Consider the following 55,011-nt stretch of genomic DNA (forward strand, 5'->3'; position numbering starts at 1 on the left):
CGGTGCGGCGCTGCTGGGGCACCTGGCGGACATTCATGGCATCGAGTATGTGTACTACCTGTGCTCGTTCCTGCCGCTGTTCGGGGTGCTGGCGATCTTCCTGCCGCGTACCCGCAAAGCCTGATGGCTTGAGGCGTGCTGGCGATAGAACGCCCGGGGTTCTGGCCCCGGGCTTTTTTTTGCCTGGGCTTCAGCCGCCCTGGCGGGTGTGCCCGGTGCCTTGGCGAAAGGCGTTGGGTGTCTGGCCGCCGAGGCGCTTGAAGAAGCGGGAAAAGTAGGTGGGGTCGCTGAAGCCCAGGTTGTCCGAGAGCTGGCTGATGCTGATGTTGGTGTAGATCAGGTTGCGCTTGGCCTCCAGCATCAGGCGCTGGTGGATGATCTGCAGCGCGGTCTGCCCGGCCAGTTCCCGGCACAGGGTATTGAGGTGCACGCTGGACAGGCCGATGCGATGGGCCAGGGCTTCCACCGTCGGGTGCTCCTGGTAATGCTGCTCCACCAGCTTGATGAAGTGCCCCAACAGTTGCTGGTTGCGCTCGCTGCGGTTGCTGGGCGTCACGTTCTGCTGGCGTCGGCGGCTGATCCACACCAGCAGTACGTTGACCAGCGAATGCAGCAGCAGGTCCCGCGCCGAGGCGCTGCCTTCGTATTCCTCCAGCAAGGTCTTGAACAGGCTGTTGAGGCGCTGCCGGTCACGGCCCACCGGGTAGCGCCCGGCCGCGGCCAGGACCGCCAGCGGCGCCCCCAGCTGGCTTTCCAGCTGGGCCACCAGCGGCGCACCCAGGGTCAGCACGTAGCCCTCGATATTCTCGGAAAACTGAAAGCCGTGGACCATCAGCGGCGGCACCACCTGGATGGTTGCTTCGCGCACGTCCTCGCGGCGCCCTTCGACTTCCACCAGGGCCTGTCCGCTTTGCACATAGAGCAGTTGATACAGGTCGGCGTGGCGGTGCGGCTTGATCTCCCAGTGGTGCAGGCTGCTGCGCTTGGGGATGGATTCACAGTGCAGCAGGTCCGGAGTCGGCCAGGCCTGGTTTTCGCCGTAGAGCTTGAATACGGGGATGCTGGAGCGACTGGCTTTCATCGGGCGCGGCCCTGGGGGTGAGGGATTGGAATGCTCGATAATCGAACGCTGTTTTCAAAAGTGCATTTTTACGGCGGTTAATCACCATTTTTTGCGATTTTTGTCGGCAAAAATGCAGGGGTACAACAATAACCATAAATTCCGGATTTCGCCTGCACGGTGACTGGAATGCCCTTATGAGACGACAACAATGAAAACTCAGGTTGCGATTATCGGCGCCGGACCTTCCGGCCTTCTGCTGGGCCAACTGCTGCACAAGGCCGGCATCGACACCGTGATTGTCGAGCGCCAGACCCCGGACTACGTGCTGGGCCGCATCCGTGCCGGTGTGCTGGAGCAGGGCACCGTGGACATGCTGCGCGAGGCCGGTGTGGCCCGCCGCATGGACGCTGAAGGCCTGGTCCATGAAGGGGTGGAGCTGCTGATGGGCGGCAAGCGCGTGCGTATCGACCTCAAGGCCCTGACCGGCGGCAAGACGGTGATGGTCTATGGCCAGACCGAAGTCACCCGCGACCTGATGGAGGCCCGCGCTGCCTGCGCAGCGCCGATCATCTATTCGGCGGACAAGGTGCAGCCCCATGACATGAAGGGCGCGCAGCCCTATATCACCTATGAAAAAGACGGCCAGCTGCAGCGCATCGACTGCGATTACATCGCCGGCTGCGACGGTTTTCATGGCGTGGCGCGCAAGAGCATCCCCGAAGACGTGCTGACCCACTACGAGCGCGAATACCCCTTCGGCTGGCTGGGGCTGCTGTCCGATACCCCACCGGTCAATCACGAACTGATCTATGGGCAGCATGAACGTGGTTTCGTGCTGTGCAGCCAGCGCTCCCTGACCCGCAGCCGCTACTACCTGCAAGTGCCGCTGAGCGACAAGGTCGAGGACTGGTCCGACGAGCGCTTCTGGAACGAGCTCAAGGCCCGTCTGCCAGAAGAGGTGGCGGCTGACCTGGTGACCGGGCCAGCGCTGGAGAAAAGCATCGCGCCGCTGCGCAGCTATGTGGTGGAGCCCATGCAGTACGGCAAGCTGTTCCTGGTGGGGGACGCGGCCCATATCGTTCCGCCTACCGGTGCCAAGGGCCTGAACCTGGCGGCCTCCGATGTGTGCTACCTGTACCGGATCCTGGTCAAGGTCTACCGCGAAGGGCGTACCGAGCTGCTGGAAAAGTATTCCGAACTGGCCTTGCGCCGGGTGTGGAAGGGCGAACGCTTCAGCTGGTTCATGACCAATCTGCTGCACGATTTCGGCGACCGGCAGGATGCCTGGGACCACAAGATGCAGCAGGCCGATCGCGAATATTTCCTCAACTCCCACGCTGGCCTGGTGAACATTGCCGAGAACTATGTGGGCCTGCCTTACGAAGAAATCTGCTGAGCCCACGACCCTGAAGCGACCCGCATGCAGTGGGCCGTTTCAGGGCGCTGCCTGCAACGGGCGGCAAGCCGTAATGTAACAGTGCGGAAACATTCCTATTTATAAATGATATTCATTAGCATTACACTCCGATCCCTCTCTCCCTTGATGCACCATCCGGGTGCATTGAATCGACAAGGATCGTTTGTAATGAAAGTCAGCTCATGCCTGTTCAATTCGCTTCTGCTAAGCGCCGGTGTCGGCCTGCTGGCCCCGCTGGCGCAGGCCGGCGATGCGGTTGAAGAGGCCAAGCCTGCATCGTTGGAACTGGATACCGCCTTTGTCACGGCTACTGGCGGTGCCACGGATCTCAAGGATGCCCCGGCCAGTGTCAGCGTCATCACCCGCGAGGAAATCGAGCGCCAGCCGGTCTATGACCTCAATACCCTGCTGCGCCGGGTGCCGGGGGTGACCGGTGGTTTCGGCCCGGTGGGCGAGCAGTCGAAGATCAAGCTGCGGGGGCTGGACGACAAATACACGCTGATCCTGGTGGATGGCAAGCGGGTCGGCAGTTCCGCGGACCTGAGTTATCGCCGCGACCTGGCGCGCCAGGACCTGAACTGGATCTCGCCGAACATGATCGAGCGCATCGAGATCGTCCGCGGGCCTATGTCGTCGCTGTATGGTTCGGACGCTATGGGCGGGGTGATCAATATCATCACCCGCAAGGTCTCGCGGACCTGGACCGGCTCGGCCAGCACCAATATCACCGTGCCCAAGGATTCCGACCGCGGCCAGACCACTCAGTACAGCGTGAATGCGGCAGGTTCGCTGACGGAGTCCCTGGGGCTGCGCCTGGGGGCCAACGTCACGCGTCGGGCTGCGGATGAGGTAGAGGCGCGGCGCGATGCCCAGGGCGATTTCATGTACGACGATGGCGCGGGCGGCTCCAAGGATCAGAGCGTGAATGCACTGCTGGACTGGCAGATCAACCAGGAGCAGAGCCTGTCCTTCGAGGCGGTGCATGGCGTTGAGCATTCCTGGGCATCAAAGAAGACCTTTGGTGACTGGAACGAGACCGTTGGTGGCGCCTTCGGCCCCAGCCGCCTGACCCGCGACAGCTACATTCTGTCCCATACCGGCGACTGGAGCTTTGGTACCTCGAAGCTCGATGCCTACCTGAACAAGTACCGCAACGACCTTGACCTGGGCAAAGCCAACTCGGAAGAGAAGATCGTCGAGGGCAGCCTGAATATTCCCTTCCAATTGCTGTTGGACCAGCGCCTGACGGTGGGCGGGCAATGGAAGCGTGAAGAGCTGACCAACACCGATACCCTGGGCACGGTACCCGTGGATTATCAGGGCGCGCCGGTCAGTGGCTCGACCTTGAAGGGCGATTACTCGGCGGCCTTTATCGAGGATGAACTGTTCCTGCTGGACAACCTGTCCCTGACCCTGGGCAACCGCTTCGACCACAGCGACAAGTACGGTAACCACAACAGCCCGCGGGCGTATGTGGTCTATCACCCGCACCCGGACTGGACCGTGCGTGGCGGTGTTTCCAAGGGTTTTCGTGCGCCAAGCCTGAAGGAGGGCAGTGCGGGGGCGGCTACCGAATCCGCAGGCCGGGGCTGTGGTTCGTTACGGCCGTTGGGCTATGTCACTGGTAGTTGCTGGATGGCGGGCAATCCGAACCTGACACCGGAAACCAGCACCAACAAGGAAATCGGCCTATCGTTCGACCACGATGGCTGGGAAGCGGGCCTGACCTACTTCCACACCGACTTCACCGACAAGATCGAATACGGCCCGTTGGGCCAGTACCAGGGCCGCTGGTGGACCATGCTGGAAAACGTCGACAAGGCCCGTACCCGTGGCTGGGAAGGCACCGCCCGGGTGCCGCTGGGCGACTCCGTGAACTGGCGCACCAACGCCACCTACATGCTGGAAAGCAAGAACCTGTCCACCGGTGAAGACCTGATCAGTTCACCCAAACTGTCGGCATTCAGTGCGCTGGACTGGCAGGTCACCGACCGTCTGAGCACCGAGCTTTCGGCTCAGCACGTCGGCAAGCAGCGGGGCATGGGCAATGATTTCGTGCAGTCCTACACCACCTACGACCTGACGGCGAACCTGGCGCTGACCAAGTGGCTGACCCTGAATGGCGGCGTGCAGAACCTGCTGGATAAAGACCTGCGGGACGGATCGACCAACTTCTATGTGCCCGGGCGGGCGTTCTTCGCGGGGGCGACCACTTACTTCTGAGGCCGCTGGATGTAGCGGGGGGAATCAGCCCCATTGCCAGGCAATGGGGCTGAAGGGGCATTACACGTTGAAGCGGAAGTGCATCACGTCGCCGTCCTTGACGATGTATTCCTTGCCTTCCAGGCGCCATTTACCGGCTTCCTTGGCTCCGGCTTCACCCTTGAACTGGATGAAGTCGTTGTAGGCGATGACTTCGGCGCGGATGAAGCCTTTTTCGAAGTCGGTGTGGATCACGGCGGCGGCTTGTGGCGCGGTGGCGCCGACACGCACGGTCCAGGCGCGAACTTCCTTCACACCTGCGGTGAAGTAGGTCTGCAGGTTGAGCATTTCGTAGCCGGCACGGATCACCCGATTCAGGCCAGGCTCTTCCAGGCCCAGGGCTTCGAGGAACATGTCCTTTTCTTCGCCGTCATCAAGCTCGGCGATTTCCGCCTCGATCTTGTTGCACACCGGCACCACGATCGCGCCTTCTTCCTCGGCAATGGCCTTGACCACGTCCAGCAGCGGGTTGTTCTCGAAGCCGTCTTCGGCAACGTTGGCGATGTACATCACCGGCTTGGTGGTCAGCAGGTGGAAGCCACGGATGATCAGCTTCTCGTCGGCGCTCATGTCCTTCATCAGGCTGCGGGCCGGCTTGCCTTCGGTGAAGTGGGCGATCAACTGCTCCAGCAGGGCTTTCTGGGCCACGGCATCCTTGTCACCGCCCTTGGCGTTGCGGGCGACTTTCTGCAACTGTTTTTCGCAGCTGTCGAGGTCGGCGAAGATCAGTTCCAGGTCGATGATCTCGATATCGCGCTTGGGGTCGACGCTGTTGGACACGTGGATCACGTTGTCGTCTTCGAAGCAGCGGACCACATGGGCGATGGCGTCGGTTTCGCGGATGTTGGCCAGGAACTTGTTGCCCAGGCCTTCACCTTTCGAAGCACCGGCCACCAGGCCGGCGATGTCGACGAACTCCATGGTGGTGGGCAGCACGCGCTCGGGCACGACGATGGCGGCCAGGGCGTCCAGGCGCGGGTCGGGCATCGGCACGATACCGCTGTTGGGCTCGATGGTGCAGAAGGGGAAGTTCTCGGCCGCGATCCCGGATTTGGTCAGGGCGTTGAACAGGGTGGACTTGCCGACGTTAGGCAGGCCGACGATGCCGCAATTGAATCCCATGGTGTATTCCCCGAGGAGTAGAGTCAGGCCTTCTGGCTGTGCAGGTTTTTCATCGCGCGGTTCCATTCACCGGCGAAGATATCCGGCAGCACGCCGAGGGCAAAATCGATGCTGGCATCGAGTTTTTCCTGTTCGGCGCGTGGCGCACGACCCAGGACAAAGTTTGAAACCATACTGGCAACGCCCGGATGGCCGATGCCGAGCCGCAGGCGGTGAAAGGTATTCTGATTACCGAGCTGCGCGATGATGTCCCGCAGTCCGTTGTGCCCGCCATGGCCGCCGCCGGTCTTGAGCTTGGCGATGCCTGGCGGCAAGTCGAGTTCGTCGTGGGCCACCAGGATCTCTTCCGGCTTGATGCGGAAGAAGCCGGCAAGCGCCGCCACGGCCTGGCCGCTGCGGTTCATGTAGGTGGTGGGAATCAACAGACGAATGTCCTGACCCTGGTGACTGAAGCGCCCGGTCAGGCCGAAATATTTGCGATCGGCGACAAGGTTGATCCCTTGTTTTTCGGCGATGCGCTCAACAAAAAGGGCCCCTGCGTTATGCCGGGTCTGTTCGTATTCGGTGCCTGGATTACCCAGGCCAACGATCAGTTTGATGGCAGTCACGATAGGGGCCCTTCTTTGGAGTGGTGGATGACATCGCCGCAACCGGTGCTACGGCGAAAGTGGACGACAAGAGCTGGGTTGCCTTGCGGCAAACTTCGCGTTCTCGCCCGCTTTCTCGCTACGTTCCAGTCCGCGATGTACTCCGCTTAACTCCCGCGTCAGAGTGAATTACTCTGCAGCGCCTTCTGCAGCTTCTGGAGCAACACGTGGAGCGTGAACGTTGGCTACTGCCAGGTCGTTGCCGTGTGCCAGGGCCACGAATTCAACGCCTTTAGGGGCCTTGATGTCGGACAGGTGAACAATGGTGCCGATTTCAGCGTCAGCCAGGTCGACTTCGATGAATTCAGGCAGGTCTTTGGGCAGGCAGGAAACTTCGATTTCCGCGATTACGTGCGAGATCTCGCCGCCTTTCTTGACCGGAGCAGCTTCGTTGATGAAGTGCACTGGAACGATGGCGGTCAGTTTCTGACCAGCAACCACGCGAACGAAGTCAGCGTGCATCACGTGGCCTTTGGCCGGGTGACGTTGCAGGGCCTTGATCACGACGTTCTGCTTGGTGCCACCAACGTTCAGTTCGATGATGTGGCTGTAGGCAGCTTCGTTTTCCAGCAGCTTGGCAACTTCTTTGGCCAGCATGCTGATGGATTCAGGGGCTTTGTCGCCACCGTAAACTACAGCTGGAACCAGGCTTGCGAGACGACGCAGGCGGCGGCTCGCACCTTTCCCCAGGTCGGAACGCACTTCAGCATTCAGAGTAAAATCGTTCATGTTGTATCTCCAAAATAACCACACTCGCCCCAGCGTTTGCGACCAGCGCTAAAGGCGATATGGGCAAAAAAGCCCCGTCCCAACACAGGTTGGGACGGGGCGCTTTTCGTCATCGGGATGTTCTGCCAGGGACGGGCCCTAGCGGAACATCGCGCTGATCGATTCTTCGTTGCTGATACGGCGAACCGCCTCGGCAACTACCGGTGCGATATCCAGTTGACGGATACGCGCACAGGCTTGTGCTGCAGCGGACAGCGGGATGGTGTTGGTCACCACCAGCTCGTCCAGCACGGAATTTTCAATGTTCTCGATGGCCCGACCCGACAGCACAGGGTGTGTGCAGTAGGCAAAGACCTTGGCTGCGCCATGCTCTTTCAGGGCCTTGGCCGCGTGGCACAGGGTGCCGGCGGTATCGACCATGTCATCGACCAGAATGCAGGTGCGTCCTTCGACGTCGCCGATGATATGCATCACTTCGGAGTGATTGGCTTTCTCACGACGCTTGTCGATGATCCCGAGATCAACGCCCAGGGACTTGGCCACGGCACGTGCACGCACGACGCCGCCAATGTCCGGGGACACGATCATCAGGTTTTCGAAACGCTGATCTTCGATGTCATCCACCAGAACCGGGGAGCCGTAGATGTTATCTACCGGAATATCGAAGAAGCCCTGAATCTGGTCAGCATGCAGATCAACCGTGAGAACACGGTCGATGCCGACTACGGTGAGCATGTCAGCGACGACTTTCGCGCTGATAGCCACACGTGCGGAACGCGGACGGCGATCCTGACGGGCATAACCAAAATAAGGAATAACAGCAGTGATACGAGTAGCTGAGGAACGGCGGAAGGCGTCGGCCATCACCACGAGTTCCATCAGGTTATCGTTGGTCGGAGCGCAAGTCGGCTGAATAATGAAGACGTCTTTACCGCGGACATTTTCATTGATCTCGGCAGTAATTTCGCCGTCGGAAAATTTTCCAACAGAGATGTCACCGAGAGGGATATGCAGCTGACGTACGACACGCCGAGCCAGATCGGGGTTAGCGTTCCCCGTAAAGACCATCATCTTGGACACGCGCAGTACCTGAAGGCTGAGGGTATACCTGGATGAGTATAGGAAAATGGCAGGGGCGGCTGGATTCGAACCAACGCATGGCAGGATCAAAACCTGCTGCCTTACCGCTTGGCGACGCCCCTGTATCTGTTGCTTCGAATGCCTGGCACTCGGTTCCTTTAGAGCAGACTTTGCAGCTTGCGATGCAACATCGAAACGTTGCTTCCTTTGGCTACAAACCCTGTAAGGGTCTCTGTAAGAAGGGCCGAGACTTTATCAGCTTCAGCTTTGCTTGGGAAGCCCCCAAACACACAACTTCCAGTTCCAGTCAGTTTTGCTTCGGTAAATTTACCTAGCAAATTCAATGCGTTACGTACTTCTGGATAACGCCTTGCGACTACCGGAAGGCAGTCGTTTCTGCTGTTTCCCTTGGGAACGGGGCGCACTTTAATGGGCGCGGTGTTCCGTGTCAACAAAGGATCTGAAAAAATTTCTGCTGTACTAACAGACACTTGCGGGACCAGTACCAGATACCAGGGTTCTTCGGGATATTCAGGGGTCAGTTTTTCCCCCACACCTTCGGCGAAGGCAGCATGCCCGCGGACGAAAACCGGAACATCGGCGCCCAGGGTCAGCCCCAGTGCAGCCAGTCGGTCTTCGTCCCAGCCCAGTTGCCACAAGTGATTGAGGCCCAGCAGGGTGGTGGCGGCATTCGAACTGCCGCCGCCGATGCCGCCGCCCATGGGCAGGACCTTGTCGATCCAGATGTCGATGCCCTGGGTGCAGCCCGATTGTTCCTGGAGTTTCTTCGCCGCCTTGACGATCAGGTTGCTGTCGTGGGGCACGCCTTCGAATACGGTGCGCAGGCGAATCACGCCGTCATCGCGCAGGGCGAAAGTGATTTCATCGCCGTAGTCGAGAAACTGGAACAGGGTCTGCAGCTCGTGATAGCCATCTTCACGGCGACCGAGGATGTGCAGCATCAGATTGAGTTTGGCCGGGGAGGGCAGGGTCAGTTTTTCCACGGACATTTCATTGCCCCAGCTTGCGCGGCAGCCATTCCTTGATCACCAGGGTGACGTCAAGGTCGCTGCCGTGCAGTTTGATCCGCTCGGGCAGCCAATAGCCGTTCTGCTGCGAGTAGCTGCTGTATTCCACCTGCCAGCCATCTTGCTCCAGGCTCGCCAGATGGCTGTCGCCGTCCAGGGTCAGGCGGCTTTTGCTGTCGGGCGCGGGCAGGCCGCGAACCCACCAGGCCAGGTGCGAGACCGGCAGCTTCCAGCCCAGCTGTTCTTCCAGCAGGGTTTCCGGGCTTGCGGATTCATAGCGACCCTGGTTGGCCACTTCCAGGCTGACCTGGCCGGGACGACCGGTGAGTCGTGCGGCGCCACGGCCCAGCGGGCCTGACAGGCGGATGTCGTAGTAGTCCTGGCGTTGCAGCCAGAACAGCGTGCCGCTGCCGGAATCCTTGGGGGCACGAATGCCGATCTTGCCGTTGATCTGCCAGCCGTCGAGGCCGGTCAGTTGATCCTTGTGCAAGCGCCATTGCGCAGGGTTGCCCTGGCCCTGGACGGACTCGCGGGCACCGAAGCCGGCGCAGCCGGCCAGCAGGGCGATAAAGCTGAAAACGATAAAGTGGCGCAAAAACATGGTCTTAAAGAGTCTCTGATCCGGTCAGGCGTTTGATGGTGCCGCGTAGCACGGGGCTGTCGGGCTGATCCTTTAGGAACTTGCTCCAGATCTGCTTGGCCTCGCGCTGCTTGCCGTTGTTCCACAGCACTTCACCCAGGTGCGCCGCCACTTCCTGATCGGGGAAGCGTTCCAGGGCCTGGCGCAGCAGGCGTTCGGCTTCGTCCAGGTTGCCCAGGCGGAAATTCACCCAGCCCAGGCTGTCGAGGACGGCCGGGTCTTCCGGAGTCAGCTGGTGGGCTTGCTCGATCAGGGTCTTGGCTTCGGCATAGCGTGTAGTGCGGTCAGACAAGGTGTAGCCCAGGGCGTTCAATGCCATGGCGTTGTCCGGTTCGCGCTGGATGATCAGGCGCAGATCCTTTTCCATCTGCGCCAGGTCATTGCGTTTTTCCGCCTGCATGGCGCGGGTGTACAGCAGGTTCATGTCGTCGGGGTATTGCTGCAGGGCCTGCTGGATGACTTTCCAGGCGCGCTCGCCCTGGTTGTTCGCCGACAGGGTCTCGACTTCGATCAGGTACAGCTGGATGGCGTAGTCGGGTTGGGCGTCGCGGGCCGCCACCAGGCGTTTTTGCGCCTCGTCGGTGCGGCCGTTGTTCATCAGGATATCGGCCTGGCGCAACTGTGCGGGCAGGTAGTCATTGCCCGGGCCGACCTGGCCGTATTCGATCAAGGCCCCTTGCGGGTCGTTGAGCTCTTCGGCAATCCGGCCCAGGTTCAGGTGCGCGGAGTCTTCGTGGCTTTCACGGGCAATCAGGTCTTCCAGGTAGCCCTTGGCTTCTTCCCAGGCCTTGGCCTCCAGGCAGACGAGTGCCAGGGAATAGCGCAGTTCGTCATCTTCCGGATATTGCTGGACCAGACTGGAGAACTGGGTCTTGGCATCCTCCATGCGGTCCTGCTCCACCAGCATGCGGGCGTAGGTCAGGCGCAGGCGCTTGTCGTCCGGGTACTTGCGGATGCTTTTTTCCAGCAGCGGCAGGGCTTCTTTACCCCGGTTCAGGCTTTGCAGCAGGCGGGCGCGCAGCAGCAATGGCGCAACTTCGCCGTCTTCCGGTGGGTTCTGTTCCAGCAGGGCCAGGGCTTCCTTGGCGTCGCCGTCCTGTTGCATGAGCAAGGCCTTGCCGAAAATCAACTGGCTGTTGTGCGGGTGTTTCTGCAGCAGGCGGTCGAAGCTTTTCATCAGGCCGTTGCGCGTGTCCTGGTCGGTATCGGCTGCGGACAGGGCAAGAAAGTCGAAGTGGGTATCGCCCTTGCCTTGCAGGACCTTCTCCATATAGACCATCGAGTCGTCATAGCGCCCGGCCCGGGCCAGCTGGATCGCGGCGGCTCGCTGCGCTTCCAGGTCGTCGGGGGCGTTTTTCGCCCAGATCAGCGATGTGTCCAGGGCAGCCTGGTCGGCGCCCAGGTATTCGGCGATGCGAAAGGCCCGCTCGGAGATGCCCGGATCCTGGGTGTTGATGGCCTGGGTCACGTAGTTGTCCAGGGCAATGTCGAAACGATTGCGCTGGCCCGCGAGTTCAGCGCTCAGCAGGCTGAAGACGGTGTCTTCGCTGAACGAGGAATAGACCTTGGGCTTTTCAGGGGCGGAGGTGCTGTCTTCCACCGGCGACGTAGCGTCCGATGAAACGGGTGCCAGAGATTGGCAACCGCTGAGGAAGACAAAGGCGAGGAGCAACGCGGAAGATCTATTCATATAGGAAGAGGGCGACTAACCTGCGGTCGGATCATCATGACACAAGCCTTCGGCCAAACATAACCGAGACTCAACGGGATGCCAGAACAGAGGCAGTCTATTAGTTTCTGCGCGAAAACTGCCTGCGCTTCGACCATGCTGCGCGCTGGGCGGCCCTGGCGCTACGCAGAAACAGGCTCGGAATGCTCATTTAGGCCCCTAAACTCCGCTTCCTCGCCTGTTTTCGCCTTGCCTGATCTTCGCTCGGCGAGTTTTGGCACAAAACTAGGACAATAGTCGGCGGTAGTTGTTCTGAGTCGGGCGAAGTAGGACAATTGCCGGCTTCTCGACATCATCAGCGACCTTGAATGGCCTTCCTTGCACTCGGTATTAACCACAAGACTGCTTCTGTAGACGTCCGCGAGCGCGTGGCCTTTACCCCTGAGCAGTTGGTTGAGGCCTTGCAGCAGCTCTGCCGACTCACCGACAGCCGCGAAGCTGCGATCCTCTCCACCTGCAATCGCAGTGAGCTCTATATAGAACAGGATCATCTTTCTGCGGATGTGGTGCTGCGCTGGCTGGCGGAATATCACCATTTGAGCCTAGACGAGCTGCGCGCCAGTGCCTACGTGCATGAGGACGATGCGGCAGTTCGTCACATGATGCGGGTGGCGTCGGGGCTGGATTCGCTGGTACTGGGCGAGCCGCAGATTCTCGGGCAGATGAAGTCCGCCTACGCCGTGGCCCGCGAGGCCGGCACCGTCGGGCCGCTGCTGGGCCGGCTGTTCCAGGCCACATTCAGCGCCGCCAAGCAGGTGCGCACCGACACCGCCATCGGTGAGAACCCGGTGTCCGTGGCTTTCGCCGCGGTGAGCCTGGCGAAACAGATTTTCAGCGACCTGCAACGCAGTCAGGCCCTGCTGATCGGCGCCGGGGAGACCATCACCCTGGTGGCCCGGCACCTGCACGACCTGGGAGTCAAGCGTATCGTGGTGGCCAACCGTACCCTGGAGCGCGCGAGCCTCCTGGCGGAGCAATTCGGTGCCCACGCCGTGCTGCTCTCGGATATTCCCCAGGAACTGGTGCACAGCGACATCGTCATCAGTTCCACCGCCAGCCAGTTGCCGATACTCGGCAAGGGCGCAGTGGAAAGTGCCTTGAAGCTGCGCAAGCACAAGCCGATTTTCATGGTGGATATCGCCGTTCCCCGGGATATCGAGCCAGAAGTCGGCGAGTTGGACGACGTTTACCTCTATACCGTCGACGACTTGCACGAAGTGGTGGCAGAAAACCTCAAGAGCCGCCAGGGCGCGGCCCAGGCCGCCGAGGAATTGGTGAACATCGGCGCCGAGGATTTCATGGTGCGCCTGCGGGAACTGGCGGCGGTGGATGTGCTCAAGGCCTATCGTCAGCAGAGCGAACGCCTGCGCGATGAAGAACTGCAGAAAGCCCTGCGCATGCTGGCCAACGGCAGCGGCGCCGAGGACGTGCTGGCCCAGTTGGCCCGCGGCCTGACCAATAAACTGTTGCACGCGCCGAGCGTGCAGTTGAAAAAGCTCTCCGCCGAAGGCCGCCTCGATGCGCTGGCCATGGCCCAAGAACTCTTTGCCCTCGGTGAGGGCTCATCGGATAAAACCCCGTAATGAAAGCGTCACTGCTCAGTAAGCTGGACATTCTCCAGGATCGTTTCGAGGAACTGACCGCCTTGCTCGGCGATGCTGAGGTCATTTCCGATCAGGCCAAGTTCCGCGCCTACTCCAAGGAATACGCGGAAGTCGAGCCGATCGTGGCTACTTATAAACAGGTGCTCAAGGTCCAGGCGGACCTTGAAGGCGCCCAGGCGCTGCTCAAGGACAACGACCCGGACCTGCGGGAAATGGCCGCCGAGGAAGTGCGCGAGGCCAAGGAACAACTGGCCGAACTGGAAAGCAGCCTGCAGCGCATGCTGCTGCCCAAGGACCCCAACGACGGGCGCAACGTATTCCTGGAAATCCGTGCCGGCACCGGCGGCGACGAGGCGGCGATCTTCTCCGGCGACCTGTTTCGCATGTATTCCCGTTACGTCGAGCGGCGCGGCTGGCGGCTGGAGATCCTCTCGGAAAACGAGGGTGAGCACGGCGGCTACAAGGAAGTCATTGCCCGGGTCGAAGGCGAGAGCGTCTACGGCAAGCTCAAGTTCGAATCCGGCGCGCACCGCGTGCAGCGAGTGCCGGCCACCGAATCCCAGGGCCGCATCCACACTTCGGCCTGCACCGTGGCAGTACTGCCCGAGCCGGATGAACAGGAAGCCATCGAGATCAACCCGGCGGACCTGCGCATCGACACCTATCGCTCCTCGGGTGCCGGTGGCCAGCACGTGAACAAGACCGACTCGGCGATCCGCATCACCCACATCCCTTCGGGGATCGTGGTGGAGTGCCAGGAAGAGCGTTCCCAGCACAAGAACCGGGCGCGGGCCATGTCCTGGCTGTCGGCCAAGCTCAACGACCAGCAGACCAGCGCCGCGGCCAATGCCATTGCCAGCGAGCGCAAGTTGCTGGTGGGCTCGGGGGACCGTTCCGAGCGCATCCGCACTTACAACTTCCCCCAGGGCCGGGTCACCGATCACCGCATCAACCTGACCCTGTATTCCCTGGACGAAATCCTCGCCGGGGGCGTGGAAGCCGTCATCGAGCCGTTGCTGGCTGAATATCAGGCCGATCAACTTGCGGCATTGGGTGAGTAAATGACCATCATCGCCAGCCTGCTGCGCGCAGCCCAACTGCCCGACTCGCCGACCCCGCGCCTGGATGCCGAGCTGCTCCTGGCCGCGGCCCTGGGCAAGCCCCGCAGCTTTCTCCACACCTGGCCGGAGCGCATCGTGCCCAGCGAGGCGGCCCTGGTGTTCACCGACTACCTGCAGCGACGCCGCTCCGGCGAGCCGGTGGCCTATATCCTTGGCCAGCAGGGCTTCTGGAAGCTCGACCTGGAGGTGGCGCCCCACACTCTGATCCCGCGCCCCGACACCGAACTACTGGTGGAAGCGGCGCTGGAACTGTTGCCCGCGACCCCAGCCACGGTCCTTGACCTGGGCACCGGCAGTGGTGCCATCGCCCTGGCCCTGGCCAGCGAGCGCCCGGCCTGGCAGGTCACGGCGGTGGACCGGGTACTGGAAGCCGTGGCCCTGGCCGAACGCAACCGCCAGCGCCTGCAACTGGACAACGTCAGCGTGCTCAGCAGCCACTGGTTCAGCTCCATTGAGTCCCGGCGCTTTGATCTGATCATCAGCAACCCGCCCTACATTGCCGAAGCTGACCCCCATCTGGTGGCCGGCGACGTGCGTTTCGAGCCGGAAAGCGCCCTGGTGGCGGGCAAGGATGGTCTGGACGACCTGCGCCTGATCGTCGCCCAGGCTCCGCAGCACCTGGAGGCCGGTGGCTGGCTGATGCTGGAGCACGGTTACGATCAGGCCGCGGCGGTCCGCGAGTTGCTGGCTGCCCAGGGTTTCATCGAAGTCCACAGCCGGGTCGACCTCGGTGGGCATGAGCGCATTAGCCTCGGGTGCCGGCCGTGCTGACCGACCAGGAGCTGTTGCGCTATAGCCGACAGATTCTGTTGCAGCATGTCGATATCGACGGCCAGCTGCGCCTCAAGGAAAGCCGCGTGCTGATCGTCGGCCTCGGCGGTCTCGGTGCTCCCGCAGCCTTGTACCTGGCGGCGGCGGGGGTTGGTGAGCTGCACCTGGCCGACTTCGACAGCGTGGACCTGACCAACCTGCAACGGCAGATCATCCACGACAGCCACAGCGTCGGGGTCAGCAAGGTGGACTCGGCCATCAGTCGCCTGTCTGCCCTCAACCCGGAGGTCCGCCTGGTGCCCCATCGTCAGGCGCTGGATGTCGATACCCTGGCCGCTGCCGTGGCGGCGGTGGACCTGGTGCTCGATTGCTCCGACAACTTCAGTACCCGCGAGGCGGTGAACGCCGCTTGCGTGGCGGCCGGCAAGCCCCTGGTCAGCGGTGCGGCGATCCGCCTGGAAGGGCAATTGTCGGTCTTCGACCCGCGGCGCCCGGAAAGCCCCTGCTACCACTGTCTATACGGGCATGGCAGCGAAGCCGAACTGACCTGCAGCGAAGCCGGGGTGCTCGGCCCGCTGGTGGGCACCGTGGGCAGCCTGCAGGCCCTGGAAGCCCTGAAACTGCTGGCCGGGTTTGGCGAGCCGCTGGTTGGCCGGCTGTTATTGATTGATGCTCTGGGTACGCGTTTTCGCGAGTTGCGGGTCAAGCGCGATCCGGGGTGCAGCGTCTGTGGTACCCATCGTGAGTGAAGCGCCGATCGGGGTGTTCGACTCCGGCGTCGGCGGCCTCTCGGTGCTGGCGGAAATACAACAGTTGCTGCCCCACGAGTCGCTGCTGTATTTCGGCGACTGCGGGCATATTCCCTATGGCGAAAAGACCCCGGAGTTCATTCGCCAGCGTTGCAGCCTGATGGCCCGGTTCTTTCGTGAACAGGGCGCCAAGGCCCTGGTGCTGGCCTGCAACACTGCTACCGTGGCCGGGGTGGCCGACCTGCGCCGCGATTATCCGGACTGGCCCATCGTTGGCATGGAGCCTGCGGTCAAGCCGGCGGCGGCCGCGACCCGCAGCGGCGTGGTCGGGGTGCTGGCCACCACCGGCACCTTGCAGAGTGCCAAGTTCGCCGCCTTGCTCGACCGTTTCGCCACTGATGTGAAGGTCGTCACGCAGCCCTGCCCGGGGCTGGTGGAGATGATCGAGAATGGCGACTTGCACAGTGCCGCTCTGCGCCAACTGTTGCACGGCTACCTCGAGCCTCTGCTGGCTGCCGGCTGCGACACCATTATCCTGGGCTGCACCCATTATCCGTTTCTCAAGCCGCTGCTGGCGCAGATGCTGCCCGGGCCCATCAGCCTGATCGATACCGGCGCCGCGGTTGCCCGGCAATTGCAGCGGCTGCTCGACGAAGGCGATCTGCGCGCCCAGGGGCCAGCCCGGGAAACCTGTTTCTGGACCAGTGGCGATGTCCCGCACTTTGCCCGGGTGCTGCCTCTGTTGTGGAAAGAATCTGCTGAAGTCCTGCCTTTGCAGTTGTGAAAAAATCGTGAAAAATCCCTTCGCTGGCGCTGAACTTCTGAATGCGCGCTGGCTTCTATAGCCTATCCACAGGGTTGTACAACACCATATAAAACCGTTCGAAAAGGATGTTCCTGATGAAGCGACTGTTGTGTTTGGCTGCACTTGCGGCCGGGTTGTTGGGGCACAGTTTTTCCGCGCAGGCGGCCGGAGTCGAGTTCTCCGTGGGGCAAACCGGCGATTCGACCCAGGCCTATCGGCTGGGTATGCAATGGGATTGGGACAAGAGCTGGCTGCAAAGTGACGTCGGCCGTCTCACGGGTTACTGGAGCGGCGCCTACACCTATTGGGATGGCGACAAGACCTCCAGCAACCACAGCCTGTCGTTCTCCCCGGTGCTGGTCTACGAATTCGCCGGGGCCAGCGTCAAGCCCTACATCGAGGCCGGCATCGGGGTAGCGGCCTTTGCCCATACCCAGGTCGAGGACAACAAGCTGGGGTCATCCTTCCAGTTCGAAGACCGCATCGGTTTCGGCCTGCGCTTCGCCGGTGGCCATGAAGTCGGTATCCGCGCCACGCACTACTCCAACGCCGGCATCAAGACCCCCAACGACGGTATCGAAAGCTACGCGCTGCATTACACGATGCCGCTCTAAGGCCGCTATCAGCGATACGCCGTGGCAATTCCCCGGCGTTCGCTCAAGCAATCGGCCTCGCCCAGCTCGAACTCGCGACAGATCAGCGGCCGCAGCTCATAGATGCTGCAACGCATGCTGTCGCGGTCCAGCGCCGCGCACCAGCCGTCATCCAGGCGGCGCATGACTTCCCCTCCCCAATCGTCGGTATCGATAAAGCGCTCGGGCACCCCGGTGTCGGTGATCAGCATGACCTCCAGCTGGCAGCAACAGGCGGCGCAGGTGGAGCAACTGACGGCGGGTTCGGCGGCGATGGAGATAACGGGGATGGTGGTCATAGGCGCGCAGTGTAAGGCAGTGAGCCCCTGCTGTGGGAAAGCCCGGACGGACGCTCAGTCCGGGATGGCTGCCTGCGGTTCTTCCGCAGTGGGGCGTGCGAGCACGTGCAGCAGCGGCAGCAGCATGCTCCACAGCAGTCCCAGCCCCAGCAGGGTTGGCCACAGGCCATAGGCAAAGCTCACTCCGGCCAGGCGGCCCCCGGCGTAATAGGACAGCGGTCCGCACAGTGCGCCAACCAGGCAGGTCAGCCACCAGGGCCGGGCGGTCCACGCCAGGCAGTGGCGCAAAGTGGTTCCCAGCAAGGCCCAGAGCACGATCAGCCACAGGGGAATCAGCAGGCTCACTTGCTGGAACTGGAACACCTCCAGCCAGTGCAGGAAGCTGTCCAGGGTAATGCCGGTCAGGGCGACCCCGAAAATCATCCGGCCTTCCGCGGCCCAGCTGCCGATCCAGCGAAAATGCGCCAGCAGGATCGCCACCCCCAGCAGCAGCCAGGCGCTGTCGCCGGACAGCACACAGATGAACCAGCCCAGCTGGAACAGCAGGGCGTTGGCCAGTTGTTTACGCATCGAAACGTCCCAGCAGGGGTTGCGGCACCGCCGAGGGTTTGGCCAGGAGCATTTGCGCGGTGCCGATGCTGCGCTCCAGGAAACCGCCTTCGCAGTAGCACAGGTAGAACTCCCACAGGCGCAGGAAGTACGTGTCATAGCCCAGCTCGCTCAGGCGGCCGTGGGCGCGGCGGAAGTTCTCGTGCCACAGGCGCAGGGTGCGGGCGTAGTGCAGGCCGAAATCCTCCATGTGCAGCAGGTTCATGTCGGTGTCGCGGCTGACCACTTCGAGCATCTTCTGCACGCTGGGCAGGGCGCCGCCGGGGAAGATGTAGCGCTGGATGAAGTCCACGCCGTTCTTCGCCTGTTCATAGCGCTGGTCACGGATGGTGATGGCTTGCAGCAGCATCAGGCCGTTGCTTTTGAGCAACTTCGCGCACTGCTGGAAGTAGGTGGGCAGGAAGCGGTGGCCCACGGCTTCGATCATTTCGATGGACACCAGCTTGTCGTAATGCCCGTCCAGGTCGCGATAGTCCTCCAGCAACAGGGTCACCCGGTCCTGCAGGCCGGCAGCGTCGATGCGCTGGCGGGTATAAGCGAACTGTTCCTTGGACAAGGTGGTGGTGGTCACGCGGCACCCGTAGTTCTGCGCCGCATACAGCGCCATGCTGCCCCAGCCGGTGCCGATTTCCAGCAGGTGATCCTCGGGCTTGAGGGCGAGTTTCTGGCAGATGCGTTCCAGTTTGTTCAACTGGGCCTGCTCCAGGCTGTCGTCCTCGCTGCGAAATTGCGCGGCCGAATACATCATCGTGGGGTCGAGAAACTGCTCGAACAGTTCATTGCCGAGGTCGTAGTGGGCGGCGATGTTTTTCTGCGAGCCCTTGCGCGTGTTGCGATTGAGCCAGTGCAGGCCGCGTACCAACGGCCGGCCGAGTCGCGCCAGGCCGCCTTCCATGGCATCCAGCACGTCCAGGTTGCTGACGAAGATGCGGATCACCGCCGTCAGGTCCGGGGTGCTCCAGTAGCCGTGGATGAACGCTTCGCCGGCACCGATCGAGCCGCTGCTGGCCACCAGCCCCCAGGCGCTGCTGTCGTGGATATGGATCTCACCCACCAAGGCCGCCGTGCGGTCGCCGAAGACCAGGCGCTCGGCGTTTTCGATGACCAGCAGTTGGCCGTGCTTGAGGTGCGCCAGTTGCCGCAGCACACCGCGACGCAACAGGTTGGCGGTAAGGCTGTGGGTGCTGAACAGGGTATTTCTGGCCGATACGCTAGAGGATTTCATGGCGGCGATCCTTGGGTTGTACAGCGGCTGTGCGATAGGCGCCGTCGGCGGCCTCATGGGGAAAGAAGGTGATGCCCTTGGCGGTCAGGCGCAGGGCCTGCCAGTAGATGGCCAGGCAGGTCTTGGCGGTCATCCATGGAAAACTGCGCAGGTACTGGTGCAGGCTGCGGCGATCCAGGGTCTGGCGCTGCAGGCTGAGGGTGGCGTCGAATACCTTCAGATCACCCTGCCAGTCGGCCATGTGCACGCCCAGGCGATCGGCCGGCGGGCTGAAGCTCATGCGGTATTCCAGGTCACGGGGTAAAAACGGCGAGACGTGGAAGGCCTTGGCCACGGCAAAGTGCTGGTGCTCGGCAGCGCCGGCACTGTCCGGGCGGGCCGGCAGCACGTAGTGATAGCGCTCGCGCCACGGGGTATTGGTGACTTCACAGAGAATCGCCGCCAGTTGCCCGTCGGCCTCGAAGCAGTAGAAGAAACTCACCGGATTGAACGCTAGGCCCCAGCTGCGCACCTGGGTCAACAGGCGCACCGCGCCGCCCGGCACACGGCCGATGGCTGCGGCCACTTGCTGGCGTACCGCGTCGATCAGGCGCATGCCCTGGCCGGTGAAGTCCTTCAGGTAATCGCTTTCGCGGAAGGCGAAGGGGGCGAAACGGCTGCGGCCCGCCAGGGGCGAGAGTCCCAGCACCGATTCCTGCTCGTCCAGGTCCAGGTACAAGAGGCCGATCCGATAGCGGAAGGCATGGTCCTTGGGGGCGAAGCGCCGGTGGCTGATCCAGCCGCTGTACAGGGCACTGTTCACAGTTGTTCACCAAAGGCCTGGGCCACGCGCAACGCACTGACCACGCCGTCTTCGTGAAAGCCGTTGGCCCAGTAGGCGCCGCAGTAGAAGCTGTGCTGGGCGCCTTGCAGCTCGCTCCAGCGGGCCTGGGCCGCCACCGCTTCGAGGCTGTACTGGGGGTGGGCGTAAGTGAAGCGGGCAAGGATTTGCGTCGGGTCGATGACCGCGGTCTGGTTGAGGCTGACGCAGAAGGTGGTGTCGCTCTTCAGACCTTGCAGGATGTTCATGTCGTAGGTCACGGCGGCGGCTTTGTCGCCGCTGGCGTCCAGGCGGTAGTTCCAGCTGGCCCAGGCCAGGCGCCGGCGGGGCAGCAGCCGGGTATCGGTGTGCAGTACCACGTCGTTGTCGGCGTAGGGCAGGGCCTGGAGAATCTCCCGCTCGGCCCGGCTGGGGCTAGCCAGCAGTTGCAGGGCCTCGTCGCTGTGACAGGCGAACACCACCTTGTCGAAGCGTTCGCTGCCGGCGGCGCTGTGGATCAGCACGCCGGTTTCGTCGCGCTCGACCCGTTGCACCGGGCAGTCGAGGCGGATGTGCTGGCGGAAAGAGGCGGTTAGCGGTTCGATATAGCGGCTTGAGCCGCCTTCGATCACGCACCACTGGGGACGATTGTTCACCGACAGCAAGCCGTGGTTCTTGAAGAAACGCACAAAGAACTGCAAGGGGAAACCGAGCATCTGCACCCGTGACATCGACCAGATCGCCGACCCCATGGGCACGATGTAGTGCTGGATGAAACGCTCGCCATAGCCCTGGTTTTTCAGGTAGTCGCCAAGGGTGGTGTCGGCGGCGATCCGCTGCTGCTGCAGATCGAGCAAGGCGGCTTTGTTGAAGCGCAGAATGTCCCGCAGCATGCCCCAGAACCCGGGCGACAGCAGGTTGCGCCGCTGGGCGAACAGGCTGTTGAGGTTGTTGCCGTTGTACTCCAGGCCCGAGGCCGGATCGCACACCGAGAAGCTCATCTCGGTGGGTTTGAACTTGACCCCGATCTGGCCCAGCAGGCGGATGAAGTTGGGGTAGGTCCAGTCGTTGAAGACGATGAACCCGGTGTCCACGGATTGGGTTTCGCCGTTGTGGCTGACTTCCACGGTATGGGTGTGACCGCCGATCCAGCTGCCGGCCTCGAAGACCCGGATGTCATGGCGACGGTTGAGAACGTAGGCGCAGGTCAGGCCGGCGATGCCGCTACCGATAATGGCGATTTTCACGATGCACTCCCCGTGCGGGCCAGGCGTTTGCCGATGGCCAGTTGCAAGCGGCCGGGCAGCCAGGACAGCAGCTTGAGGCCGAAGATGAACGGGGCGGGGAAAGCGATCTCCAGATCCCGGTGTGACAGACGCTTGTGGATATGTCGGGCGGCCTTGGCGGCGGGCCAGCTCATGGGCATGGCAAAGTCGTTGCGCGCGGTCAGCGGGGTATCGACGAAGCCCGGGCTGACCACGGTGACGTCGATGCCCTCGGCGGCCAGGTCGATGCGCAAGGATTGCAGCAGGTAACGCAGGGCGGCCTTGGAGGCGCCGTAGGCGCCGGCCCGGGGCAGCGGCAGATAGGTCACGGAACTGGCCACGCCCACCAGATGGGGCTGATTGCCGGCCCGCAACAAGGGCAGTGCGGCTTCGATGCAATAGCCGGCGGACAGCAGGTTGCTGTTGAGCACACGCTGGATCAGCGCCGCCTCGAATTGCTGCACGTCGATGTATTCACAAGTGCCGGCATTGAGAATCGCCGTGTCCAGGGCGCCCCAGGCCTGGGCGATGCGCTTGCCGATCTCGCGCACTTGCAGGGCGTCGGTGAGATCGCCGGGCACCACCAGCACCCGACCCGGATACCGCTGGGCCAGGGCCTCCAGGGGCTCGCGCGAACGGGCGCTGACGGCCACCTGGGCGCCGGCCTTGAGCAGCTCTTCGGCCAGCGCCGCACCGATGCCGCTGCTGGCACCGGTGAGCCAGATCCGCCGTGGCATTGCCGGGTTCATCCGAGCCTCCTTTTCAACCAGGCGATCACCGTGCCGAGTACCGGCAGGTGTTCATAGAGCAGCGCGCCGGCGTCGAAATAGTCGCGATGCCGGTAGACCTTGTCGTCACGCCAATGCAGGTGCGAGCAGCCGGCGACCCGGACCAGCTGGCCAGCGCGCAGGCGCGGGTGGCGGTAGCTCATGGTCCAGCGCAGGTAGCCCTGGCCTTCGCCGCAGGTATCGATGCCGTGGAAGTCGAAGCGCAGTTCGCTGACATTGGCGTACAGCTCGGCGAAGTAGTGCCGTAGGCGCGGCAAGCCATTGACCTCGTGCAGCGGGTCGGTGAACTGGATGTCCTCGCTGTAGAGCTGATCCAGGCGCTGCAGGTTGTGCTTGTCGAGGCTGGCGAAGTCCCGGGCGAAGCGCTGGAGGAAGTCAGTCATGGGTCCCCCCCGCGTCCGGCCGCGCAGGCAGGGCCTTGAAGGCGGCCAGGGCGCGATCCCGGGACATGGCCAGGTCGACCATGGGCGCCGGGTAGTCGGCGACTGCGAACAGGCCGCCCATGGCCCCCGGGTTGTGGATATCCTTTTTGTTCAACCCCGCCAGTTGCGGCAGCCAGTGCTTGATGAAGCGCCCTTCGGCATCGAAACGTTCCGACTGGCTCACGGGGTTGAAAATGCGGAAGTACGGCGCGGCGTCGGTGCCGGTGGAGGAACTCCATTGCCAGCCGCCATTGTTCGCCGCCAGGTCGCCGTCGATCAGGTGGCGCATGAAGAAGCGTTCGCCTTCACGCCAGTCGATCAGCAGGTTCTTGGTCAGGAACATCGCCACCACCATTCGCAGGCGGTTGTGCATCCAGCCGGTCTCCAGCAGTTGGCGCATGGCGGCGTCGATGATCGGCAGGCCGGTGCGGCCTTCTTGCCAGGCCGCCAGGTCTTCGGGGGCGTCGCGCCAGGCCACCGCCTCGGTTTCCGGGCGGAAGGCGCGGTGCCGGGAAACCCGTGGGTAACCCACCAGGATGTGTTTGTAGAACTCGCGCCACAGCAGTTCGTTGATCCAGGTGACGGCGCCGGGATTGCCGCTTTCGAACTCGCCCTGGTTGCAGCGCAAGGCGGCGTGCAGGCATTGCCGCGGCGAGATCACTCCGGCGGCGAGGTAGGGCGAAAGCTGGCTGGTGCCGGGCTTGGCCGGGAAGTCGCGTTCGCTCTGGTAGTAGTGGATCTGCTCGTCGGTGAACTGTTCCAGGCGGCCCAGGGCCTGATCTTCGCCGGCCGGCCAGAGGTCGCGCAGTGATTGGCTGGGGGACGGGAAGCCGTCGATATGACGGGGCACGGGATCGGCCTGGATCGACAGCGGCAATTGCGCCTTGGGGCTGGCGACCAGGGCCGGCAGTGCGCTGTGCAGGCGGCTGTAGCAGACCTTGCGGAACTGGCTGAATACCTGGAAGTAGCCGCCGCTCTTGGTCAGCACGCTACCGGGCTGGAACAGCAGTTGATCGAGGTGGCCCTGGACACTGATGTCGGCATCTTCCAGAACCCGGGTCACTGCGGCGTCGCGACGGCTTTCGTGGATCCCGTATTCCTGGTTGAAATGCAGCATGCGTACCTGCAGTTGTCGGCACAGTTCCAGCAGGACCTGGGGGGCCTGGTCCCAGGTGGCGGCGCTGCGGATCAGCAGGGGGATGTTTAGCCGGCCCAGGGACTTGCTCAACGACTGCAGATTGCGCAGCCAGAAGTCAACCTTGCACGGCGCATCGTCGTGGGCCTGCCACTGCTCCGGGCTCAGCAGGTACACCGCTACGGTCGGGCCACGCTGGGTGGCGGCGCAGAGGGCGGTGTTGTCATGTAGGCGCAGGTCGCTGCGCAGCCAGATCAATTGCATGCTGATTCCCGGTTCAGAAGAGTCCTCGCTCAAGCAGCGCCTGGCAGGCCGTTATCGGGTCCTGGGCCAGGTGCAGATCGGCGATTTCAGAGAGACATACGGACCACTCGGCGGGATGGATGCACACCGCGGGTCCGGCGATGAATTTTTTGCAGTCGATGCCGTTGAGCAGCCTGGGCAACTGCGCAGGGTTGAGGGCCTTGCTTGAATACAGCAGCAGGCCCCGGGCCTGCAGGCGTTCGACGGCCAGGGCCAGTTCGGCGCCGGGCAGTGGCCAGTCGAAGACTTCCACCGGGCAATCGGCGCTGCTGGCCAGCCAGGCGGTCAGCCACAGGTGGGGTTCCAGCGGCAGGTCCGACTGGTTGACCAGCAGCAGCGGTGGGGCCTGCAGCTGTCGATTGTTGTGGTAGATCCGTGCCCCCAGCTTGCTGCGCAGCCAGGAGTAGAAGAACACCTGCTCCATCTGGCTGCCGAACTGACCCTGCCAGCGCTGCTCCAGTTCTGCCAGCAACGGCATCAGCAGGTGCTCGCACAGGGTGCGCGGCGGATACAGGGCCATGGCCTGGTTGAAGGTGTCGTCGACCTTGCGCTCGGCCAGTTGGCTGATCGCCAGGCTCAGGGTCTGGCGCAGGCGCTGCCAGTCGTTCTCGGCCGGTGTGCTGGCGCTTGGGGCGCTGTCCAGCAGGTGCTTGACCTGGCTGACCGCCACCCCGCGATTGAGCCAGGTGAGGATGGTGAGGATTTCCTGCACCTGCTCCTGGGAGTACAGGCGGTGGCCCTTTGGGGTGCGCAGGGGCACGATCAGTCCGTAACGGCGCTCCCAGGCGCGCAGGGTGACGGCGTTGACCCCGGTCTGGCGCGCCACTTCGCGAATCGGCAGCCAGCCTTCATCCAGGGCGCGCCGGTAGTGGGCGCTGTTGTCTTCGGCCTGTTGATCGAGTGCTTTCATGGCTCAGATCGCGTTGCGCAGGCTGAGGTTTTCCGGGTGCGGTTGCAAATACAACTGCTGGGCGATGTAGGGATCGGGGTGCTGGCGGAAGTGGTGCTTGAGTAGGGTCAGGGGCACCACCAGAGGCACGATGCCGTGACGGTACTGACCAATGACATGCTGCACTTCCTGCTTGTCCGCGCTGCTGATGGCTTGCTTGAGGTAGCCGCTCAGGTGCTGCAGCACATTGCTGTGGGTGCCGCGGGTCGCGCATTTGCTCAGCGCCGCCATCAGCTCGCTGAAATAGCGCGGGCCGATCAGGCTCGGATCGCTCTTGCCCATGCTGCCCAGCAGATTGCCCAGGGTCTTGTACTGCAGCGGGTGATGGGCCATCAGCAGGTATTTGCAGCGCGAGTGGAAGTCCGTGAGGGCGCGGCGAGTCAGGCCTTGCTTGAGCAGCGCCTGCCAGTCGCGATAGACGTAGACCCGAGTCAGGAAGTTTTCCCGCAGCACCGGATCGTTCAGGCGCCCGGCTTCTTCCACTGGCAGATCGGGATGTTTCTGACAGAACGCCTGGGCATAGATGCCGCGACCGCCGTTGCGATGGGGAATGCCGTTGGCCTGGTACACCTTGACTCGCTCCAGGCCGCAGGAGGGCGAGTTCTGCATGAAGATGTAGCCGCAGATGTCATCGACCTCGGCCGCCATGCGCTCGCCATATTCGGCCAGGGGCAGAGTGACGTCCAGGCTGGGGTCCACGGTGCCCACGGCCCGCGGCTGCTCGGGGTCGCCGACCAGTCGGATAGGTTCGCGGGGGGTGCCCATGCCGATGGCGACTTCCGGGCACAGGGGCACGAAGTCGAAGTGTTCGGTGAGGACTCGGCTGCACAGCCGGGACTCTTTGTGTCCACCGTTGTAGCGGACTTCCACACCCATCAGGCAGGCGCTGATGGCAATTTTCGGCTTGGCGGACATGCTGCAACCTCCAGGGCTTACCTGTACAAAAACCTAACGTTGTACAACCTTTCTTCATCATAGAATTAAAGTTGTACAAGTCAAATTTTTTGTATAGGTATTGCCCTGCGGTTGCGCCGGTTACCGCCAGCCCATTCGCCACTCGCTGTCGTTTTGGAGGGTTTGCCAGCTCAATCGCTGGCAGCGTCGGGTGAGCACCGCTTGCAGTTCGATGTCCAGCACTGTGCCTTCTTCATCGCAGAAGAGTTCGGTAACCAGAAAGTGCTTTTCGCGGCGCTGCGGATGGGCTGCCGTCCATTTCGACAGCAGCAGTTTGCGTGGGTTGAGTCGATTCACTGCAGGCTCTCGTGCAGCCGGCGTGCGGCCTCCTGGCCACTGAGCCAGGCGCCTTCGACCCGACCGGAGAGGCACCAGTCGCCGCATGCATACAGCCCCAGGTCGGCGTCGGCCAGGGCGCCCCATTCATGGCTGGTGGCCGGGCGGGCGTAGAGCCAGCGATGGGCCAGGCTGAAGGTCGGGGCGGGCATGACGCTGTGCAGCAGCTCGGCGAAGGCCCCGTGCAATTGTTCGGTCACGGCCTCCTTGGAAAGGTCGATGTGCTGCCGACTCCAGGCGCTGGTGGCATGCAGGACCCAGGTGTCGAGGTGGCTGTCGCGCCCGGGCTTGCTGCGGTTGCGGGCCAGCCAGTCCAGCGGGCTGTCCTGCACGAAGCAGCCTTCCATGGGGGTTTCCAGAGGGGTATCGAAGGCCAGGGCGACGGCCCAGGTCGGGTCCATTTTTACCCCGGCGGCGACGCCCGCAAGCTTCGGCGCGGCAGCCAGGAGGGCGGTGGCCTGGGGCGCCGGAGTGGCGATCACCACGTGGCTGAAGGGGCCATGGGTAAAGCCTTCGGCGTCCTGCAGGTGCCAGTGTTGTTCGCCGCGGAAGACTTCCGTGATGCGGCAGGCAAAGTGCACTTCCAGGTCGCCGATCAGTGCGCGAGTGATGGCGCTCATGCGCGGCGTCCCGACCCAGCGAGTCTGTTCATCGGGAGAAGGGCTGAGTTGTCCGCCGTGGGAGTTGTAGAGTTGTGGCGTCCATTCGGCGACCCAGCCCTTGGCTTGCCAGCGCTGGACTTCGGTGACGAAACGACGGTCACGGGCGGTAAAGTACTGAGCTCCCAGGTCCAGGCTGCCGGCATCGCTGCGTTTGCTCGACATGCGCCCGCCGCTGCCGCGGCTTTTGTCGAAAAGGTGGACGGTATGCCCGGCATCTCGTAGCGCCTGGGCGGCGGAGAGTCCGGCGATGCCGGTACCAATGATTGCGATGGGTACTGTCATAGGGGCCTCGTTTACCTTTCTGTACAGATTACGCCGCCGCCAAAACCTGTACAATATTGTTTTTTGGTATAGCTTTCGGCGTCATCGGTTGTTCAGGTTGTCTATCGTTAAAACACAGCCTGTCCGATTGAAAAGATCCCTGCTTATAAAAATAGACTAGTGATTCGGGTAAAACGCCACGCGAGGAAGATGTCATGCATATATTGCTGACCGGCGGTACTGGTTTGATCGGGCGTGCCCTGTGTCGTCACTGGCAGGCCCAGGGTCACCAGTTGAGTGTATGGACTCGCCAACCCGATAAGGTTGCCGCCCTGTGCGGTCCCCAGGTGCGGGCTGTCAAGGCGTTGCAAGAGCTGGACCAGATCCCGGTGGACGCGGTGATCAACCTGGCCGGGGCGCCGATCGCCGATCGGCCCTGGAGCCACAAGCGCAAGGCGCTGCTGTGGCACAGCCGCATTGCCCTGACTGAAACCCTGCTGGCCTGGCTCGAAAGCCGCGAACACAAACCCGGTGTGCTGGTGTCGGGCTCGGCGGTGGGCTGGTACGGCGACGGTGGCGAACGGGAGCTGAGCGAGGATTCGCCCCCGGTCAACGAGGACTTTGCCAGCCAGTTGTGCATTGCCTGGGAAGAAACTGCCCAGCGCGCCGAAGCCATGGGCGTGCGTGTGGTGCTGGTGCGCACCGGTTTGGTGCTGTCGCCCGAGGGCGGCTTTTTGTCGCGCCTGCTGCTGCCCTTCAAGCTGGGGCTGGGCGGGCCGATCGGCAACGGCCGACAATGGATGCCGTGGATTCATATCGACGATCAAATCGCCCTGATTGATTTTCTTGTGCATCAGCCTGGGGCGCAGGGTCCTTATAATGCCTGCGCGCCAAAACCGGTGCGCAACCGCGAGTTCGCCAAGACCTTGGGGCGGGTGCTGCACCGACCCGCACTAATACCGCTGCCGGCGTTTTTCCTGCGCCTGGCCTTGGGTGAATTGTCGTTGCTGTTGCTGGGAGGCCAGCGTGCCGTTCCCGCGCGGTTGCTGGAAGCGGGTTTCACTTTCCAGTTCACTGATTTGCCTGCGGCCCTGGACGCCTGTGTCCAGCCGCCTCTGAAATAGGACGTTGCATGACCGATCACGCGTTGCTCCTGGTCAACCTGGGTTCGCCGGCTTCCACTTCGGTGGCGGACGTGCGCAGCTACCTCAACCAATTCCTCATGGACCCTTATGTGATCGACCTGCCCTGGCCGGTTCGACGCTTGCTGGTGTCGCTGATCCTGATCAAGCGGCCAGAGCAATCGGCCCATGCCTACGCGTCGATCTGGTGGGAAGAGGGTTCGCCGCTGGTGGTGCTCAGCCGGCGTCTGCAGAAGGTAATGAGCGAGCAGTGGAAGCAGGGGCCGGTCGAGCTGGCGATGCGTTATGGCGAACCTTCGATCGAGTCGGCGCTGCTCAAGCTGGTGGCACAGGGACAGAAGAAGATTACCCTGGCACCACTTTACCCACAGTTCGCCGACAGCACGGTGACCACCGTGATCGAAGAGGCCAGGCGCGTGGTGCGCGAGCGCAAGCTGGACGTGCAATTCAGCGTGCTACAGCCGTTCTACGATCAGCCTGAGTACATCCAGGCCCTGGCGGCCAGCGCCAAGCCATACCTGGCCCGGGAGCATGATCATCTGTTGCTCAGCTTTCACGGCCTGCCGGAACGCCACCTGACCAAGCTCGACCCGACCGGCCAGCATTGCTTCAAGGACGCCGACTGTTGCCGCAATGCTTCGCCGGCGGTGCTGGCCACCTGTTACCGCGCCCAGTGCATGCGCACCGCATCGGCTTTGGCCGAGCACTTGGGATTGGCGGATGGCACCTGGTCGGTGTCGTTCCAGTCTCGTCTGGGACGGGCCAAGTGGATCGAGCCCTACACCGAGGCGCGGCTTGATGAATTGGCCAAGCAGGGAGTAAAGAAAGTCATGGTGATGTGCCCGGCATTTGTCGCCGACTGCATCGAAACCCTGGAGGAGATCGGTGATCGCGGTCGCGAGCAGTTTCGCGAGGCGGGAGGGGAGGACCTGGTGTTGATCCCTTGCCTGAATGACGACCCACAATGGGCCAAGGCCTTGAACGCCTTGTGCGAGCGAGCGCCGCTGGCGTTGTAAATAGCTTCGCCGGCAAGCCGGCTCCTGCGTGGGAGACAGCTTGCCGGCGAAGGGTTCTCTAGATCAAAGGCTCATCGGCCTTCTTGTTTTTCCAGCCGTCGTTCCCCGGCAGTACCAGGTTCAGCACGATGGCGACAACGGCGCACAGGGCGATGCCCTTGAGGCCGAAATCATCCGGACCGGTACCGGTTCCCACCAGCACGCCGCCAATGCCGAACACCAGGGTCACCGAGACGATCACCAGGTTGCGGGCTTCGCCCAGGTCGATCTTGTGGCGGATCAGGGTATTCATCCCCACCGCGGCGATCGAGCCGAACAGCAGGCAGAGAATCCCGCCCATCACTGGCACCGGGATGCTTTGCAGCAGCGCGCCGAACTTGCCGATAAAGGCCAGGGTGATGGCGAAGACCGCCGCCCAGGTCATGATTTTCGGGTTGTAGTTCTTGGTCAGCATCACCGCGCCAGTGACTTCGGCGTAGGTGGTGTTGGGCGGCCCGCCGAACAGGCCGGCAGCGGTGGTGGCGATGCCGTCACCGAACAGGGTGCGGTGCAGACCGGGCTTCTTCAGGTAGTCGCGGCCGGTGACGCTGCCGACCGCAATCACGCCACCGATGTGCTCGATGGCCGGTGCCAGGGCGACCGGGACGATGAACAGGATCGCCTGCCAGTTGAACTCCGGTGCGGTGAAGTGCGGCAGCGCCAGCCAGGGGGCGGCGGCGATCTTCGCGGTGTCCACCACGCCGAAGTAGAACGACAGGGCAAACCCCACCAGCACGCCGGAAATGATCGGCACCAGGCGAAAGATGCCTTTGCCGAACACCGCGACGATCAGGGTGGTGAGCAGCGCGGGCATCGAGATCATCATCGCCGTCTGGTAATGAATCAGCTCGCTGCCGTCACCGGCCTTGCCCATGGCCATGTTGGCGGCGATGGGGGCCATGGCCAGGCCGATGGAAATGATCACCGGGCCAATGACCACCGGCGGCAACAGGCGGTCGATGAAACCGGTGCCCTTGATCTTCACGGCCAGGCCGAGGAAGGTGTAGACGAAGCCCGCCGCCATTACCCCGCCCATGGTCGCCGCGAGGCCGAACTGGCCCTTGGCGAGAATGATCGGGGTGATGAAGGCAAAGCTCGACGCCAGGAAGACCGGCACCTGGCGCCCGGTCACCACCTGGAACAACAGAGTCCCGAGACCCGCCGTGAACAGCGCCACGTTCGGGTCGAGACCGGTGATCAGCGGCATCAACACCAGGGCACCGAAGGCCACGAAGAGCATCTGGGCGCCAGACAGTACCTGGCGCCAGAGCGGATCGTTGAACTCGTCCTGCATGATCAGGAATCCTTCTGCTTGGTGCCGAAGATCTTGTCACCGGCATCACCCAGGCCAGGAATGATGTAGCCATGCTCGTTGAGCTTCTGATCGATGGAAGCGGTGTAGATGGTCACGTCCGGGTGCGCCTGCTCGACGGCGGCGATGCCCTCGGGGGCGGCCACCAGGACCATGGCGCGGATGTCACGGCAGCCGGCCTTTTTCAACAGGTCGATGGTGGCGACCATGGAACTGCCGGTGGCCAGCATCGGGTCGATGATCATCGCCAGGCGCTCGTCGATTTCCGGTACCAGTTTTTCCAGGTAAGTGTGGGCTTGCAGGGTTTCCTCATTGCGCGCCACGCCTACGGCGCTGACCTTGGCGCCCGGGATCAGGCTCAGCACGCCTTCGAGCATGCCGATGCCGGCACGCAGGATCGGTACCACGGTAATCTTCTTGCCGGCGATCTTCTCGACCTGGACAGGGCCGCACCAGCCTGGAATCTCGTAGCTTTCCAGGGGCAGGTCTTTGGTGGCTTCGTACGTCAGCAGGGCACCGACTTCCTGAGCGAGCTCGCGAAAGTTCTTCGTGCTAATGTCTGCGCGGCGCATAAGGCCAAGTTTGTGTCGGATCAGCGGATGGCGGATCTCACGGATGGGCATAGGGAAAGGCTCCGGCGGCGGGCAAAAAAAACGGCCTAGATTAATCTATCCGGGGTTGTTGTCCTATAGACATAAAGTACGTTAGTCCAGAAACGCTTGATCTGACCGGGCCGGATGCGTACCTTTGCCCGCTTTTCCGAAACTGCCACCCCTTGGAGAGCGCCATGTCCGCTGATCTCGAGCATATCCGTCAAATCATGCGCGAGGCTGACTGCCTGTACACCGAAGCTGAAGTCGAGGCGGCCATCGCCCGGGTCGGTGCACAAATCACTGAAGAACTGGCTGAGCGCAATCCGGTGGTGTTCTGCGTCATGAACGGTGGCCTGATCTTCGCGGGCAAGCTGCTGACCCACCTGCGCTTTCCCCTGGAAGCCTCCTACCTGCACGCTACCCGCTACCGCAACGAAACCAGCGGCGGTGAGCTGTTCTGGAAGTCCAAGCCGGAAGTCTCCTTTATCGACCGCGACGTGCTGATCATCGACGACATCCTCGATGAAGGTCACACCCTGGGCGCGATCATCGACTTCTGCAAACACGCCGGCGCCCGCGCCGTGCACACGGCCGTGCTGATCGACAAGGACCACGACCGCAAGGCCCGTCCGGACCTCAAGGCCGACTACATGGGCCTGCCTTGCGTGGACCGCTACGTGTTCGGCTACGGCATGGACTACAAGGGCTACTGGCGTAACGCTGCCGGCATCTATGCCGTCAAGGGCATGTAAGCGATGACCGGGCCGAGCTTTCTCGATCAAGCGTTGTTCAGCGACCTGGCTGAGAAAGCCGCGGCCAACCCCCGCGGTCGTCAGCACCACAACTTCCATGCCATGGAAGAGCCTTGCCACCGGATGGCGGTGGGGCTGCAACCCTCCACTTATGTTCCGCCGCATCGCCACCTGAGCGCTGACAAGGCCGAGACCCTGCTGGTGCTCAAGGGGCGCCTGGGCGTGCTGATTTTCGATGAAGCGGGCCAGGTCCAGGGCAAGCGGGTGCTGCAGGCCGGCGGCGACTGCGTCGGTGTGGACTTGCCGGCCGGGGTTTTCCACGGCCTGGTGGTGCTGGAGCCCGACAGCCTGATGTTCGAATGCAAGGCCGGCCCTTATCGCCCAGTGGGCGAGGGTGAGCAGGCCAGTTGGGCGCCCCGTGAAGGCGAGCCCGGCGTGGCCGAATACCAGGCCTGGATGCGCGCCCAGTTCGACTGAACAGGCCCGCGCCCGTGACAGCGGCCTACCGTCGGTAACGGTGCAAGATTTGCGGTAAAAACCCGTGCTAGAGTGCTCGGCCCTTGTCTGGAGCCTGTCATGAGCCTGTTGATTCGCAGTAGCGCGGCCCTTCTTCTGTGCTTGAGCCTGCCCCTGGCAGCCGCCCCGGCCCCCTTGCACGGGCAGTTCCTGCCTCCCGATGATCTGACTCTGCGCGACAGCGTCCCGCAACAGCAGCAGTTGTTGCAGGTCACCGAGTATTCGGTGGTGATCGGCAGCCAGCGCCAATCGAACCAGCAACCGATTCCCGTGACTTCGCCAGTGTGGGTGCGGCTCAAGGGCAAGCCGTTGAACAAGGGCGCCACCATCAGCCAGGTGCTGGTGAACTTCGACGGTGAAAGCAAAAGCCTGAAAAAGCCGCAGTTCGATGCCAAGACCCGGACCCTGACCCTGTATTACCCGCTGGCCCAGTACCGTGCGGTGATGGACCTGTTGCGCAACGACACGGTGTATTGCCAGTTCCTCAGCTATGCCAACGGGCACATCTGGGCTGACCTGCATACCGGCAGCGTGCGTTCGCGTTGAGGCCATATGCGGGCTGGGGGTAAACTGCCCGCCCCGTGAAATGTCTGCGAGCTGGAGTCGGCAATGCGTAAAGATAAGAAACAAGTGATTGGTGACGAGATCAGCGACGAGCAGATCAAGTTGTTCCTCGATTTCGAGCCGGTCGATGCAACTTCGCCGTCCCTGCACAAGCTGATCAAGGCCTATCGTGGCCTGCGCATCGATGATTTCGAACGCTTCCTGACCTTCTTCGTCGAAGCCGGTTTCGACCTGGATGGCAAGGATGAGCACGGCCAGACCTTCGTCGACCTGATCCGCGATCAGCGCAACGCCGCCGACTACATCGAGCTGATGGACAACGCCCGCGGCTGATCTTCTCGCCAGGCATAAAAAACGCCCCGTCCTGCGAAGGACGGGGCGTTTTTCATTCAGCGCGGATCAGGCGCAGCTTTCGGTTTCCTTGCTTGGCTCGACCAGCTCCAGGCTCAGGTTGTTTTCGCTGTTGATCTGGTGGTACAGCGTTGCGTCGGTTTCCAGGACCTTTTCCCGTGCCGGGAAGATTTCCTTGAGCTTGGCAGCCCATTCGCCGCTGGCCTTGGCCGGGAAGCAGCGCTCGATCAGCTCCAGCATGATCGAAACGGTCACCGAGGCACCTGGCGAGGCGCCGAGCAGGGCGGCCAGAGAGCCGTCCTTGGCGGCCACCAGTTCGGTACCGAACTGCAGGATGCCGCCTTTCTTCGGATCCTTCTTGATGATCTGCACCCGCTGGCCGGCCACCTCCAGGCGCCAGTCCTCGGCCTTGGCCTCGGGGTAGAAGCGGCGCAGGGATTCCAGGCGCTGTTCCATGGACTGCATGACTTCGCTGACCAGGTACTTGGTCAGGTCCATGTTGTCCCGGGCCACGGCCAGCATCGGGCCGATGTTGCCGGCGCGTACCGACATCGGCAGGTCGAGGAACGAGCCGTGCTTGAGGAACTTGGTGGTAAAGCCGGCATAAGGCCCGAACAGCAGGGACTTCTTGCCTTCGACCACGCGGGTGTCCAGGTGCGGCACGGACATCGGTGGCGAGCCCACGGCCGCCTGGCTGTAGACCTTGGCCTGGTGCTGCTTGACCACTTCCGGGTTGTCGCAACGCAGCCACTGGCCGCTCACCGGGAAACCGCCGAAGCCCTTGCTTTCCTCGATGCCCGAGGCCTGCAGCAGGGGCAGGGCCGCGCCACCGGCGCCGAGGAACACGAACTTGGCGTCGACTTCGCGGGTACTGCCGCTGTTGACGTCCTTGATGCTCACGGTCCAGCCGTTGGCCTTGTTGCGCTTGAGGCCTGTGACACGCTTGCAGTACTTGACCTGGGCATCGGGAGCGCTGGTCAGGTGCTTGAGCAACTGGTTGGTCAGGGCGCCGAAGTTGACGTCGGTACCGTTGAGCACGCGAGTGGCGGCGATGGTTTCGTCCGCTGGGCGGCCCGGCATCATCAGCGGCATCCACTCGGCCATCTTGGCCTTGTCTTCGGTGTATTCCATGTCCGCGAAGGCATGGTGCTGGCTCAGTACTTCAAAGCGCTTCTTGAGGAAGGAAACGCCTTTTTCGCCCTGTACGAAGCTCAGGTGCGGCACGGGGCTGATGAAGGACTTGGACGAGCCGAAGGTGCCTTTCTTGGTCAGGTAGGACCAGAACTGCTTCGACACCTCGAACTGGGTGTTGATGTGCACGGCTTTCTTGATGTCGATGCTGCCATCGGCGGCCTGTGGCGTGTAGTTCAGCTCACAGAGGCCGGCATGGCCGGTACCGGCGTTGTTCCACGGGTTGGAACTTTCCGCGGCACCCGAATCCATCAGCTCGACGACTTCCAGCTTGATCGCGGGGTCGAGCTCTTTGAGCAGTACAGCAAGGGTGGCACTCATGATGCCGGCCCCGACCAATACGACGTCTACTGCTTCGTTATGCGCCATTAACGCGTCTCCAAAATCTGCAGCACCAAATTGACGGCATGGCTGCCAGGAGTGACGGGGCGGTTCACGTAATGCCCCAGGTTACCCATGGCCAGGATCGCCATGTCCGAATCTTCGCAATTTTTTGCAACTACCACGGACGCTGCCAACCGGGCCTCAAGGTGCGTATGAACGCATCTCGGGGAGCCTCGGGCAATTCGACTTATGGTCGATACATCCGCTCGTGCAACCAAATCCGTCAGCGGACAGGCTTCAAGCACCAGTTCTTGAGGAGTGCTCGGTCCTGTGTAATCGGGCTGTTGTAGAGGCCAATGGTGCCAGTTCAGACGCAAAACTATTCATTTGCTCGCCACACTCTTGTGAAGTTGTGAAAACCCGTTTTTTCACGCTCTTTTGAAGACGTGAACCTCAAAAAAGGGCTGCCTCAGCCTGGCACCTGGCCCGCGCGGTGATGCCGGCAAAGGATGCGGGCACGACGGGCAAACAGCTTTAAGTGGCCGAGCAACGGCAGCTCTGCAGTTTCGCGAAAAGTGGAGGTTTGCAAGGTGAACAGCAAGCACGCCAGCTTCACTCGAACTGTGTGGGCGGCTCTCTGTGGGCGGTGCGGGGTGCCAAAGCAGTGGCGTTGGCGGTACTGCGAGGCCCGATCAGGAGACGTCCTTATAATCGGGGGGAGATTGTAACGAAGAAATGCGCAGAAATGATCCTGTTTCGCGACTTTTATTAGGCTTTTGGTCAGGTGGCCAGTATCGGTTGCACCCGGGAGCGAGCGCAGCGCGGGCTGACCCGGGCGCTGGCGGGCAGCGCCTGGTGCAACCAGTTCAGGCGAATTTCCTGGATTTCCACCCAGCCATCGCCTACCGGGGCCAGCAGGCAGTGCTTGAAGGCCTGGCAACGTCCCTGGTTGTCCAGCAGGGCGAAGCTGCGAAACTGTTGACGGGGGGCGAACAGGGAACGGAGGAAGTTCATGACCAGGTACCTGAATGTGTCATTGACGATAAGAATGCCCTTGAGCCGTTACATCATGATGTATTGCCAGTGAACGGCAGGTTACAGGAACCCGGTTGTACGGGACCTGTCTGAGTCTTGACTAAGTCATGCCTGGCGCTGGTTTGCCGTCCTTGTGCACCGCTATACTGCGGGCCTGTTTGTGCCTGATTCCTGGAGAGATGAGCATGTTGCAACGCCTGTTGTTCGGTTTGATCACTGTGACCAGCCTGTCGCTGGTGGGTTGCGCCCACAGCCCGCAACAACTGAGCCCGGAGCCCAAGCTCACTGCCCAGCTGGCGCCTGTCGGCCATGGCCAGCCGGTGGTGGTGAAAGTGGTTGATGGACGTCCTTCGCCGACCCTGGGCACCCGTGGCGGCCTGTACCCGGAAACCAGTGCCATCACCGTGCAGAGCGCGCAGATCCTGCCCAAGCTGCAGGCCCAGGCCGAAGCCGCAGTGCGCCTGCTGGGCTTTACTCCGACCGCCGGTGGCGCCAACGCCCCTCAGTTGACCGTGACCCTGGCCGAGCTCAAGTACCAGTCGCCTAAAGAAGGCCTGTACGTGACCGAGGCCACCATCGGTGCCACCTTCCGCTCGGATGTGCAGAACGCCAACCGTCGTTACAGCGGCCGTTACGGTGCTTCCCTGGACCAGCGTTTCGGCATGGCGCCGAACCAGGACACCAATACCAAGCTGGTGGGTGATGTGCTCAGCGATGCCCTGACCCGCTTGTTCAAGGATCCGACCGTGGGCCAGATCCTCGGCGAGTAACCCGCGCCTGGCCGGGGTTTGAGCCCTGGCCAAGCAACGAAAAAGCCCGGCTGCCTGATGGCGCGCCGGGCTTTTTTATGGGCGCGGATCAGGCCGCCTCGACGTAGAAGTCCAGCATACTGACGCCCGTCAGCAGGTCTGTTTCCGGCAGGTCCGCGTGCTGGTGCCCGCCCAGGGCGCAATACACCAGCCAGTGCCGGTCCTGCACGTTGAACGCCAGGGCGCCCACCAGCGCCTGCTGTTCTTCACTGGGGGCGATCAGGTAAAGGCGGTCCTGGTTTTCGGCGTGCAGCATGACAAGCTCCGTGGGTTTCGAGGGGCGACAGACTGGCTTGTTTAGATGACGAAAAGATGACGCTTTAAATTAATGGACCGGCGTCTCGTTACTGGTCGGAAAGCCCCCCGCGTTTTGTCGGGGATTGAGTAGAATCCGCGCCGCGGGTGCACTCGACGGCCCGTATACGGCTTTCCTCCGAGGTTCATGATGTCGCTGCAACTGATCTGGTCGATGTTCAACGCCCATCCCGCCAAACTGATCAACCTGCTTGCCCTGCTGTTCGCCTGCCCAGGCAGCTGGCTGCTGCACGCTACCCGCCGTCGTGAACTGCGGGCCCTGGCCAATCTGGCCGTGCAGAGCGAGGGACGGGCGGTGGATCAGCCGCTGCTGATGCTGGATCCCGCAACCTTGCGCATCAATAGGTTTTTCTACCGCTTCGGCTTCGCCTGCCTTGGCCTGGCGTTGCTGGTGTCCTGGATCAGCACCCGGTTCTGATCAACCCCCAGGTTGCAGAAACGACAACGGCGCCCGCAGGCGCCGTTGTGCTTTCCAGTCCGGCCGTTACAGCGCCAGACCGGCCTTGACCCGATACTGGTTGCGCACCGGATTGGCGTATTGCAGTACCAGGTACGGCCGGTGTTCTGCCGGGCAGGCATCCAGCCGGCGCTGCCATTCCTGTTCGGCCTTGGCCAGCTCCTGGGCCGGGAAGACCTCGGCGGCCGTTGGCACCTGCAGTTGTGGATCGGCATCGCTCCACTGGGCATAGGCCAGGTAGTGCACCGGGAACAGGCGGTAGCCGCCGAGGATCTGCCGGTCCATTTCCATGGCCAGTTGCTTGGTGTCCTCGAAGGATTCGCTGATGGGCGCGGCGAAGTTCACGTGGACCCGGCCTTTATAGCCGGTGATGCCCTTGGCGATGCTCACGTCATCCTCGCCTGGTGCCTTGGTATAGGTGCCGGTGGTGGCGCGGATGTACAGCTCGCGGGCCTTGGCCTGGTCGCAGGGGTCGTATTCGTAGCTGATGGACACCGGTGTCAGGTTCAACGACTGGATGACCTCGCCGAACGGCTCGTCCTTGCGGCTCATGTGGAACATCTTGAGGATCGCCGACTCGGTGCGATCGTCGCCATCCTTGGCCCGGCCCTCGGCCTGGGCGATCCAGATCGACTGGCCGTCGTTGCGGATCGAATGGTTGATATAGGCCGACAGCAGCTGGTAGGCCGCGAGCTTTTCCCGGCGACCGCTGATGGAACGGTGCACGATGAAACTCTTGTTCAGGCGCATCAGGTCGCTGACAAACGGCTTCTGCAGCAGGTTGTCGCCAATGGCGATGCGTGGCGTCGGCAGGCCGGCGTGGTACACCGCGTAGTTGACGAAGGCCGGGTCCATGACGATGTCGCGGTGGTTGGCCAGGAACACATAGGCGGTGCCCGACTTGAACTGCTCGACGCCGGTGTAGGTCACGCCGTCGGTGGCCCGCTCGATGGTGTGGTCGACGTAGAATTCGACCTTGTCCTGCAGGGTGGCCACCGAAGTGACCCCGGCAAACTCACGGCGCAGGCGGTGAGCGATCAGGGGTTTGAGCAGCCAGCCGAAAGTCTTGGCAAAACGCGGGAAGCGAAAGTGGGTGAGGATATCTAGAAACGCCTTGTCACCGAGCAGCCGGGCCAGCACCGCTGGTACTTCGCTGTCGTGGTAAGGTCGGATGGCATCGAATTCGCCCATCATGCTCTCTTGTTAGAAACGGCTAGGGTAAGAAAAGGTTCGGATCGAAAAAAAGCCGGGCACGGTCTGAAAATTCAGCTCAAACAAAAAAAGCCCTGCAAATAGACCGGCGATTATACGCATAAGTCACTCTGGAGACGGCGATGCTGGAAACCGACCATTATCAGTGCCCTTACTGTGGTGAACAGGCAGAGGCGGTGCTGGACCTGTCTGGCGGCGACCAGACCTATATCGAAGACTGCCCGGTGTGCTGCCGGCCCATTGTATTCACCCTGCAAACCGACGGTCGGGAATGGATGCTCGACGTTCACAGTGAAAACGACTGAATGGGGAGTGGCCCTTATGCAGCGCATCTACGAGCCGGAAAACCTGCTGGAAGGCGAGTTGCTCCAGTGCATGCTGGCCAGCGAGGGGATCGAGGCCCATCTGCAGGGGCGCGATCTGTTGGGCGGGGCAGGGGAGCTGCCGCTGTTCGGGCTGCTGGGGCTGTCGGTGGAAAACCACCAGGCGCAACAGGCGCGAGAGCTGATCGCTGCGTACAATGCGGCCCTGCCGTTGCCCTTTGATGAACCGGACAATTTTGCCGGGGTGCTGGTCTGTTAGGCTGAGCGCCGATTTGCCGAGAGTTGTATTGCCCCATGTGTGGACGTTATGCCCTGTTTCGCTGGAACCCCGCGTTTGCCGCCTTGCCGGGATTTCCCGCCGACCAGAAGGCGCAGTGGAACATCTCGCCCAATGATTCGGTGCTGATCCAGCGCGCGGAAAATGGCCAGCGCACCCTGGCCCGGGCCCGCTGGGGGCTGACACCGCCGTGGCTCACGGACCTTTCCCGGACGCCCGCCCATGCGCGGGCGGAAACCCTGGCGGAGCAGCCGATGTTTCGCCAGGCCTTTCGCGAGCGGCGCTGCCTGCTGCCGGCCAATGGTTTCTACGAATGGCGCGGCGGCACCCGCAAGCGCCCCTACTGGCTGACGCCGGGGGAAGGTTCGTCGATCTTTTTTGCCGCGATATGGGAGGCCTACCCGGTGCAGGAGCAGGTCTGGCTGAGCACTGCAGTGGTAACCCAGGCGGCTTCCAATCTGCGTCGCCCGCTGATCCTCGATGCCGCCGGCCAGCAAGCCTGGCTCGATCCCGAGACCCCCTTGCATGCCCTGCAAGCCTTGCTGGCCAGCCCGCCGGCAGCCCTGCGCGAGCGGATCCTGGCCAACCTGGTCAATGACCCCAAGCTCAACGGCCCCGAGTGCCTGACCCCCGCCTGAAGCATCAACTGCAGGAGCTGGCTTGCCAGCGAAGAGGCCCCCTGGTTTGCTGTCCAAGCCAGGATCGCTTTCGCCGGCAAGCCGGCTCCTGCAGGTCCGTGATTAGACTTTGAACTGGTTGATCAGGCGTCGTTGCTGTTCGGCGAGCTTGGTCAGCCCGGCGCTGGCCGCACTGGACTCATCGGCGCCGCCCGCCACTTCATTGGCCACCTGGCCGATATTGATCACATTGCGGTTGATGTCCTCGGCCACCGCGCTCTGCTCCTCGGCGGCGCTGGCGATCTGGGTGTTCATGTCGTTGATCACCGACACCGCCTGGGTGATGGTTTCCAGGGCCTGGGCCGCCTTGGCCGCGTGTTCCACACTCTGGTCGGTCTTGTGCTGGCTGTCCTCCATCACCCGTACCACTTCCCGGGTGCCCTGTTGCAGTTGCTGGATCATCGACTGGATTTCTTCGGTGGCCTGCTGGGTTTTCTGCGCCAGGTTGCGCACCTCGTCGGCAACCACCGCAAAGCCCCTGCCTTGCTCGCCGGCCCGCGCCGCCTCGATTGCCGCGTTAAGCGCCAGCAGGTTGGTCTGCTCGGCAATCCCGCGAATGGCGATGAGGATGGCGTTGATGTTCTCGCTGTCCTTGGCCAGGGTCTGCACCACGCCCACCGCACGGCCGATTTCCTCGGCCAGGGCGCCGATGGCGCTGGAGGTGTCGCGCACGATCTGCATGCCCTGGCTCGCGGCCTGGTCGGCGTGGCTGGCGGCTTGCGCGGCCTGGGTGGCATTGCGCGCGACGTCCTGGGCGGTGGCGGTCATTTCGTGCACCGCGGTGGCTACCTGATCGATTTCAACCATTTGCTTGTGCACGCCCTGGTTGGTGCGAATGGCGATGTCTGCGGTGTGTTCCGAGGAATCGCTGACGCTCTGAACCGAGGTCACCACTTGGCTGATCATCGCCTGCAGCTTGGCCAAAAAGGTGTTGAAGCCTTTGGCGATGGAGCCCAGTTCGTCAGCGCGATCGCTGGTCAGGCGTCGGGTCAGGTCGCCTTCGCCCTGAGCGATGTCGTCGAGCATTGCCACCATCTGCCGCAGCGGCCGGGCAATGCCGTGGCCCACCAGCCAGATCACCAGCAAGCCGAGGCCGGCAATCACCAGCCCGACCATGGCCATGCCGAAGGTGTCGGCCTTGCGTTGTTCGGCCAGGTCACCTTGCAGTTTGTCGAGGTCGGCCATCACCGCGCTCAGCGGCAGTTGCAGCATCAGGGTCCAGTGCGCATCGGTCTGGCCGATGCCGAAGGGCAGGTACAGGCTGATGGTGCCGTTGGCCTGGTCGACGTCGTAGGTCACTTCGCCGCGCTTGAGGCTGGACAGCTTGGTCAGTGCATCACTGCTGAGCACGTCGCTGACTTTTTCACCGAACTTGCTCGAGTCCTTGGTATAGGCGACCAGGCGACCGTTACCGCCGATCAGGGCCATGTGCCCGGCGCCGCCGTAGAGCTTCTGGTTGGCGCCCACCAGCATGTCCTGGATGAAGTTCACTGACAGGTCGGCACCCACGATGCCCAGGAACTTGCCGTTGAGCAGGATCGGCTGAATAAAGGAGGCCAGCATCACCACCTTGTCGCCGACCTTGTAGGGAGCGGGGTCGATGGCGCAAGGCTTTAGGCTGTCCTGGGAGCAGAGGTAGTACTCGCTGGCGCGCACGCCGGTGGAAAGCAGGGTCCGATCATTGACGTCGGCCAGTTTGTCCAGGCCCAGGCTGCCGTCTTCATTGCGGAACCACCAGGGCAGGAAGCGGCCGTTTGCTGCATCGATACCCACCACCGAGGTGCCTACGTAGGCCGCGTCGTCATGGTCGATGGCACCGGGTTCCCAGCCAATGTACGCACCGAGGATCTTCGGGTTCTGGGTGACGTTTTCCTTGATCAGGGCAATCAGTTGTTCACGGCTCAGGCTCAGCCCGGCATGGCCTTGCGAGTCCTGGGTGCCCATCAGCGCATTGACCCGCACCAGGCCGCCGGCGATCAGAAGGGGCGCTTCCAGTTCGCGCTGGATCTGGCTGACCTGGGTCTGCGCCAGGCCGCTCAGGCGTTGTTCGATGACCTGTTCGAACTGGGCCTGGGTACGGTCTTGCACCATCTGCTGGGTCCTGGCCCCGGAGAACAGGGCGTACAGCACCAGGGCTGCAACCACGCTGAGAACGATGGCGCCGGCCAGGGCGGCGACGGAAAACTGGATCGACTTGAACTTCATAGAGGCTCCGGGCGCAGGAATTTAGGTCTGCCGATCTGTATCGGCCGCTGCAGCGCTGGCCATTAGCCTTACACGGAAAAATGACTGTTTCAGGGAGCTTGATGTCGTTCTTGGCAAGCTGTGGGGGTAACCCGGGCGGGATTTGCGGGAGGAATGAATTTTCTCCTGCGAGGCAGATATGTATCTGAAATGCGACCGATTGCTGTTTTTACATCTGGCGCGGATACATTTCCGCCCTTAGGATACGCGCCACGTTTTCAGGGAGGTTTCATGATGAAGAAGTCATTGGTCGTATGTGCATTGAGTGCCGCAGTACTGCTCAGCGGTTGTGAAACGGTCAATACCACCAGCGGTGGCGTGGTCGGTGTGGATCGCAAGCAATCCATGTTCAGCATGGTTTCCAGCGCTGAAGTGAACCAGTCCTATGCCCAGTCCTATCAGCAGACTCTGGGTGAAGCCAGCAGCCAGGGCGTACTGGACAAGACCAGCGCCAACGCCAAGCGCCTGCAGGTCATTGCCAACCGCCTGATTGCCCAGGCGCCGACTTTCCGCCCCGACTGCGCGCAGTGGAAATGGGAAGTCAACCTGATCAAGAGCGACGAGCTCAACGCCAACTGCGGTCCTGGCGGCAAGATCATTTTCTACTCCGGGCTGATCGAGAAGCTCAAACTCACCGACGATGAAATCGCCGCGGTCATGGGCCATGAAATTGCCCACGCCCTGCGCGAGCACGGTCGCGAAGCCATGTCCAAGCAGTACGCGGTCGGTGCCGGCAAGCAGATCGCCACCTTGTTCGGCGTTCCGCAGGAAACCGTAGCCCTGGGCGACAACGGGGTGAACCTGCTGATGACCCTGCCCAACAGCCGCGAGAATGAAAACGAAGCGGACCTGATCGGCCTGGAACTGGCCGCCCGTGCCGGTTACAACCCGAATGCGGCCATCAGCCTGTGGAACAAGATGGGCCAGGCTGCCGGTGGCTCCGCGCCGCCCGAGTTCATGAGCACTCACCCGGCTTCCACCAGCCGTATCGCTTCCTTGCAGGCGGCGATTCCCAAGGTGATGCCGCTGTATCAGGCCGCCAAGAAGTCCTGATCCCTTCGCGTCATTGTCGATGATGCCATCGCCGGCAAGCCGGCTCCTACGGGTTGCGTAGGGGCCAGCTTGCCGGCGATTTCGTTTATACCCAGCCGCTGATCTGCATGGCCTTGTACACCGCCACCACGGCGAGGATGAAGAAGGCCGACGCCGCCAGGCGACGGATCAGGGTCAGGGGCAGCTTGTCTGCGGCGAAGTTGCCTGCCAGGACCACCGGTACGTTGGCAATCAGCATGCCCAGGGTGGTACCAATGATCACCAGCCACAGATCCGGGTACTGCGCCGCCAGCATGACGGTGGCGACCTGGGTCTTGTCACCGATTTCTGCCAGGAAGAAGGCGATCAGGGTGGTCAGGAATGGGCCGAACTTGCGTGCAGTATTGGCTTCGTCGTCGTCCATCTTGTCCGGAACCAGGGTCCACAGCGCGGTGGCGGTGAAGCTGGCGGCGAGGATCCAGTGCAGGGTCGAGTCCGAGAAGAAGCTGCCGAACCAGGCGCCTACCGCACCGGCCGCCGCATGGTTGGCCAGGGTCGCGGCAACGATGCCGGCGATGATCGGCCAGGGTTTGCGAAAGCGCGCGGCAAGAATCAGGGCAAGCAGTTGCGTCTTGTCGCCGATTTCGGCCAAGGCAACGATTGCGGTGGGAACGAGCAGGGAGTCCAGCATCATCAGGGTTTTCCTAAGGGGCGGGTCGACACGGCTATGACACGTACAGCCTTCCCGCCCCGGGTAAGGTGTGCGTGTCATAGGTCTTGTCAAACCCTGCGGTCCGTCTGTGCGGACTCTTGGGTCGCATGCGCCATGGTCTGTTGACCAAGTATGTTGACGCATGCCGGACGAGCGTGGCGCTCGTGGGAGACTACTCCCCTAGGACGGAGCGGATTCTGCCTAGGCAAAACCCTTTCGGCAAGCCTTGTTTGCGAAAAAGGATTTCAGCCACGCTTGGCCCGATAAATGCGAAAGCCCTGGCCTTCGGCCTTGATCGCACAGGGCCCCAGGTGCTCTTCGATCAGCGGCTGGTAGCGCAGGAAGCTGTTGGCAACTACTCGCAGTTCTCCACCTTTTTGCAGATGTTTGGCTGCTTTTCGCAGCAGGTTTTCCGTTGCCTGGTAGTCGGTATGGACCCCGGTATGGAAGGGCGGATTGGTCAGAATGCCGTTCAGCCCCATGGGCGCGGCGTCGATTCCGTCACCGGTCAGCACCTCGGCTTCCAGGCCGTTGGCCGCCAGGGTCAGGCGGCTGCTGGCGGCGGCGAAGGCGTCCACATCCAGCAGGGTCACGCGGCTGTCCGGGTAGCGGCGTTTCACGGTGGCCCCGAGCACTCCGGCACCGCAGCCGAAGTCCAGCAGGTGGCCGGCGGGCAGGTGGTCCAGGTGCTCCAGCAGCAGCGCGGTGCCGCGATCCAGCCGGCCATGGCTGAACACCCCCGGCAGGCTGATGACTTTCAGCGGGCCTTCGGCCAGCGGCAGTTCGTACTCCTGGGCCAGGCTCTGCAGGGTGAGCGGTTCGGGAGCATTGGCCACCGTGACCTGCCACAGCTGGCAGTGCCGGGCGCTATCGAGCTTGCGTGGCTTGCCGAAAGGGTTGAGTTGCTTGGCCGCACTCTCCACGCCGCTGCGCTTCTCGCCCACCAGGTACAGTTCGCGCCCGGCCAGGCGCGAGGCCAGGGCGTTGAGCAGGTAGTCGGTGAGGTCCTTGGATTTGGGCAGGAACAGCACGGCGCTGTCGAAGGATTCGACCGGTGCGTCTACGCCAAAGTGACTGCGGCCGGGAAAGCGCGCCTCCAGGGCTGCCTGGTCGCCGGCGTGCCAGCTCCAGCCCCGGGCATTGGGCAGTCGGCCCAGCAGATCGTCGGCGGCCAGGCCGGCCAGCAGCAGTGAGCCTTGAAACAATTCAGCCTGACGCAACAGTACTTCACTGCGTGTATCCATGATCCGCCCCCGAAAAAAGTGGCGAAGTTTATCAACTCACGACCCGCAGCGGGGCGCCGCTGAAGAAGGCGTGGGCGTTTTGCGTCAATTGACCGACGATTCGCTGGCGGGCCTCGCGGCTGCCCCAGGCGTTGTGTGGAGTGACGATCAGGCGCGGAATGTCGCCGGCCAGCAGGGGGTTGCCAACCACCGGGGGTTCGACGCTGAGCACATCGGTGGCCGCACCACCCAGGTGACCATTGCGCAATGCATCGGCCAGGGCCTGTTCATCGATCAGCCCGCCGCGGGCGGTGTTGACCACCAGGGCTCCGGGCTTGAGCAGGGCCAGTTCCCGGGCACCGATAAAGTGGCGGGTGTGCTCGTTGAGGGGGCAGTGCAAGGTCAGGGCGTCCACTTGCGGCAGCAGTTCCTCCAGCGGCAGGCGGTCCGGGCGGGTCGGGCGGCCTGGAATCTGCCCCAGCACCACACGCATGCCAAAGGCTTCGGCCAGGCGGGCCACCGCGCTGCCCAGTTCGCCATTGCCCAGCAGGCCCAGGGTCTTGCCCGCCAGTTCGATGATCGGGTAGTCCAGCAGGCAGAACTGACTGGCCTGTTGCCAGCGCCCGGCAGCCACGGCCTGCTGGTAATCGGCGACCCGGGTGGCCAGGTTGAGCAGCAGCATCAGGGTGTGCTGGGCCACCGAGGGAGTGCCGTAGCCCTGGCAGTTGCTGACGGTAATCCCCAGCTTGCGGGCTGCGGCCAGGTCGACATTGTTGGTGCCGGTGGCGGCCACCAGGATCAGTTGCAGGTCGGGGCAGGCGGCCAGGGTTTCGGCTGTCAGTGCCACCTTGTTGCTGATGGCCACCCGGGCGCCCTGCAGGCGTTGGGCGACCTGTTCCGGCGCTGTGTGGGCATGTACTTGCAGAGGGCTGAAGCTGTCATGCAGCGCACCCAGGTCCAGGTCACCGAGGTCCAGTGAGCTGTGATCGAGGAAGACGGCGCGGCGATTGTTAGTCATGAACTGTACCTTTTGCACGAGGGTTCTAAGGCGTAATCTGCCGAGCCTAACAGATGAAATAATTAGACATACACAGGAGCCTGCATGTACTTCACCGAGTTCTTGACCGTTGCCCTCATCCATCTTCTGGCAGTGGCCAGCCCCGGCCCGGACTTCGCCGTGGTGGTGCGTGAAAGCGTGACCCACGGCCGTCGAGCCGGCACCTGGACCGCGCTGGGTGTGGGCTGCGCAATCTTCCTGCACGTGGGTTACTCGCTGCTGGGGATCGGCCTGATCGTTTCCCAGTCCATCGTCCTGTTCAACGCACTGAAGTGGCTGGCTGCGGCCTACCTGCTGTACATCGGCTACAAGGCCCTGCGTGCCCAGCCGGCCAAACCGGCGGCCGACGACTTGCACAAGGAGGCCGGGGTCCGCACTGCGCGTGGGGCCTTCACTTCAGGCTTTGTCACCAATGGCCTGAACCCCAAGGCGACGCTGTTCTTTCTCTCGCTGTTCACCGTGGTGATCAACCCGCATACGCCGCTGGCGATCCAGGCCGGGTATGGCGTGTATCTGGCGGTGGCCACCGCTGTCTGGTTCTGCCTGGTGGCCATGCTCTTCAGCCAGCAGCGGGTTCGTGCCGGCTTTGCCCGCATGGGCCACTGGTTCGACCGCACCATGGGCGCAGTACTGATCGCCATCGGCGTGAAGCTGGCCTTCACCGAGATGCATTGATTGCGCTGAGCTGATTCAGGGCCGCCACGTAATGCCGTGGCGTATCCCCGAGCAAACGGCAGAACATCGCGCTGAAGGCCCGGGCGCTGCCGTATCCCAGCGAGTCGGCCACGCTGTGCACGCTTTCCCCGGCGAGCAGGCGTGGCAGGGCTTCCATCAGGCGCACCTGCTGGCGCCAGGCATTGAAATTCATCTGCACCTGCTGCTGGAACAGCCGCGCCAGGGTTCGTGAACTGGCGCCGACCTGCTGCGCCCAGTCTTCCAGGGTGTGGGGGTGATCCGGGGTCTGTATCAGGGTCCGGCAGATGGCTTGCAAGCGCCGGTCCTGGGGCATGGGAATGTGCAGCGGAAGGTTTTCCAGGGCGGCGATTTCTTCCAGCATCAATTGCTGGATCAAGGGGTTTTCCGCTTGTTCCGGACCTTGCACGGCACGCAGGATCAACTCCCGCAGCAGCGGTGTGACCGCCAGGACGCAGCATTGGCGCAATGCGGGCGCTGACAGCTCCGGGTCGATGAACAGAGAGCGCATGCGCACCTCGCCGACCATGAAGATTTCATGCTCCACCAGTGGCGGGATCCACACCGCCCGGCTCGGTGGGATCACCCAGGCGCCCTGGGCGGTGACCAGGCGCATGGTGCCGCAGGCGGCGTAGAGAAACTGCGCCTCGCGATGGCGGTGCAATGGTTGATGCGCGGCGTCGGGGTAGTCCCGGGGATAGGCGCTGACCGGCCCATGGTGGAAGTGGTCGATTAACATGTCCGGTCCAATGACTTTGTTGTCAGAAATACGGTGGATTGCCAAATTAGCATAGGCGGCACAACAACCAACCCCCGGTGTGTCGCCATGAATCAAGCCCGAAACGTCATCCGCTACGTCAACGCCGCCCATGTCATCGATCACATGTTCATGCTGATCTTTCCCGCTGCCATGCTGGGCATGACCCAGGCCTTTGGCCTGGACTATGCCGGGCTGATCGGTCTGTCCCTGGGCGGTTTCATCGCCTTTGGCGCCTGTTCGCTACCGGCCGGCTGGCTGGGGGATCACTGGAGTCGGCGGCAGATGATGCTGCTGTTCTTCTTCGGCATCGGTGGCGCCTCGATCCTCACCGGGCTCAGTAATAGCCCGAGCATGCTGGTGATCGGGCTGACCCTGATGGGAATATTCGCCGCTATCTATCATCCGGTCGGCACCGCGATGCTGGTGGCCTATGCGCAGAATCGCGGGCGCGAGATCGGCATCAACGGTATGTGGGGCAACCTCGGCGTGGCCTTCTCGGCCTTGATTACCGGCTTGCTGGTGGCGCAGTTCGGCTGGCGCTCGGCGTTCATCCTGCCGGGGAGCGTGGCCATCCTTCTGGGTGTCGGCTTTGCCTTGCAGGTGCGTGACGAGCCTGCCCCCGCACGCGCCCATGTGCCGCTCAAGGGCAAGGGCGGGCAGCAGATCTCCATGTTCCTGGTGTTCGGCGTGCTGGCCCTGGCCACAGCCACTGGCGGGGTGGTCTTCAACGCCACCACCATGACTTACCCGAAGCTGTTCCAGGAACGCCTGCATGAATTGTTCACCTCGCCGCAGACCCTGGGGGTGGTGGTCAGCCTGGCCTATGCCTTCGGCGCAGTGGCGCAGTTGTTGATCGGCCGGGTATTGCACCGCTTCAGCCTGAAGTGGCCGTTCATCATTTTGACCCTGCTCCAGGCCCCGTTGCTGCTGGCGATGGCCGACAGCCAGGGTTGGGGCTTGATCTTCCTGGGTGCGGCCTTCATGTTCGTGGTGTTCGGCCAGGTCACGGTGAACGATGCCATGGTCGCCAACTTCGTTGCGCCCCAGTGGCAGTCGCGAGTCTTCGCCTTGCGTTACTGCCTGTCGTTCGGTGCCAGTGCCACGGCGATTCCGCTGATTGCTCTGGTGGAACCGCGTCAGGGCCTGAGCGGCCTGTACCTGGTCCTGGCAGGGGTCGCGGCGCTGACGTTTGCCGCGGCGCTGGCTTTTCCCCGCACCCCCGCAGAAGCGGCAGTGGGGCAAAGCGCCTGAGATCGTGCAGGGCCGTAACAATACTGGCCTGAAGCTAGTATTTGTAGGGCCCTGCAAATCATTCCTTTGGCTGATTTAGCGGGCGCGCAGGAGCTCTAGAGTGGTTATCCTCCAGTCACGACCGAGCCGTCAGAAAAGGGATTCTTATGTTGCAGACTCGCGTTATTCCCCCCGCCGAAGGCGCCTACCAATACCCACTTCTGATCAAGCGCTTGCTGATGTCCGGCACCCGCTACGAAAAAACCCGCGAGATCATCTACCGTGACCAGTTGCGCTACACCTATCCGACCCTGATCGAGCGGGTGGCGCGCCTGGCCAATGTGCTGACCGCGGCCGGGGTCAAGGCGGGGGACACCGTGGCGGTCATGGACTGGGACAGCCATCGCTACCTGGAGTGCATGTTTGCCATCCCGATGATCGGTGCGGTGATCCACACCATTAACGTGCGTCTGTCGCCGGAGCAGATTCTCTACACCATGAACCATGCCGAGGACCGCTTCGTGCTGGTCAACAGCGAGTTCGTCGGCCTGTACCAGGCGATTGCCGGGCACCTGACCACGGTGGAGAAAACCCTGCTGCTCACCGATGCCCCGGAGAAAACCGCCGAGTTGCCGAACCTGGTGGGCGAGTACGAGACCTTGCTCGCCGCCGCCAGCCCCCAGTACGCGTTCGAGGATTTCGACGAGAATTCGGTGGCCACCACCTTCTACACCACCGGCACCACCGGCAACCCCAAGGGCGTGTACTTCACCCACCGCCAGCTGGTGCTGCACACCCTGGGGGTGTCCACCATCATGGGGGCCATCGACAGCGTGCGCCTGCTGGGCACCAACGATGTGTACATGCCCATCACCCCGATGTTCCACGTGCACGCCTGGGGCTTGCCGTACGTGGCCACCATGCTCGGGCTCAAGCAGGTCTATCCCGGGCGCTACGACCCGGAGTACCTGGTGGAGCTGTGGCGCCGGGAGAAGGTCACCTTCTCTCACTGCGTGCCGACCATCCTGCAGATGGTGCTCAATGCCAAGGCGGCCCAGGGTACGGATTTCGGCGGCTGGAAGATCGTCATCGGCGGCAGTGCGCTGAACCGCGCGCTGTACGAGGCGGCCAAGGCCAAGGGCATCCAGCTGACGGCTGCCTACGGCATGTCGGAAACCGGACCGCTGGTGTCCTGTGCGCACCTGAACGATGAACTGATGGCGGGCAGCGAGGACGAGCGCACCACCTACCGCATCAAGGCCGGGGTACCGGGGCCGCTGGTGGAGGCGGCGATCATCGATGCCGAAGGCAACTTCCTCCCGGCGGACGGCGAGGCCCAGGGCGAGCTGGTGCTGCGGGCGCCCTGGCTGAGCGAAGGTTATTTCAACGAGCCGCAAAAAGGCGCCGAGCTCTGGGAAGGCGGCTGGCTGCATACCGGTGACGTGGCAACCCTGGACAGCATGGGGGTGATCGACATCCGCGACCGGATCAAGGACGTGATCAAGACCGGTGGCGAGTGGATCTCCTCCCTGGACCTGGAGGACCTCATCAGCCGCCACGTGGCGGTACGTGAAGTAGCAGTGGTGGGCATCGCCGATCCGCAGTGGGGCGAACGCCCATTCGCCCTGCTGGTCATCCGCGAGGGCCATGAGATTGGCGCCCGCGAGCTCAAGGAACACCTCAAGCCCTTCGTCGAGCTGGGCCACCTGAGCAAGTGGGCGATTCCCAGTCAGATCGCCCTTGTTACTGAAATTCCCAAGACCAGCGTTGGCAAGCTCGACAAGAAGCGCATCCGCGTCGACATCAGCGAGTGGCAAGCCAGCAACAGCACCTTCCTCTCCACGCTCTGAGCGTCCCCGGCCGTGCCCGCTCGGGCACGGCACGCCCACCCGGCAAGCCTTTGCCTTGTACTCACGGATTTTTCAGTCATTCTTGCCGCGCCGTTTTTCAAAGGTTATGGCAAAGGGCTGTTCCAGTGCGGTGGGTGGCTGCAAATCACACTTTAGAGGGATCAAGCAGTAATCCCTGCTGGATATAGTCCGTTCACGGATTTTTCTGAACGACGGAGCATTGTGGGGTGCTCGCGCCACGCAACTTCGGAGCCGGGACAAGTGTTCATTCAACCGGTATTCGAAGCGTTTTCAGAAAAGCGTACTGCCATAACAATAATGCACATGGAGTAGCGTCGATGACATCAGCAAACCAGTTCTGGCGCCGGGCGAAACTGCCCCTGGCCGTCGGTCTCGCCTCCACGCTCGCCGGGCCGGCATTCGGCGTCAGCTTCAACATCGGTGAAATCGAAGGCAGCTTCGATTCGTCCCTGTCGGTGGGGGCCAGCTGGTCGACCGCCGGGCGCAACAAGGACCTGATCGGGGTCAACAACGGCGGCAAGGGCCTGTCCCAGACCACCGATGACGGCCACTTGAACTTCAACAAGGGCCAGACCTTCTCGAAGATCTTCAAGGGTATCCATGACCTGGAATTGAAGTACGGCGATACCGGTGTGTTTGTCCGTGGCAAGTACTGGTATGACTTCAAGCTCCAGGACGAAGACCTGGACTTCAAGAACGTCAGCAACGACAACCGTAAAGAGGGCGCCAAGTCTTCCGGCGGGCAGATTCTCGATGCCTTCATCTATCACAACTATTCCATTGCCGATGAGCCGGGCTCCGTGCGTTTCGGTAAGCAGGTGGTGAGCTGGGGCGAAAGTACCTTCATCGGTGGCGGTATCAACTCGATCAACCCCATCGATGTGTCGGCGTTCCGCCGTCCTGGCGCCGAGATCAAGGAAGGCCTGATCCCGGTCAACATGTTCTACATCTCCCAGAACCTGACCGAGAACCTGTCGGCCGAAGCCTTCTACCAGTTGGAATGGGACCAGACCGTTACCGATAACTGCGGCACCTTCTTCTCGCAGCCGGACAACATTTCCGATGGCTGTGACGACAACCTGCGACTGCTGGCCAAGCGTTCGACCATCGCCGCCACGGCGCCGGGGCGCGCGGCCCTGGCCGCGATGCAGGCTCGTGGCGTCGACGTCAACGAAGAAGGCACGCTGGTGCGTCGCAGTGGCGACCGCGATGCCCGTGACAGCGGCCAGTTCGGTGCGGCGTTCCACTACAACTTCGAGCCGCTGGACACCGAGTTCGGCGCCTACTTCATGAACTATCACAGCCGGGCGCCGATTTTCAGTGCCACGGCTGCGCCACAGTCGGCTTACGCCATTGCTCCTGGCTTCGGCACTTTGGCGCCGGTATGGATCGCCGGTAATTCGAAGTACTTCGTTGAGTATCCAGAAGACATTCGCCTGTATGGCTTGAGTTTCTCCACCACCCTGCCTACGGGGACGGCGTGGAGCGGTGAAATCAGCTACCGGCCGAATGCGCCTGTACAACTCAACTCTACCGATATTCTCTATTCCGCCGTTCGACCTCTGAAGGGGGCATACACCAACGCCTCGCTGCTTGAAGGTGTAGCGGGGCAGGACCTCAATGGCTATCGCCGCAAGGAAATCACTCAGTTCCAGACCACCTTCACGCACTTCTTCGATCAGGTCATGGGCGCCAGCCGTCTGACGCTGGTGGGTGAGGTGGGGGTTACCCACGTCGGAGGCCTTGAGAGCAAGTCGGATGTCCGCTATGGACGTGATCCGGTGTTTGGTCCTGGCGCCTTGCCAGCCACCGGCGGGCAAAACACCTGTCGTGCGCTTAACTCCACCACCATTGCCGGTGCAGGTCCTGGTGCAGACGCCAGCAATCTGAGCGCCAACTGCAACAACGATGGCTTCACCACCGCCACCTCCTGGGGCTACCGCGGCCGTGCCATCTGGGAATACCCGGATGTGTTCGCTGGTGTGAACCTCAAGCCGAACGTGGCCTGGTCCCATGACGTCAAGGGTTACTCGCCAGGTCCTGGCGGCAACTTCGAAGAAGGCCGCAAGGCCATCAGCCTGGGGCTGGATGCCGAGTACCAGAACACCTACACCGCGAGCCTGGCCTACACCAACTTCTTCGGTGGCGACTACAGCACCGTGGATGACCGGGACTTCCTCGCCTTGAGCGTTGGCGTGAACTTCTAAGCACACTGCATTTTCAGGAAGAACAACAATATGAAAATCACCAAGAGTCTGTTGCACGTCGGTGTGCTGGGACTGTCACTGCTGGCCACCGGGGTCATGGCCGCGGTCTCGGCCGATGAAGCCGCCAAGCTGGGTACCAGCCTGACGCCGATGGGCGCGGAAATGGCCGGCAATGCCGCCGGCACCATTCCGGCCTGGAAGCCACTGGCGACCAATGCTGGCACCGTGGACAGCAAGGGTTTCCTGTCCAACCCCTACGGCAGCGAGCAGCCGCTGTTCACCATCACCGCGCAGAACGTCGAGCAGTACAAGGACAAGCTGGCGCCGGGGCAGTACGCGATGTTCAAGCGCTACCCGGAAACCTTCAAGATGCCGGTCTACCCGTCCCATCGCGGGGCCACCGTGCCGGCTGACGTGTTCGCCGCGATCAAGCGCAACGCCACCAGCACCAACCTGGTGTCCGGCGGCAACGGCCTGGAGAACTTCGAAACCGCGATTCCGTTCCCGATCCCGAAAAGCGGCGTGGAAGTCATCTGGAACCACATCACCCGCTATCGCGGTGGCAGTGTGACCCGCCTGGTGACCCAGGCCACGCCACAGGCCAACGGCTCCTACAGCCTGGTGTACTTCCAGGACCAGTTCGTGTTCCGCGACAAGATGAAGGACTACGATCCGAAAAACCCGGGCAACATCCTGTTCTACTTCAAGCAGAAAGTGACCGCGCCGGCGCGCCTGGCCGGTGGCGTGCTGCTGGTGCACGAAACCCTCGACCAAGTGAAGGAGCCGCGTTCGGCCTGGGTCTACAACGCTGGCCAGCGCCGCGTACGCCGCGCCCCGCAAGTGTCCTATGACGGTCCGGGTACCGCTGCCGACGGCCTGCGTACTTCCGACAACCTGGACATGTACAACGGTGCGCCGGATCGCTACGACTGGAAGCTGGAAGGCAAGAAGGAGATGTACATCGCTTCCGACAGCTACAAGCTCGACTCGCCGACCCTGAAGTACGCCGACATCATCAAGGCCGGCCACATCAACCAGGACCTGGCTCGCTATGAGCTGCGCCGGGTCTGGCATGTGGTGGCAACCTTGAAGGAAGGCCAGCGCCATATCTACGCCAAGCGTGACTTCTACATCGACGAAGACACCTGGCAGGCCGCGGTGATCGACCACTACGACGGTCGTGGCCAGCTGTGGCGCGTGGCCGAGGCTCACGCCGAGAACTACTACGACAAGCAAGTGCCGTGGTACGCCCTGGAAACCCTCTACGACCTGCAGTCCGGTCGCTACCTGGCCCTGGGCATGAAGAACGAAGAGAAACAGGCCTACGACTTCGGTTTCACCGCCACCACCAGCGATTTCACCCCAGCCGCCCTGCGTCAGGACGGGGTTCGCTGAGCCGCTGCAAATAGAGGCCGCATCCTCGGAAAAAGCCCCGACCTGGTTCGGGGCTTTTTTTTGCCTGAGGGCCCGGCCTTGGAATCCATCCAGGTACAGGCAGCTTTCTCGAAGCTAATTAGCCACTTAATCAATAAATAAACGAAATATCTTTTAATCATTCAGAGTTATCTGACCAATTTGCTCATAGTCTTTTTCACCCGAATGGTCGCAAAAATCTTCAACAGGTGGCCTTTTACCGCTAGTCTGCGGACATCTGCTACGCCGACAACCGTA

Annotated in this window: 56 protein-coding genes, 1 tRNA gene, 1 pseudogene and 1 riboswitch; of the genes and pseudogenes, 25 read left to right on the top strand and 33 right to left on the bottom strand. The window is 62.4% G+C overall.

Features of this window, described 5'->3' with window-relative positions:
* Positions 1-190 precede the first annotated feature (190 nt).
* Positions 191-1,081, bottom strand: coding sequence for a helix-turn-helix domain-containing protein (locus tag F6S12_RS06300; RefSeq protein WP_015636982.1), 891 nt, complete (start codon positions 1,079-1,081; stop codon positions 191-193).
* A gap of 190 nt (positions 1,082-1,271) precedes the next feature.
* Here F6S12_RS06300 and pobA point away from each other — a divergent pair, with 190 nt between their 5' ends.
* Both pobA and F6S12_RS06310 read left to right on the top strand, forming a co-directional pair.
* A complete protein-coding gene (gene pobA, locus F6S12_RS06305; RefSeq protein WP_011063415.1) occupies positions 1,272-2,459 on the top strand; it encodes a 4-hydroxybenzoate 3-monooxygenase in 1,188 nt (395 codons plus the stop codon).
* A gap of 189 nt (positions 2,460-2,648) precedes the next feature.
* A complete protein-coding gene (locus tag F6S12_RS06310; RefSeq protein WP_315868790.1) occupies positions 2,649-4,703 on the top strand; it encodes a TonB-dependent receptor domain-containing protein in 2,055 nt (684 codons plus the stop codon).
* Positions 4,704-4,763: 60 nt separating this feature from the next.
* Here F6S12_RS06310 and ychF read toward each other — a convergent pair whose 3' ends face one another.
* From ychF to F6S12_RS06350, 8 genes are all read right to left on the bottom strand, one after another.
* Positions 4,764-5,864: a redox-regulated ATPase YchF gene (ychF, locus tag F6S12_RS06315; protein WP_152686428.1), complete on the bottom strand. Its 1,101-nt coding sequence runs from the start codon at positions 5,862-5,864 to the stop codon at positions 4,764-4,766.
* Positions 5,865-5,887: 23 nt separating this feature from the next.
* Complete coding sequence (gene pth, locus F6S12_RS06320) at positions 5,888-6,472, bottom strand: aminoacyl-tRNA hydrolase (protein WP_315868791.1); 585 nt, start codon at positions 6,470-6,472, stop codon at positions 5,888-5,890.
* Between the two features lie 168 nt (positions 6,473-6,640).
* Positions 6,641-7,240, bottom strand: coding sequence for a 50S ribosomal protein L25/general stress protein Ctc (locus tag F6S12_RS06325; RefSeq protein WP_011063411.1), 600 nt, complete (start codon positions 7,238-7,240; stop codon positions 6,641-6,643).
* Positions 7,241-7,378: 138 nt separating this feature from the next.
* On the bottom strand, positions 7,379-8,320 hold the full coding sequence (locus tag F6S12_RS06330; protein WP_003171603.1) for a ribose-phosphate pyrophosphokinase: 942 nt from the start codon (positions 8,318-8,320) through the stop codon (positions 7,379-7,381).
* Between the two features lie 47 nt (positions 8,321-8,367).
* Positions 8,368-8,442: transfer RNA gene (locus F6S12_RS06335), tRNA-Gln, on the bottom strand.
* A gap of 36 nt (positions 8,443-8,478) precedes the next feature.
* Complete coding sequence (gene ispE / locus F6S12_RS06340) at positions 8,479-9,330, bottom strand: 4-(cytidine 5'-diphospho)-2-C-methyl-D-erythritol kinase (protein WP_315868792.1); 852 nt, start codon at positions 9,328-9,330, stop codon at positions 8,479-8,481.
* A 1-nt stretch (position 9,331) separates the two neighbouring features.
* Complete coding sequence (lolB, locus tag F6S12_RS06345) at positions 9,332-9,949, bottom strand: lipoprotein insertase outer membrane protein LolB (RefSeq protein ID WP_019095037.1); 618 nt, start codon at positions 9,947-9,949, stop codon at positions 9,332-9,334.
* A gap of 4 nt (positions 9,950-9,953) precedes the next feature.
* Positions 9,954-11,678: a tetratricopeptide repeat protein gene (locus F6S12_RS06350; RefSeq protein ID WP_011063408.1), complete on the bottom strand. Its 1,725-nt coding sequence runs from the start codon at positions 11,676-11,678 to the stop codon at positions 9,954-9,956.
* Between the two features lie 347 nt (positions 11,679-12,025).
* On the opposite strand from F6S12_RS06350, the gene hemA reads away from it, so the two are divergent.
* The 6 genes from hemA to F6S12_RS06380 all read left to right on the top strand — a co-directional run bounded on the left by hemA (position 12,026) and on the right by F6S12_RS06380 (position 17,381).
* Positions 12,026-13,300 (top strand): glutamyl-tRNA reductase, encoded by a 1,275-nt coding sequence (hemA, locus tag F6S12_RS06355; protein ID WP_011063407.1) that lies wholly within the window; start codon positions 12,026-12,028, stop codon positions 13,298-13,300.
* The gene (prfA, locus tag F6S12_RS06360; RefSeq protein WP_123472953.1) at positions 13,300-14,382 is read left to right on the top strand and encodes a peptide chain release factor 1; all 1,083 of its coding nucleotides are present in this window, start codon (positions 13,300-13,302) and stop codon (positions 14,380-14,382) included. Before hemA ends, prfA begins: the two co-directional genes overlap by 1 nt.
* Entirely contained in the window at positions 14,383-15,213 is an 831-nt protein-coding gene (prmC, locus tag F6S12_RS06365; protein ID WP_015636975.1) for a peptide chain release factor N(5)-glutamine methyltransferase, read from the top strand.
* Entirely contained in the window at positions 15,207-15,962 is a 756-nt protein-coding gene (locus F6S12_RS06370) for a molybdopterin-synthase adenylyltransferase MoeB (RefSeq protein ID WP_015636974.1), read from the top strand. The genes prmC and F6S12_RS06370 overlap by 7 nt, the downstream gene beginning before the upstream one ends.
* Positions 15,955-16,746 carry a glutamate racemase gene (gene murI / locus F6S12_RS06375; protein ID WP_011063403.1) on the top strand — a complete coding sequence of 264 codons (792 nt, stop codon included), beginning with the start codon at positions 15,955-15,957 and terminating at the stop codon, positions 16,744-16,746. The genes F6S12_RS06370 and murI overlap by 8 nt, the downstream gene beginning before the upstream one ends.
* 116 nt (positions 16,747-16,862) lie before the next feature.
* A complete protein-coding gene (locus tag F6S12_RS06380; RefSeq protein WP_015636972.1) occupies positions 16,863-17,381 on the top strand; it encodes an acyloxyacyl hydrolase in 519 nt (172 codons plus the stop codon).
* An 8-nt stretch (positions 17,382-17,389) separates the two neighbouring features.
* Here F6S12_RS06380 and F6S12_RS06385 read toward each other — a convergent pair whose 3' ends face one another.
* The 12 genes from F6S12_RS06385 to F6S12_RS06440 form a co-directional block, all read right to left on the bottom strand.
* Entirely contained in the window at positions 17,390-17,698 is a 309-nt protein-coding gene (locus tag F6S12_RS06385; RefSeq protein WP_041119840.1) for a YkgJ family cysteine cluster protein, read from the bottom strand.
* A 54-nt stretch (positions 17,699-17,752) separates the two neighbouring features.
* Entirely contained in the window at positions 17,753-18,268 is a 516-nt protein-coding gene (locus F6S12_RS06390; RefSeq protein WP_315868793.1) for a DUF2878 domain-containing protein, read from the bottom strand.
* Complete coding sequence (locus tag F6S12_RS06395; protein ID WP_015636970.1) at positions 18,261-19,532, bottom strand: SAM-dependent methyltransferase; 1,272 nt, start codon at positions 19,530-19,532, stop codon at positions 18,261-18,263. The genes F6S12_RS06390 and F6S12_RS06395 overlap by 8 nt, the downstream gene beginning before the upstream one ends.
* On the bottom strand, positions 19,519-20,334 hold the full coding sequence (locus F6S12_RS06400) for a DUF1365 domain-containing protein (RefSeq protein WP_015636969.1): 816 nt from the start codon (positions 20,332-20,334) through the stop codon (positions 19,519-19,521). The genes F6S12_RS06395 and F6S12_RS06400 overlap by 14 nt, the downstream gene beginning before the upstream one ends.
* Entirely contained in the window at positions 20,331-21,578 is a 1,248-nt protein-coding gene (locus F6S12_RS06405) for an NAD(P)/FAD-dependent oxidoreductase (RefSeq protein WP_053153749.1), read from the bottom strand. The genes F6S12_RS06400 and F6S12_RS06405 overlap by 4 nt, the downstream gene beginning before the upstream one ends.
* Entirely contained in the window at positions 21,575-22,345 is a 771-nt protein-coding gene (locus F6S12_RS06410; RefSeq protein ID WP_015636967.1) for an SDR family NAD(P)-dependent oxidoreductase, read from the bottom strand. Before F6S12_RS06410 ends, F6S12_RS06405 begins: the two co-directional genes overlap by 4 nt.
* Positions 22,342-22,767 (bottom strand): nuclear transport factor 2 family protein, encoded by a 426-nt coding sequence (locus F6S12_RS06415; protein WP_015636966.1) that lies wholly within the window; start codon positions 22,765-22,767, stop codon positions 22,342-22,344. Before F6S12_RS06415 ends, F6S12_RS06410 begins: the two co-directional genes overlap by 4 nt.
* The gene (gene phrB, locus F6S12_RS06420; RefSeq protein ID WP_053153744.1) at positions 22,760-24,205 is read right to left on the bottom strand and encodes a deoxyribodipyrimidine photo-lyase; all 1,446 of its coding nucleotides are present in this window, start codon (positions 24,203-24,205) and stop codon (positions 22,760-22,762) included. The genes F6S12_RS06415 and phrB overlap by 8 nt, the downstream gene beginning before the upstream one ends.
* 13 nt (positions 24,206-24,218) lie before the next feature.
* A complete protein-coding gene (locus tag F6S12_RS06425) occupies positions 24,219-25,154 on the bottom strand; it encodes a MerR family transcriptional regulator (protein WP_015636964.1) in 936 nt (311 codons plus the stop codon).
* Positions 25,155-25,157: 3 nt separating this feature from the next.
* Positions 25,158-26,108: a YbgA family protein gene (locus F6S12_RS06430; protein WP_053153741.1), complete on the bottom strand. Its 951-nt coding sequence runs from the start codon at positions 26,106-26,108 to the stop codon at positions 25,158-25,160.
* Positions 26,109-26,228: 120 nt separating this feature from the next.
* Complete coding sequence (locus F6S12_RS06435) at positions 26,229-26,444, bottom strand: TIGR02450 family Trp-rich protein (protein ID WP_015636962.1); 216 nt, start codon at positions 26,442-26,444, stop codon at positions 26,229-26,231.
* Positions 26,441-27,427 carry an NAD(P)/FAD-dependent oxidoreductase gene (locus F6S12_RS06440; RefSeq protein WP_053153738.1) on the bottom strand — a complete coding sequence of 329 codons (987 nt, stop codon included), beginning with the start codon at positions 27,425-27,427 and terminating at the stop codon, positions 26,441-26,443. Before F6S12_RS06440 ends, F6S12_RS06435 begins: the two co-directional genes overlap by 4 nt.
* Before the next feature lie 194 nt (positions 27,428-27,621).
* On the opposite strand from F6S12_RS06440, the gene F6S12_RS06445 reads away from it, so the two are divergent.
* Complete coding sequence (locus tag F6S12_RS06445) at positions 27,622-28,530, top strand: TIGR01777 family oxidoreductase (RefSeq protein WP_015636960.1); 909 nt, start codon at positions 27,622-27,624, stop codon at positions 28,528-28,530.
* An 8-nt stretch (positions 28,531-28,538) separates the two neighbouring features.
* Positions 28,539-29,564 (top strand): ferrochelatase, encoded by a 1,026-nt coding sequence (hemH, locus tag F6S12_RS06450; protein WP_015636959.1) that lies wholly within the window; start codon positions 28,539-28,541, stop codon positions 29,562-29,564.
* 58 nt (positions 29,565-29,622) lie between these two features.
* Here hemH and F6S12_RS06455 read toward each other — a convergent pair whose 3' ends face one another.
* Both F6S12_RS06455 and upp read right to left on the bottom strand, forming a co-directional pair.
* The gene (locus F6S12_RS06455) at positions 29,623-30,897 is read right to left on the bottom strand and encodes a uracil-xanthine permease family protein (protein WP_011063387.1); all 1,275 of its coding nucleotides are present in this window, start codon (positions 30,895-30,897) and stop codon (positions 29,623-29,625) included.
* Positions 30,898-30,899: 2 nt separating this feature from the next.
* Entirely contained in the window at positions 30,900-31,538 is a 639-nt protein-coding gene (upp, locus tag F6S12_RS06460; RefSeq protein WP_011063386.1) for a uracil phosphoribosyltransferase, read from the bottom strand.
* 164 nt (positions 31,539-31,702) lie between these two features.
* Here upp and F6S12_RS06465 point away from each other — a divergent pair, with 164 nt between their 5' ends.
* From F6S12_RS06465 to F6S12_RS06480, 4 genes are all read left to right on the top strand, one after another.
* Positions 31,703-32,260: a hypoxanthine-guanine phosphoribosyltransferase gene (locus tag F6S12_RS06465; RefSeq protein WP_011063385.1), complete on the top strand. Its 558-nt coding sequence runs from the start codon at positions 31,703-31,705 to the stop codon at positions 32,258-32,260.
* A 3-nt stretch (positions 32,261-32,263) separates the two neighbouring features.
* Positions 32,264-32,737 (top strand): WbuC family cupin fold metalloprotein, encoded by a 474-nt coding sequence (locus tag F6S12_RS06470; protein WP_011063384.1) that lies wholly within the window; start codon positions 32,264-32,266, stop codon positions 32,735-32,737.
* A gap of 99 nt (positions 32,738-32,836) precedes the next feature.
* A complete protein-coding gene (locus F6S12_RS06475; protein WP_011063383.1) occupies positions 32,837-33,322 on the top strand; it encodes a hypothetical protein in 486 nt (161 codons plus the stop codon).
* Positions 33,323-33,385: 63 nt separating this feature from the next.
* Positions 33,386-33,673: a PA4642 family protein gene (locus tag F6S12_RS06480; protein ID WP_011063382.1), complete on the top strand. Its 288-nt coding sequence runs from the start codon at positions 33,386-33,388 to the stop codon at positions 33,671-33,673.
* Between the two features lie 66 nt (positions 33,674-33,739).
* Here the strand turns inward: F6S12_RS06480 and mqo are convergent, their stop codons facing one another.
* Together mqo and F6S12_RS06490 are read right to left on the bottom strand one after the other, a co-directional pair.
* Positions 33,740-35,251 carry a malate dehydrogenase (quinone) gene (mqo, locus tag F6S12_RS06485; protein WP_019095052.1) on the bottom strand — a complete coding sequence of 504 codons (1,512 nt, stop codon included), beginning with the start codon at positions 35,249-35,251 and terminating at the stop codon, positions 33,740-33,742.
* Between the two features lie 735 nt (positions 35,252-35,986).
* Complete coding sequence (locus tag F6S12_RS06490; protein ID WP_015636956.1) at positions 35,987-36,220, bottom strand: hypothetical protein; 234 nt, start codon at positions 36,218-36,220, stop codon at positions 35,987-35,989.
* 206 nt (positions 36,221-36,426) lie between these two features.
* Here F6S12_RS06490 and F6S12_RS06495 point away from each other — a divergent pair, with 206 nt between their 5' ends.
* On the top strand, positions 36,427-37,011 hold the full coding sequence (locus F6S12_RS06495; protein WP_011063379.1) for a YajG family lipoprotein: 585 nt from the start codon (positions 36,427-36,429) through the stop codon (positions 37,009-37,011).
* Between the two features lie 88 nt (positions 37,012-37,099).
* On the opposite strand, the gene F6S12_RS06500 is transcribed toward F6S12_RS06495, so the two are convergent.
* Complete coding sequence (locus tag F6S12_RS06500) at positions 37,100-37,306, bottom strand: hypothetical protein (RefSeq protein ID WP_011063378.1); 207 nt, start codon at positions 37,304-37,306, stop codon at positions 37,100-37,102.
* Between the two features lie 189 nt (positions 37,307-37,495).
* On the opposite strand from F6S12_RS06500, the gene F6S12_RS06505 reads away from it, so the two are divergent.
* The gene (locus F6S12_RS06505) at positions 37,496-37,783 is read left to right on the top strand and encodes a hypothetical protein (RefSeq protein ID WP_015636955.1); all 288 of its coding nucleotides are present in this window, start codon (positions 37,496-37,498) and stop codon (positions 37,781-37,783) included.
* A gap of 66 nt (positions 37,784-37,849) precedes the next feature.
* Here the strand turns inward: F6S12_RS06505 and F6S12_RS06510 are convergent, their stop codons facing one another.
* Entirely contained in the window at positions 37,850-39,016 is a 1,167-nt protein-coding gene (locus F6S12_RS06510) for a 1-acyl-sn-glycerol-3-phosphate acyltransferase (RefSeq protein ID WP_015636954.1), read from the bottom strand.
* A 140-nt stretch (positions 39,017-39,156) separates the two neighbouring features.
* Between F6S12_RS06510 and F6S12_RS06515 the strand changes: the two genes are divergently transcribed.
* The 3 genes from F6S12_RS06515 to F6S12_RS06525 are packed head-to-tail and all read left to right on the top strand — an operon-like array spanning position 39,157 to position 40,272.
* Positions 39,157-39,339 (top strand): CPXCG motif-containing cysteine-rich protein, encoded by a 183-nt coding sequence (locus tag F6S12_RS06515; protein WP_011063375.1) that lies wholly within the window; start codon positions 39,157-39,159, stop codon positions 39,337-39,339.
* A gap of 16 nt (positions 39,340-39,355) precedes the next feature.
* On the top strand, positions 39,356-39,616 hold the full coding sequence (locus F6S12_RS06520; protein ID WP_011063374.1) for a putative signal transducing protein: 261 nt from the start codon (positions 39,356-39,358) through the stop codon (positions 39,614-39,616).
* 35 nt (positions 39,617-39,651) lie between these two features.
* A complete protein-coding gene (locus F6S12_RS06525) occupies positions 39,652-40,272 on the top strand; it encodes an SOS response-associated peptidase (protein WP_161466642.1) in 621 nt (206 codons plus the stop codon).
* Between the two features lie 102 nt (positions 40,273-40,374).
* Here F6S12_RS06525 and F6S12_RS33735 read toward each other — a convergent pair whose 3' ends face one another.
* Together F6S12_RS33735 and F6S12_RS33740 are read right to left on the bottom strand one after the other, a co-directional pair.
* Positions 40,375-41,217 (bottom strand): methyl-accepting chemotaxis protein, encoded by an 843-nt coding sequence (locus tag F6S12_RS33735; protein WP_371261320.1) that lies wholly within the window; start codon positions 41,215-41,217, stop codon positions 40,375-40,377.
* A 12-nt stretch (positions 41,218-41,229) separates the two neighbouring features.
* Positions 41,230-42,516 (bottom strand): annotated as a pseudogene (locus tag F6S12_RS33740) (HAMP domain-containing protein); the annotation flags it as partial.
* Between the two features lie 273 nt (positions 42,517-42,789).
* Between F6S12_RS33740 and F6S12_RS06535 the strand changes: the two are divergent.
* On the top strand, positions 42,790-43,608 hold the full coding sequence (locus F6S12_RS06535; RefSeq protein WP_011063371.1) for a M48 family metallopeptidase: 819 nt from the start codon (positions 42,790-42,792) through the stop codon (positions 43,606-43,608).
* A gap of 85 nt (positions 43,609-43,693) precedes the next feature.
* Here the strand turns inward: F6S12_RS06535 and F6S12_RS06540 are convergent, their stop codons facing one another.
* The 3 genes from F6S12_RS06540 to F6S12_RS06550 form a co-directional block, all read right to left on the bottom strand.
* The gene (locus F6S12_RS06540) at positions 43,694-44,278 is read right to left on the bottom strand and encodes a TMEM165/GDT1 family protein (protein ID WP_011063370.1); all 585 of its coding nucleotides are present in this window, start codon (positions 44,276-44,278) and stop codon (positions 43,694-43,696) included.
* 92 nt (positions 44,279-44,370) lie between these two features.
* Positions 44,371-44,492: riboswitch (yybP-ykoY riboswitch) on the bottom strand.
* 52 nt (positions 44,493-44,544) lie between these two features.
* The gene (locus F6S12_RS06545) at positions 44,545-45,543 is read right to left on the bottom strand and encodes a class I SAM-dependent methyltransferase (RefSeq protein ID WP_125062172.1); all 999 of its coding nucleotides are present in this window, start codon (positions 45,541-45,543) and stop codon (positions 44,545-44,547) included.
* Positions 45,544-45,574: 31 nt separating this feature from the next.
* Positions 45,575-46,540: a 2-hydroxyacid dehydrogenase gene (locus F6S12_RS06550; protein ID WP_315868794.1), complete on the bottom strand. Its 966-nt coding sequence runs from the start codon at positions 46,538-46,540 to the stop codon at positions 45,575-45,577.
* Positions 46,541-46,624: 84 nt separating this feature from the next.
* On the opposite strand from F6S12_RS06550, the gene F6S12_RS06555 reads away from it, so the two are divergent.
* A complete protein-coding gene (locus F6S12_RS06555; protein WP_011063367.1) occupies positions 46,625-47,254 on the top strand; it encodes a LysE family translocator in 630 nt (209 codons plus the stop codon).
* Here F6S12_RS06555 and F6S12_RS06560 read toward each other — a convergent pair.
* The gene (locus tag F6S12_RS06560; RefSeq protein WP_041119820.1) at positions 47,238-48,011 is read right to left on the bottom strand and encodes an AraC family transcriptional regulator; all 774 of its coding nucleotides are present in this window, start codon (positions 48,009-48,011) and stop codon (positions 47,238-47,240) included. The genes F6S12_RS06555 and F6S12_RS06560 overlap by 17 nt on opposite strands.
* Before the next feature lie 87 nt (positions 48,012-48,098).
* Between F6S12_RS06560 and F6S12_RS06565 the strand changes: the two genes are divergently transcribed.
* The 4 genes from F6S12_RS06565 (at position 48,099) to F6S12_RS06580 (ending at position 54,735) form a co-directional block, all read left to right on the top strand.
* The gene (locus F6S12_RS06565) at positions 48,099-49,283 is read left to right on the top strand and encodes an MFS transporter (protein WP_315868795.1); all 1,185 of its coding nucleotides are present in this window, start codon (positions 48,099-48,101) and stop codon (positions 49,281-49,283) included.
* Positions 49,284-49,429: 146 nt separating this feature from the next.
* Positions 49,430-51,112, top strand: a complete 1,683-nt coding sequence (locus tag F6S12_RS06570; protein ID WP_019093006.1) for a fatty acid--CoA ligase — start codon at positions 49,430-49,432, stop codon at positions 51,110-51,112.
* A 338-nt stretch (positions 51,113-51,450) separates the two neighbouring features.
* The gene (locus tag F6S12_RS06575) at positions 51,451-53,340 is read left to right on the top strand and encodes a DUF1302 domain-containing protein (RefSeq protein ID WP_125062170.1); all 1,890 of its coding nucleotides are present in this window, start codon (positions 51,451-51,453) and stop codon (positions 53,338-53,340) included.
* Between the two features lie 30 nt (positions 53,341-53,370).
* On the top strand, positions 53,371-54,735 hold the full coding sequence (locus tag F6S12_RS06580) for a DUF1329 domain-containing protein (RefSeq protein ID WP_011063362.1): 1,365 nt from the start codon (positions 53,371-53,373) through the stop codon (positions 54,733-54,735).
* Positions 54,736-55,011: the final 276 nt, after the last annotated feature.

The organism is Pseudomonas sp. JV245A (assembly GCF_032424515.1).
Taxonomy (GTDB): Bacteria; Pseudomonadota; Gammaproteobacteria; order Pseudomonadales; family Pseudomonadaceae; genus Aquipseudomonas; species Aquipseudomonas protegens.

What these genes read in the sequence shown, in the direction of transcription:
- F6S12_RS06300 (WP_015636982.1), bottom strand. Translation starts at nt 1,081, where the DNA reads ATGAAAGCCAGTCGCTCCAGCATCCCCGTATTCAAGCTCTACGGCGAA.
- pobA (WP_011063415.1), top strand. Translation starts at nt 1,272, where the DNA reads ATGAAAACTCAGGTTGCGATTATCGGCGCCGGACCTTCCGGCCTTCTG.
- F6S12_RS06310 (WP_315868790.1), top strand. Translation starts at nt 2,649, where the DNA reads ATGAAAGTCAGCTCATGCCTGTTCAATTCGCTTCTGCTAAGCGCCGGT.
- ychF (WP_152686428.1), bottom strand. Translation starts at nt 5,864, where the DNA reads ATGGGATTCAATTGCGGCATCGTCGGCCTGCCTAACGTCGGCAAGTCC.
- F6S12_RS06325 (WP_011063411.1), bottom strand. Translation starts at nt 7,240, where the DNA reads ATGAACGATTTTACTCTGAATGCTGAAGTGCGTTCCGACCTGGGGAAA.
- ispE (WP_315868792.1), bottom strand. Translation starts at nt 9,330, where the DNA reads ATGTCCGTGGAAAAACTGACCCTGCCCTCCCCGGCCAAACTCAATCTG.
- lolB (WP_019095037.1), bottom strand. Translation starts at nt 9,949, where the DNA reads ATGTTTTTGCGCCACTTTATCGTTTTCAGCTTTATCGCCCTGCTGGCC.
- F6S12_RS06350 (WP_011063408.1), bottom strand. Translation starts at nt 11,678, where the DNA reads ATGAATAGATCTTCCGCGTTGCTCCTCGCCTTTGTCTTCCTCAGCGGT.
- hemA (WP_011063407.1), top strand. Translation starts at nt 12,026, where the DNA reads ATGGCCTTCCTTGCACTCGGTATTAACCACAAGACTGCTTCTGTAGAC.
- prfA (WP_123472953.1), top strand. Translation starts at nt 13,300, where the DNA reads ATGAAAGCGTCACTGCTCAGTAAGCTGGACATTCTCCAGGATCGTTTC.
- prmC (WP_015636975.1), top strand. Translation starts at nt 14,383, where the DNA reads ATGACCATCATCGCCAGCCTGCTGCGCGCAGCCCAACTGCCCGACTCG.
- F6S12_RS06380 (WP_015636972.1), top strand. Translation starts at nt 16,863, where the DNA reads ATGAAGCGACTGTTGTGTTTGGCTGCACTTGCGGCCGGGTTGTTGGGG.
- F6S12_RS06385 (WP_041119840.1), bottom strand. Translation starts at nt 17,698, where the DNA reads ATGACCACCATCCCCGTTATCTCCATCGCCGCCGAACCCGCCGTCAGT.
- F6S12_RS06390 (WP_315868793.1), bottom strand. Translation starts at nt 18,268, where the DNA reads ATGCGTAAACAACTGGCCAACGCCCTGCTGTTCCAGCTGGGCTGGTTC.
- F6S12_RS06395 (WP_015636970.1), bottom strand. Translation starts at nt 19,532, where the DNA reads ATGAAATCCTCTAGCGTATCGGCCAGAAATACCCTGTTCAGCACCCAC.
- F6S12_RS06410 (WP_015636967.1), bottom strand. Translation starts at nt 22,345, where the DNA reads ATGAACCCGGCAATGCCACGGCGGATCTGGCTCACCGGTGCCAGCAGC.
- F6S12_RS06415 (WP_015636966.1), bottom strand. Translation starts at nt 22,767, where the DNA reads ATGACTGACTTCCTCCAGCGCTTCGCCCGGGACTTCGCCAGCCTCGAC.
- phrB (WP_053153744.1), bottom strand. Translation starts at nt 24,205, where the DNA reads ATGCAATTGATCTGGCTGCGCAGCGACCTGCGCCTACATGACAACACC.
- F6S12_RS06425 (WP_015636964.1), bottom strand. Translation starts at nt 25,154, where the DNA reads ATGAAAGCACTCGATCAACAGGCCGAAGACAACAGCGCCCACTACCGG.
- F6S12_RS06430 (WP_053153741.1), bottom strand. Translation starts at nt 26,108, where the DNA reads ATGTCCGCCAAGCCGAAAATTGCCATCAGCGCCTGCCTGATGGGTGTG.
- F6S12_RS06440 (WP_053153738.1), bottom strand. Translation starts at nt 27,427, where the DNA reads ATGACAGTACCCATCGCAATCATTGGTACCGGCATCGCCGGACTCTCC.
- F6S12_RS06445 (WP_015636960.1), top strand. Translation starts at nt 27,622, where the DNA reads ATGCATATATTGCTGACCGGCGGTACTGGTTTGATCGGGCGTGCCCTG.
- hemH (WP_015636959.1), top strand. Translation starts at nt 28,539, where the DNA reads ATGACCGATCACGCGTTGCTCCTGGTCAACCTGGGTTCGCCGGCTTCC.
- F6S12_RS06455 (WP_011063387.1), bottom strand. Translation starts at nt 30,897, where the DNA reads ATGCAGGACGAGTTCAACGATCCGCTCTGGCGCCAGGTACTGTCTGGC.
- upp (WP_011063386.1), bottom strand. Translation starts at nt 31,538, where the DNA reads ATGCCCATCCGTGAGATCCGCCATCCGCTGATCCGACACAAACTTGGC.
- F6S12_RS06465 (WP_011063385.1), top strand. Translation starts at nt 31,703, where the DNA reads ATGTCCGCTGATCTCGAGCATATCCGTCAAATCATGCGCGAGGCTGAC.
- F6S12_RS06470 (WP_011063384.1), top strand. Translation starts at nt 32,264, where the DNA reads ATGACCGGGCCGAGCTTTCTCGATCAAGCGTTGTTCAGCGACCTGGCT.
- F6S12_RS06475 (WP_011063383.1), top strand. Translation starts at nt 32,837, where the DNA reads ATGAGCCTGTTGATTCGCAGTAGCGCGGCCCTTCTTCTGTGCTTGAGC.
- F6S12_RS06480 (WP_011063382.1), top strand. Translation starts at nt 33,386, where the DNA reads ATGCGTAAAGATAAGAAACAAGTGATTGGTGACGAGATCAGCGACGAG.
- mqo (WP_019095052.1), bottom strand. Translation starts at nt 35,251, where the DNA reads ATGGCGCATAACGAAGCAGTAGACGTCGTATTGGTCGGGGCCGGCATC.
- F6S12_RS06490 (WP_015636956.1), bottom strand. Translation starts at nt 36,220, where the DNA reads ATGAACTTCCTCCGTTCCCTGTTCGCCCCCCGTCAACAGTTTCGCAGC.
- F6S12_RS06495 (WP_011063379.1), top strand. Translation starts at nt 36,427, where the DNA reads ATGTTGCAACGCCTGTTGTTCGGTTTGATCACTGTGACCAGCCTGTCG.
- F6S12_RS06500 (WP_011063378.1), bottom strand. Translation starts at nt 37,306, where the DNA reads ATGCTGCACGCCGAAAACCAGGACCGCCTTTACCTGATCGCCCCCAGT.
- F6S12_RS06505 (WP_015636955.1), top strand. Translation starts at nt 37,496, where the DNA reads ATGTCGCTGCAACTGATCTGGTCGATGTTCAACGCCCATCCCGCCAAA.
- F6S12_RS06510 (WP_015636954.1), bottom strand. Translation starts at nt 39,016, where the DNA reads ATGATGGGCGAATTCGATGCCATCCGACCTTACCACGACAGCGAAGTA.
- F6S12_RS06515 (WP_011063375.1), top strand. Translation starts at nt 39,157, where the DNA reads ATGCTGGAAACCGACCATTATCAGTGCCCTTACTGTGGTGAACAGGCA.
- F6S12_RS06520 (WP_011063374.1), top strand. Translation starts at nt 39,356, where the DNA reads ATGCAGCGCATCTACGAGCCGGAAAACCTGCTGGAAGGCGAGTTGCTC.
- F6S12_RS06525 (WP_161466642.1), top strand. Translation starts at nt 39,652, where the DNA reads ATGTGTGGACGTTATGCCCTGTTTCGCTGGAACCCCGCGTTTGCCGCC.
- F6S12_RS33735 (WP_371261320.1), bottom strand. Translation starts at nt 41,217, where the DNA reads ATGATCAGCCAAGTGGTGACCTCGGTTCAGAGCGTCAGCGATTCCTCG.
- F6S12_RS06535 (WP_011063371.1), top strand. Translation starts at nt 42,790, where the DNA reads ATGAAGAAGTCATTGGTCGTATGTGCATTGAGTGCCGCAGTACTGCTC.
- F6S12_RS06540 (WP_011063370.1), bottom strand. Translation starts at nt 44,278, where the DNA reads ATGCTGGACTCCCTGCTCGTTCCCACCGCAATCGTTGCCTTGGCCGAA.
- F6S12_RS06545 (WP_125062172.1), bottom strand. Translation starts at nt 45,543, where the DNA reads ATGGATACACGCAGTGAAGTACTGTTGCGTCAGGCTGAATTGTTTCAA.
- F6S12_RS06550 (WP_315868794.1), bottom strand. Translation starts at nt 46,540, where the DNA reads ATGACTAACAATCGCCGCGCCGTCTTCCTCGATCACAGCTCACTGGAC.
- F6S12_RS06555 (WP_011063367.1), top strand. Translation starts at nt 46,625, where the DNA reads ATGTACTTCACCGAGTTCTTGACCGTTGCCCTCATCCATCTTCTGGCA.
- F6S12_RS06560 (WP_041119820.1), bottom strand. Translation starts at nt 48,011, where the DNA reads ATGTTAATCGACCACTTCCACCATGGGCCGGTCAGCGCCTATCCCCGG.
- F6S12_RS06565 (WP_315868795.1), top strand. Translation starts at nt 48,099, where the DNA reads ATGAATCAAGCCCGAAACGTCATCCGCTACGTCAACGCCGCCCATGTC.
- F6S12_RS06570 (WP_019093006.1), top strand. Translation starts at nt 49,430, where the DNA reads ATGTTGCAGACTCGCGTTATTCCCCCCGCCGAAGGCGCCTACCAATAC.
- F6S12_RS06575 (WP_125062170.1), top strand. Translation starts at nt 51,451, where the DNA reads ATGACATCAGCAAACCAGTTCTGGCGCCGGGCGAAACTGCCCCTGGCC.
- F6S12_RS06580 (WP_011063362.1), top strand. Translation starts at nt 53,371, where the DNA reads ATGAAAATCACCAAGAGTCTGTTGCACGTCGGTGTGCTGGGACTGTCA.